The organism is Pedobacter frigiditerrae, assembly GCF_004331645.1.
In the GTDB taxonomy this organism is placed as follows: Bacteria; Bacteroidota; Bacteroidia; order Sphingobacteriales; family Sphingobacteriaceae; genus Pedobacter; species Pedobacter frigiditerrae.
Genome location: NZ_SJSK01000001.1, coordinates 1,268,775 through 1,326,445, shown reverse-complemented (window position 1 = coordinate 1,326,445; position 57,671 = coordinate 1,268,775). Strand labels below are relative to the sequence as shown.

The 57,671-nt window shown below is 36.0% G+C and carries 38 protein-coding genes and 1 pseudogene (2 of these 39 cut by a window edge); 15 read left to right on the top strand and 24 right to left on the bottom strand.

The features are described from left to right. The 3 genes in view from sov to EZ428_RS05640 are tightly spaced (at most 14 nt apart) and all read right to left on the bottom strand, a layout consistent with a single transcriptional unit that may run on beyond the window. A protein-coding gene (sov, locus tag EZ428_RS05650; RefSeq protein ID WP_225871001.1) for a T9SS outer membrane translocon Sov/SprA crosses the window boundary here: on the bottom strand, positions 1 to 6,932 show its 5' portion. 232 nt of this gene lie to the left of the window's left edge; 6,932 of the gene's 7,164 nt are visible here — the first part of the coding sequence; it begins with the start codon at positions 6,930 to 6,932; the stop codon falls past the left edge of the window. Between the two features lie 14 nt (positions 6,933 to 6,946). Beyond that, positions 6,947 to 7,531, bottom strand: a complete 585-nt coding sequence (gene ruvA, locus EZ428_RS05645; protein WP_131552123.1) for a Holliday junction branch migration protein RuvA — start codon at positions 7,529 to 7,531, stop codon at positions 6,947 to 6,949. Positions 7,532 to 7,538: 7 nt separating this feature from the next. Then, positions 7,539 to 9,857, bottom strand: coding sequence for an NADP-dependent malic enzyme (locus tag EZ428_RS05640; RefSeq protein WP_131552122.1), 2,319 nt, complete (start codon positions 9,855 to 9,857; stop codon positions 7,539 to 7,541). 545 nt (positions 9,858 to 10,402) lie between these two features. On the opposite strand from EZ428_RS05640, the gene EZ428_RS05635 reads away from it, so the two are divergent. From EZ428_RS05635 to EZ428_RS05625, 3 genes are read left to right on the top strand one after another with little or no spacing between them, the layout of a single operon-like run. Next, positions 10,403 to 13,696, top strand: coding sequence for a SusC/RagA family TonB-linked outer membrane protein (locus EZ428_RS05635; protein WP_131552121.1), 3,294 nt, complete (start codon positions 10,403 to 10,405; stop codon positions 13,694 to 13,696). A gap of 23 nt (positions 13,697 to 13,719) precedes the next feature. Continuing rightward, positions 13,720 to 15,495, top strand: coding sequence for a RagB/SusD family nutrient uptake outer membrane protein (locus EZ428_RS05630; RefSeq protein WP_131552120.1), 1,776 nt, complete (start codon positions 13,720 to 13,722; stop codon positions 15,493 to 15,495). Between the two features lie 25 nt (positions 15,496 to 15,520). Next, on the top strand, positions 15,521 to 16,357 hold the full coding sequence (locus EZ428_RS05625) for an endonuclease/exonuclease/phosphatase family protein (RefSeq protein ID WP_131552119.1): 837 nt from the start codon (positions 15,521 to 15,523) through the stop codon (positions 16,355 to 16,357). 299 nt (positions 16,358 to 16,656) lie between these two features. Here EZ428_RS05625 and EZ428_RS05620 read toward each other — a convergent pair whose 3' ends face one another. The 13 genes from EZ428_RS05620 to EZ428_RS05560 form a co-directional block, all read right to left on the bottom strand. Continuing rightward, on the bottom strand, positions 16,657 to 18,063 hold the full coding sequence (locus EZ428_RS05620) for a lytic transglycosylase domain-containing protein (RefSeq protein WP_131552118.1): 1,407 nt from the start codon (positions 18,061 to 18,063) through the stop codon (positions 16,657 to 16,659). A gap of 95 nt (positions 18,064 to 18,158) precedes the next feature. Continuing rightward, on the bottom strand, positions 18,159 to 19,580 hold the full coding sequence (gene gatA, locus EZ428_RS05615; protein WP_131552117.1) for an Asp-tRNA(Asn)/Glu-tRNA(Gln) amidotransferase subunit GatA: 1,422 nt from the start codon (positions 19,578 to 19,580) through the stop codon (positions 18,159 to 18,161). Between the two features lie 31 nt (positions 19,581 to 19,611). Next, a complete protein-coding gene (locus EZ428_RS05610) occupies positions 19,612 to 19,812 on the bottom strand; it encodes a twin-arginine translocase TatA/TatE family subunit (protein WP_131552116.1) in 201 nt (66 codons plus the stop codon). Between the two features lie 40 nt (positions 19,813 to 19,852). Beyond that, on the bottom strand, positions 19,853 to 20,215 hold the full coding sequence (locus EZ428_RS24200; RefSeq protein ID WP_225871000.1) for a Sec-independent protein translocase subunit TatA/TatB: 363 nt from the start codon (positions 20,213 to 20,215) through the stop codon (positions 19,853 to 19,855). 47 nt (positions 20,216 to 20,262) lie between these two features. Further along, positions 20,263 to 21,549, bottom strand: a complete 1,287-nt coding sequence (locus EZ428_RS05600) for a murein hydrolase activator EnvC family protein (RefSeq protein ID WP_131552115.1) — start codon at positions 21,547 to 21,549, stop codon at positions 20,263 to 20,265. Positions 21,550 to 21,570: 21 nt separating this feature from the next. Further along, on the bottom strand, positions 21,571 to 22,365 hold the full coding sequence (locus EZ428_RS05595; protein ID WP_131552114.1) for a DUF4292 domain-containing protein: 795 nt from the start codon (positions 22,363 to 22,365) through the stop codon (positions 21,571 to 21,573). After that, positions 22,343 to 24,040 (bottom strand): tetratricopeptide repeat protein, encoded by a 1,698-nt coding sequence (locus EZ428_RS05590; protein ID WP_131552113.1) that lies wholly within the window; start codon positions 24,038 to 24,040, stop codon positions 22,343 to 22,345. The genes EZ428_RS05595 and EZ428_RS05590 overlap by 23 nt, the downstream gene beginning before the upstream one ends. A gap of 157 nt (positions 24,041 to 24,197) precedes the next feature. After that, positions 24,198 to 24,629 carry a dUTP diphosphatase gene (gene dut, locus EZ428_RS05585; protein WP_131552112.1) on the bottom strand — a complete coding sequence of 144 codons (432 nt, stop codon included), beginning with the start codon at positions 24,627 to 24,629 and terminating at the stop codon, positions 24,198 to 24,200. Between the two features lie 8 nt (positions 24,630 to 24,637). Further along, complete coding sequence (locus tag EZ428_RS05580; RefSeq protein WP_131552111.1) at positions 24,638 to 26,122, bottom strand: lipopolysaccharide biosynthesis protein; 1,485 nt, start codon at positions 26,120 to 26,122, stop codon at positions 24,638 to 24,640. Positions 26,123 to 26,250: 128 nt separating this feature from the next. Beyond that, positions 26,251 to 26,535 carry an acylphosphatase gene (locus tag EZ428_RS05575; protein WP_131552110.1) on the bottom strand — a complete coding sequence of 95 codons (285 nt, stop codon included), beginning with the start codon at positions 26,533 to 26,535 and terminating at the stop codon, positions 26,251 to 26,253. A 138-nt stretch (positions 26,536 to 26,673) separates the two neighbouring features. Then, a complete protein-coding gene (locus EZ428_RS05570) occupies positions 26,674 to 27,051 on the bottom strand; it encodes a hypothetical protein (RefSeq protein ID WP_131552109.1) in 378 nt (125 codons plus the stop codon). Positions 27,052 to 27,060: 9 nt separating this feature from the next. After that, positions 27,061 to 28,014, bottom strand: coding sequence for an NAD(P)H-dependent flavin oxidoreductase (locus tag EZ428_RS05565; protein WP_131552108.1), 954 nt, complete (start codon positions 28,012 to 28,014; stop codon positions 27,061 to 27,063). Positions 28,015 to 28,018: 4 nt separating this feature from the next. Continuing rightward, entirely contained in the window at positions 28,019 to 29,182 is a 1,164-nt protein-coding gene (locus tag EZ428_RS05560) for an amidohydrolase family protein (RefSeq protein ID WP_131552107.1), read from the bottom strand. A gap of 236 nt (positions 29,183 to 29,418) precedes the next feature. Between EZ428_RS05560 and EZ428_RS05555 the strand changes: the two genes are divergently transcribed. Together EZ428_RS05555 and EZ428_RS05550 are read left to right on the top strand one after the other, a co-directional pair. Then, entirely contained in the window at positions 29,419 to 29,727 is a 309-nt protein-coding gene (locus EZ428_RS05555; protein ID WP_131552106.1) for a hypothetical protein, read from the top strand. Positions 29,728 to 29,794: 67 nt separating this feature from the next. Then, a complete protein-coding gene (locus EZ428_RS05550) occupies positions 29,795 to 31,111 on the top strand; it encodes a sigma-54-dependent transcriptional regulator (protein ID WP_131552105.1) in 1,317 nt (438 codons plus the stop codon). Here EZ428_RS05550 and EZ428_RS05545 read toward each other — a convergent pair. Continuing rightward, complete coding sequence (locus tag EZ428_RS05545) at positions 31,096 to 33,558, bottom strand: ATP-binding protein (RefSeq protein WP_131552104.1); 2,463 nt, start codon at positions 33,556 to 33,558, stop codon at positions 31,096 to 31,098. The genes EZ428_RS05550 and EZ428_RS05545 overlap by 16 nt on opposite strands. Before the next feature lie 123 nt (positions 33,559 to 33,681). Here EZ428_RS05545 and EZ428_RS05540 point away from each other — a divergent pair, with 123 nt between their 5' ends. From EZ428_RS05540 to EZ428_RS05515, 6 genes are all read left to right on the top strand, one after another. Next, positions 33,682 to 34,371 carry a helix-turn-helix transcriptional regulator gene (locus EZ428_RS05540; protein WP_131552103.1) on the top strand — a complete coding sequence of 230 codons (690 nt, stop codon included), beginning with the start codon at positions 33,682 to 33,684 and terminating at the stop codon, positions 34,369 to 34,371. Between the two features lie 314 nt (positions 34,372 to 34,685). Further along, positions 34,686 to 35,183: a DinB family protein gene (locus tag EZ428_RS05535; protein WP_131552102.1), complete on the top strand. Its 498-nt coding sequence runs from the start codon at positions 34,686 to 34,688 to the stop codon at positions 35,181 to 35,183. Between the two features lie 222 nt (positions 35,184 to 35,405). Then, positions 35,406 to 36,383, top strand: coding sequence for a 23S rRNA pseudouridine(2604) synthase RluF (rluF, locus tag EZ428_RS05530; RefSeq protein ID WP_131552101.1), 978 nt, complete (start codon positions 35,406 to 35,408; stop codon positions 36,381 to 36,383). 81 nt (positions 36,384 to 36,464) lie between these two features. After that, positions 36,465 to 37,520, top strand: a complete 1,056-nt coding sequence (rlmN, locus tag EZ428_RS05525; protein WP_131552100.1) for a 23S rRNA (adenine(2503)-C(2))-methyltransferase RlmN — start codon at positions 36,465 to 36,467, stop codon at positions 37,518 to 37,520. A 150-nt stretch (positions 37,521 to 37,670) separates the two neighbouring features. Then, positions 37,671 to 38,369 (top strand): ComF family protein, encoded by a 699-nt coding sequence (locus EZ428_RS05520; RefSeq protein ID WP_131552099.1) that lies wholly within the window; start codon positions 37,671 to 37,673, stop codon positions 38,367 to 38,369. Positions 38,370 to 38,372: 3 nt separating this feature from the next. Then, the gene (locus EZ428_RS05515) at positions 38,373 to 39,758 is read left to right on the top strand and encodes a hypothetical protein (RefSeq protein ID WP_131552098.1); all 1,386 of its coding nucleotides are present in this window, start codon (positions 38,373 to 38,375) and stop codon (positions 39,756 to 39,758) included. Between the two features lie 182 nt (positions 39,759 to 39,940). Here EZ428_RS05515 and EZ428_RS05510 read toward each other — a convergent pair whose 3' ends face one another. From EZ428_RS05510 to EZ428_RS05485, 6 genes are all read right to left on the bottom strand, one after another. Next, complete coding sequence (locus tag EZ428_RS05510) at positions 39,941 to 42,712, bottom strand: PAS domain S-box protein (protein ID WP_131552097.1); 2,772 nt, start codon at positions 42,710 to 42,712, stop codon at positions 39,941 to 39,943. A 9-nt stretch (positions 42,713 to 42,721) separates the two neighbouring features. Then, the gene (gene glyA, locus EZ428_RS05505; RefSeq protein WP_131552096.1) at positions 42,722 to 43,993 is read right to left on the bottom strand and encodes a serine hydroxymethyltransferase; all 1,272 of its coding nucleotides are present in this window, start codon (positions 43,991 to 43,993) and stop codon (positions 42,722 to 42,724) included. 200 nt (positions 43,994 to 44,193) lie between these two features. Then, positions 44,194 to 44,841 (bottom strand): response regulator transcription factor, encoded by a 648-nt coding sequence (locus EZ428_RS05500; protein ID WP_131552095.1) that lies wholly within the window; start codon positions 44,839 to 44,841, stop codon positions 44,194 to 44,196. 2 nt (positions 44,842 to 44,843) lie between these two features. After that, the gene (locus EZ428_RS05495) at positions 44,844 to 45,635 is read right to left on the bottom strand and encodes a sensor histidine kinase (RefSeq protein ID WP_131552094.1); all 792 of its coding nucleotides are present in this window, start codon (positions 45,633 to 45,635) and stop codon (positions 44,844 to 44,846) included. Then, positions 45,602 to 46,261 carry a hypothetical protein gene (locus EZ428_RS05490; protein ID WP_131552093.1) on the bottom strand — a complete coding sequence of 220 codons (660 nt, stop codon included), beginning with the start codon at positions 46,259 to 46,261 and terminating at the stop codon, positions 45,602 to 45,604. The genes EZ428_RS05495 and EZ428_RS05490 overlap by 34 nt, the downstream gene beginning before the upstream one ends. A gap of 2 nt (positions 46,262 to 46,263) precedes the next feature. Further along, a complete protein-coding gene (locus tag EZ428_RS05485; RefSeq protein WP_131552092.1) occupies positions 46,264 to 46,848 on the bottom strand; it encodes a hypothetical protein in 585 nt (194 codons plus the stop codon). Between the two features lie 245 nt (positions 46,849 to 47,093). On the opposite strand from EZ428_RS05485, the gene EZ428_RS05480 reads away from it, so the two are divergent. From EZ428_RS05480 to EZ428_RS05470, 3 genes are all read left to right on the top strand, one after another. Beyond that, positions 47,094 to 47,633, top strand: coding sequence for a phage tail protein (locus EZ428_RS05480; protein ID WP_205945605.1), 540 nt, complete (start codon positions 47,094 to 47,096; stop codon positions 47,631 to 47,633). 180 nt (positions 47,634 to 47,813) lie between these two features. After that, the gene (locus EZ428_RS05475; protein WP_131552090.1) at positions 47,814 to 55,220 is read left to right on the top strand and encodes a cadherin-like beta sandwich domain-containing protein; all 7,407 of its coding nucleotides are present in this window, start codon (positions 47,814 to 47,816) and stop codon (positions 55,218 to 55,220) included. Next, the gene (locus EZ428_RS05470) at positions 55,220 to 56,143 is read left to right on the top strand and encodes a PorP/SprF family type IX secretion system membrane protein (protein WP_131552089.1); all 924 of its coding nucleotides are present in this window, start codon (positions 55,220 to 55,222) and stop codon (positions 56,141 to 56,143) included. The genes EZ428_RS05475 and EZ428_RS05470 overlap by 1 nt, the downstream gene beginning before the upstream one ends. Before the next feature lie 29 nt (positions 56,144 to 56,172). On the opposite strand, the pseudogene glyA (EZ428_RS05465) reads toward EZ428_RS05470, so the two are convergent. Then, positions 56,173 to 56,507, bottom strand: a pseudogene (gene glyA / locus EZ428_RS05465) (serine hydroxymethyltransferase); the annotation flags it as partial. Between the two features lie 198 nt (positions 56,508 to 56,705). Between glyA (EZ428_RS05465) and dxs the strand changes: the two are divergent. After that, positions 56,706 to 57,671, top strand: partial view of a 1-deoxy-D-xylulose-5-phosphate synthase gene (gene dxs, locus EZ428_RS05460; RefSeq protein ID WP_131552088.1) — the 5' portion only. The gene runs 963 nt beyond the window's last position; only the first 966 of its 1,929 coding nucleotides appear in the window; the start codon lies at positions 56,706 to 56,708; the stop codon falls past the right edge of the window.

Below are 57,671 nucleotides of genomic sequence, written 5' to 3'. Positions count from 1 at the left end.
TCTAGTTTGAAATCCATATTATTGTCCATTTTTAGCTGACTGAACCAACCAAATGGAAACCTAAACTTAGTTGTACGATAACCTAAACCGAACACCAAGTTATTCTCAGACAATTGTGCCAATTGAGCATTTGATAGGCTCAAAGCCATGATTCTAGTTTTATTGATCTCGAAATTGGCAGTTAAATTATTTTTTAACCTCGTATCAATTCCTATTAGTGGTGCAAATTGTTCTGAGATACTTACTTGAGCAAATTGATACAATGGCAAGAAGTTCTGAGTAACATCTCTTGTACTTACATAACCATTGGTTTCTTGATATTTTAACAAACTATTGAAACCATTAACACTATAGGTAGAACGATAGCCATGCCTTAAACTTAGCTCTGTAAACCTATCTGCAACGAACGGGATTTTTGATAAACCACCATAAGCAATTCTCCAGTTTGGCAAAGGAATTTTAGGCAAGCTACTTAAACTAGCATTACCAGCATTTTTACCTGTATATGCTGCAATGAATGATGATATAATTACATCCTGCGAGTTTTTGTCATAACCATCTGCATAGCCACCAGAACTTCCATTCGAATTTGGATTTTGATCTCCTAGTCGATTAGAGATAACCTGTCTATTTGCCATAAACTGATTAAACAAGCTAGAAACTTTGCTTCCATTTTTATCTTTAAATGCTGTACCAAGGGTGATGATAGATACACTATAATCTCCCGTTGTAGTTGGGCTTAAATTTCTAAAGTTTTTAATGCTATTGTCATACCTAAAATTGGTAGAATAATTTAAGGTTCTATTTTTAGTGGCACTTAAAGTAACTTTAAAATCCTTTAACGGCTCTAATGCGCTTGTTAATTGAAAATCTTCCCTTAAGGTATTTATGTATAACTGTGTTTGTAATTCATCAGTAGTTAGCCAGCCATTTAGCAATGCTCTTTCTCTAATATCTTCTTGACTGCCAAATACGAAACCTAATCCTGGCGCTCCTGTTTTATCAATACCAAAATATTTTGTTTTAGGTAAATAACCTGGGATGAATGTACCTTTTGTTTGTGTAAAAGCTACGTTTACATTTCTAATACTGGTTAATAAACCTATTAGTACATCACTAAATTTTTTAACAGTATCTGCACTATTTGCACTTCGTTTAATAAAGCCAAATTTATTATAAAGGCTCGTTAAATTTAAGGTCGGGTTTACCTGAATTGTTCTTGAATTTTGAATGGTATTACCTAGATTAATACTCGGGTCTCTCAAAGTTGATAATGGCTCTGTTTGCCAGTTGAAATTTGTACCATAAGTTGTTGCAACTGTAATCCAATCAAACCCAGGAATTTTATTAATCGGTAAAGTATATCTAATGTTTAAGTTATGGCTATAATCTGTTGTGCGACCTAATGTTTTTAAGTTTTGCCAAAGCGTATCTCTTTTTAGGCCATTAATTCTTCCTTCAGGCTCATCGATAATTGAATAGTTGGTGGCATCAAAATCAAGGCTTAATGAATTGGTTAAATCCCACGCAATCCCGTAAATCCTCGACACCAAAAAGTTCTTATTGAAAGTGGTATTGATAGGAATATAATTATTTGGGTCATTATTCCTCAATGTGTTTTCAGCGTAAAAACGATCAACATCTACTCTAAAATTAATGGATTTTGGCATCAATGTAAAATTGAAATCCTTCAATAATTTAAGCGTATTAGACTTTATAATCTTATCAAATGGCTGATAACTTCTTGGAGAACCAGAATAATTATAACCTAAAGAAGCCTTATAAGTACGCTGTACACTCGTTTCATTAATAAAATCGCGATGAGCAAATTTGGTTTGCGCATAAGTAACATTAAAGTTTTCAATATCCCAAAGTTTCGTTTTTGTATCTTCTGGAGCTCTCTCCTTACGCACATTGGTAAAGTTAATGCTGCTTCTGGTAGTATAATCTTGAGCAAAATTTAAAATAGAATCTTTCTGAGCTCTATTTGCACCATTTAAAGCATTTTTTAGCTCGATATCTGGAGTGCGAGGATCAAATTGTGGTGTTAAGATTTGTTTAGAGTAACTAATGTACATTGGGATTTTAATTCCAGTTTTTTGAGGTAAAAACTTACCTAATTCGATACTTGATGAAACATCAAAAAATTCATTATCAGTTCGGTTTCGCTCACTTACCTTTTTTTCCAACGAACCAAAGCCTATGGTAGATTTACTTCCTGAAATATTTAAATCAGCAAAGTCTGCTAATTTTGCATTCATTCTAGCCGTTGCTGCCCAACCACCTCGCTCATCGAACTCCGTTAATCGAAGCTCGTTAAACCATACTTGTGCAGATTTAGGCAATCCATCATCGCCAGCTGGCGAAGCGAGGTTACGTAAAGGGTTTTTTAAACCTAACATATAAACCCTAACTTTACTCATGTCTGGCTGTCCTTTTACAATAATAGTGTTTCTACCATCGCTATATGTAAATGGAACATTGATCGGCCAAGGTAAACCTCCAGTTGTGCGGGCATTATTTCTGGCAGTTTTTGCTTTTTGAAATAACTCTAACTGTATATCCATTTTGTTTTGATCCGGCCAAATGACATAAGGATCACTTGTTCCTGGCTGAGTAACTTTTAATGGTTGGTTATATTCGTAGTAGTTATCCTGATTATCAGTTCCGATACGTAAAAACGCACTCAGATCATTATCGGAAATGGTTACTTCACCTACTGTTTCCAAGTGAATGTACATTTCTAAACGTTTGTAAGACCTAAAATCGTTAATTGCAGTTTTAAAAGCTGCCCTACCATAACCATCTTTTAAGTCTTTAATAATAACCGCTAGCGATTGTTCATTCTGGCGAGTATCTCCCCTGTAGTTACTGAAATCACGCTCGCGTTCAATTCCAGGAGGAATAACATAAGGTATGGGCGAACGCTTTCCATTTTCTTCTATATTTACGGTAGCCACTTCAATTGTAGATCCATCTGGTGGTGCTGGTAAAAGTGATGGATCTGCAATTACGTTTATGGCTTGGTTTTTAGCATTGTATTGGCGCCATTCGCCTCTAACCAATTGTACTTTTGCAAATCTTAATACAGCTGTATCAGCAAAGTTGGTCATAAACATTCTAATAAACCTTATAGATTTAAAATCTTGAATACCGCCTACTTTTTGTTGATATTGAGCTAATGGAATGCGAATTTGGTACCAAGTTGCATTTTGCGTTTGTCCACTGGCTAATTTTACCTGAGAAACAACCTTGTCTGTTACAAAATTCTGCCCCACCTCTAAATCTCCAGGGCGCATAGAAATTTTGTACTGAAAATACTCATCAGACTGCGTCATGTTATTATCTCTATTAATATCCTCACCATCTGGCAAAGAAGTAGAAGCAGAGTTTTCAATACCTAACTCATCTCTAGATTGTTGCGATGTTTTAGAATTGCCCTCTGGTCCGTTATAATTTTGATATCTTCTTAAGACACCAGCATTAATGTTATCTAAATTGCTTCCTCTGAAATAGCCATAATCATCAGACGATGGATCATTATCAAATGCCGAAGCAGCATCAGGGTTTAATTGCGCTTTAATTTGTGCTATTTGTGCTGCAAATTTTACTTTTTCATTTGCGTTTGATAATCCGTCTAAACCCACATCCTGTGCTTTCCTAGCTGCTGGTTCATTATCAAATGCTTGTACTACAGGTTGCAGTTTTGATACACGACCCCAATTCGTTTCGTCATATTTAGTTACATCCTCATTGGCTGGCAAGCCATTTTCTAAAGCTTTTCTTCCATCTTTTAAAAGATCTTCAGAAATATTTCCAATGTTAAAATACAAATCTCCACCTTGTGATGCAGGCTTATACATAAACGGGTCCATCACCCAAAGCTCTATATATTCGATATTATTTGCTTCGAAATCATTTACATCTATTCGTCTAGAAATACCAGCCCAACGAGCTTTGGGATTACTTAAAAAGCCATTGGCAGCAAAACCAGTTGGTGTATAATTATATGGCCCACGCAACATTGGATAATAAGCCAAATCTAATGTTGGGAGCCTAATCGATTGCCCTGTACTTGTTTCTTTAAACGGGAAAACTTCTTGTTCAATTATTTCTCTCACATAGTGATTAGACAACTCTGTTCTGTTGTTTTTTAAACTAGAAGGAAGATCTGATGAACCTGTAGTATAGAATGTTGGGTCAATATTATAGAAGGCTAATTTTGCCCTATTGTAACCATAAGCTAAATTATCTACAAGCTGAGATTCTGGAAAAAACTGTGGTGTAGATGAGATTTGCCAAGGCACAGAACTTTTTAAATCTATAATTGAACGAGAAGCCTCAAAATCATCTAGGTAACTTGCTCCACCTTTGTCACCACCAGAATTAATTGCGCTTGGATGTCCAGGAATTAGTTGAGCATACTCGCCAGAAAATGAAATACTTGATGGCGCTTTAGTAGAGATGAAAGGGATTTTATCAACCAATTTTGTTAAAAACCTAGAAGGAGAACTATAGTTCATATCTAAACCCCATATGGTGTTGGAGATAGGTTCTTCTCTGTAATTAACTTTCTGTGTAAGCGGTTTTTCACTAAGGTGCATTAATGTTCCGCCAAAAGTTAATTTATTATTTACATGATAGTCGAACCGTGTTCCAAAAAGGGATTTCTGCTGTAAACCAAATAGCTCATTGTTTTCTGTGGTAATTCTAATCGGCTGACCGGAGATCAAAACAGCAGTATTTATAATTCTAACCCTACCGCCTTGATAATCTACTGTATAATCTGAACCCTCAATTAAAGGAATTGTACCTGCAAAAACTTTAACAGAACCTTCTGTAACATTAATTGAATTTAATGAAAATTCTGATGAGATTTCTGATTGATAATTACCTTTTATGATATATAAATCCTTATTACTAAATAACTGTTGCGCCACAACTTTTGTAGAATCATACAATTGAGGGAACGTATACTTATCAGCTAAAACTTGTTCGCCAGGTAAACTAAATTTAGCTGCTAAATCGTTTCCAAATGGCTCTAATAATGGAAAAATAATTCGACCATTTAAGGGGTCGATAGTTACATAACCATTATTGGTATTGTTAATTAAAGGACCAACACCAGAACCTGAAGTCCCAGGAAAATTACTTTGAGAAGTATTCTGTTGTGCTAACTGACTAAGTGTAAACGGTTTATTTTCCGCTTCAAAATCAAAAATCCCATCTGGTTTTTTTTCCTTTTGCTGGTTTAATTGATCTAAATTGGTTAAAGAGATGTATTGCTTTAGTGATGTTCTTGAGCCTTCTCTAATTAAAGGCATTTCTATACCTGTTTTGTCATCAATTCTAAAAATGTCTAGTTTAAAGTTCTGAGGACTAATTTGGTATCCGCCGATGGCGTAAATATTTTTCATCATCAAATCCCAAGTTGGCAAATTGGTTTTGATGGTCTCATTCTTTAACAATTTGGTATATAAAACCTTTGGCGTTGCCTGATCAAAGGCAACATCGGTTGAAAATTCACCAACCTGATATTCAATTCCATTATAAGTATAGCGATAAGAAACTGCTAAAACCTCATCGGCATTTAGTGGGTTATTTAATGAGATATACCCTAATTGAGGCTGAAAATTGTATTCTCTTTCATTTAACTTTCTTGCGTAGGTTAATTTTGCGAAATTATCTGTTGCCCCATTTGCAGCAAAATAAGAAATTACACTATTGCTATTTGTATTTCTGGCATCCGCTGGAAGATTTGCCAATAAATTATTAGACTGTGTTGGAAAATTTGGATTTGTAAAAGCCGAAGGCAAAACTGAGGCTCCACCAGCCACTTGTGCTGTATTGTATGGAGCATTTTCACCCATATCTAAAAATGCCAAAACATCTCTAGAATCTTGCGTATTACCTGTTTTATTGGTTATCCAAACCTCAATTTTGGTTACTAAAATACCTGATAAAATAGTTGGAGGATTTGCTAATGCCCTATTATAATTATCTCTAAAATATTTAGCCAAAAAATAATGTTTGTTAGCCTCATAATCACTACCTGTTATTCTGTATTCATTTTGCTGTGCCCCATTATTAATCTGCAATTCTTTTGATTGTGATTTTTGCTGTGAGAATACAGCAGATACATCTAGCTTGCCAAATTGTAATTGTGTTTTAACACCAAATAATGATTGAGTACCATTGATCAATGAGCTATTTAAAGGTAAACTAACATTACCCGCTTCAATTTTTTTGATGATATCATCTTTACCACCTGTATAATCTAACTTAATCTGGTTTTCAAAATCAAACTGGGCTTCGGTATTATAGTTCATCTTGATTTTCATCTTCGTACCAATGTTACCAATAACATCCATTTGTATACGCTGATTAAAATCGAAATTGCTCTGTACTCGTTGCCTCTCGTTAAACAACGGATTTTCGTTTTTATTGATCCGACCTAAAAAAGTAAGTTCTGCATCTCCACGTGGCTGAATATCAATAGTTGTACCTCCAAAGATTTTTTCAAAAACTCGACTATTGATTTTTACAGGTGGTATTATGCCTGTCTTTCTTACCTCAGCAACTTCTGCATTAGATAAATCACGCCAATTCTGACGTTTCATTTCGCTATTGACCAATCTTAAATACTGGTCTATAGTTAAATATTGTGGAGCGGAATAAGTTCGATCTCCAATTTTCTCAACAATGATATAACGCTTGTTTAACGCATCATAGGTAACTTCCCTATTAATGTTTGATGGCAAGGTTAAAAAAGGATTGGCATAATTTCTTAAACCAAGACTTTGTTTCTCCTTTGGGTTGAATGAATTTTTGAGCGAATCTGTTCCTGCTCTTACCTGCATAACCTGAGAAAAGGCGTTAATTCCAGCAAGAGAGAAAAGTAAGAATACAAGGAGAGTAAGTTTGTTTCTCAATCGCAGTTAATTAATTATAAATTCCTCAAAGCTGTTTTGATCATTTGTTCTACTGTTAAATCGTGATCGCTTTTTTTAACAGCAATATCTATCGCCTTTTCTGCAACTTGTTTGCCAAAACCAAGCATAATTAATGCAGATAACGCTTCATCCTTTATTGTATTATGCAGCGGCATAGAAATTAACGAATCTGGACCCTCCTTCTTCAATTTATCTTGTAGCTCCAATACAATTCTTTGAGCAGATTTTGCCCCAATTCCCTTAATTCGCTGTATCAATGCCACATCAGCATTTATAATTGCTGCTTGTATTTCTGATGGCGTTATTGAAGATAACATCATCCTGCAAGTTGCTGCCCCTATACCAGAAACTGATATCAGGTGTAAAAACAACCTCCTCTCACCTTCCTCTGCAAAACCATATAAGGTATGCGAATCTTCTTTTACCTGTAGCCAGGTATAAATTTTACACCGCTCTGCATTACCAATTGCAGAATAAGTATTAAGCGATATATTGATGTGATAACCAACACCTCCAGCTTCAACCACAACATAAGTTGGGCACTTAAATGTTAATTTCCCATCAATATACGCGTACATAAATATCTTATTTCTTTACTATTTTATTTAATAAACCTCTTTTTTTAGTAGCATTTGCTACCTCTTCTTTTCCCTGCACATCTAATACTGCAATAGTAACCATATTTACTATTTCTCTAACAGAACTTCCTAACTGAACAATATGAACAGGTTTTTTCAATCCTAATAAAATTGGGCCAACAGCTTCTGCCCCACCTAATTCTTGTAAAAGTTTGTAGGCTATGTTACCTGATTCCAAGTTAGGAAAAACTAATGTATTTGCAGGTGCATCTGCTAAACGACTGAATGGAAAATTTTCTTTTAATAAAGAGTTATTGATAGCGAAGTTTCCTTGCATATCTCCATCAACCACAACATTTGGGTGTTTATCATGCAAAACTTTTACTGCCTTACGAACTTTATCAGGAATAATACCCTCATTAGAACCGAAATTAGAGTAAGATAACATCGCAATACGAGGCTGGATATTAAATTTCCTAACTGATTTATCTAATAGTAAGGTTAAGTCTACCAACTCTTCTGCAGTTGGATCAACGTTAACAGTAGTATCTCCAAAAAACACAGGGCCTTTTTGCGTCATCATCATGTACATTCCTGCAACACGATTCACACCTTCCTCAGTTCCAATAATCTGTAACGCAGGTTTAATGGTAGAAACATAGTTTTTGGTTAGACCAGAAATCATTGCGTCAGCCTCACCAAACTCAACCATAGCAGCACCAAAGTAATTCCTGTCACGCATAAACTTGGTAGCTTCGTATAAACTTACGCCTTTACGTTGGCGTTTGTTATACAAAAACTCAGCATATTTCTTGCTTCTTTCAGGTTCTAAAGCCGGTTCGATTATTTGTACACCTTCCAAATCCAAGGCATTTTCATCTATTAACTGCTGAATAACTTCTTTATTTCCTAAAAGGATAGGAATAGCAATGTTATCATCTTTAACAATTTGTGCAGCTTTTAGAATTTTATAATTATCAGCCTCTGCAAATACCACACGTTTTGGTGCCGATTTGGCTTTGTTTGTTAAGGCACGCATAATTGCATCATCCATACCCAAACGGCGCTTTAGTTCTTCAGCATAGGCATCCCAATCGGTAATGGTTTTACGTGCAACGCCAGATTCAATTGCAGCTTTAGCAACCGCCATTGAAACATTTGTCATTAAACGGAAATCCATCGGTTTTGGAATAATATATTCTTTACCAAATTTAATATTACGTTCGTTGTAAGCCATATTTACAGCCTCTGGAACTGTTTTTCTAGCCAATTCTGCAATGGCACGAACAGCAGCAATTTTCATTGCCTCATTAATACTGGTTGCCCTAACATCTAAAGCTCCCCTAAAAATATATGGGAAACCCAACACGTTGTTAACCTGGTTTGGGTAATCTGAACGGCCAGTTGCCATAATAATATCCTTACGAGCACTAATTGCTAAATCGTAAGCAATTTCTGGATTGGGGTTAGCCATTGCAAAAACGATTGGGTTTTTAGCCATTGATTTTAGCATCTCAACCGTAACACAATCTGCAGAAGAAAGACCAATAAACACATCAGAATCTTTCATGGCTTCGGCCAAAGTATTTAAGTTTCTACTGGTAGCAAACTCCTTTTTTATATCATCCAAAACTGCTCTATCAGCACGGATAACACCATTTCTATCGCACATTACAATGTTTTCTTTTTTAGCTCCTAAAGAAACATATAATCGAGAACAAGAAATTGCCGCTGCACCAGCACCATTAACTACAATTTTAACCTTATCAATTTTTTTCTTTTGTAAATCGCAAGCATTTAATAAAGCAGCTGCAGAAATAATTGCAGTTCCATGTTGATCGTCATGCATTACCGGAATGTTCATTTCCTCCTTTAAGCGACGCTCAATTTCAAAACATTCTGGTGCTTTAATATCTTCTAAGTTTACACCACCAAATGTTGGCTCTAAAGCTTTAACGATTTTTACAAAATCATCAACATTTTTTGTATCTAGTTCTAAATCGAAAACATCAATGTCAGCAAAGATTTTAAACAACAAACCTTTACCTTCCATTACTGGCTTACCTGCTTCTGGACCAATATCACCTAGCCCTAAAACAGCGGTACCGTTACTAATTACAGCTACCAAATTACCTTTGGCAGTATATTTATATACATCTTCTGTATTTTCTGCAATTTTTAAACAAGGCTCTGCCACACCTGGCGAATAAGCCAGCGTTAAATCTCTTTGTGAAGAATATGGTTTGGTAGGTACAACTTGGATTTTTCCTGGTCGCCCTTGCGAGTGGTAATCTAGTGCGTCTTGTTTTCTATTGGTCTTACTCATAATATACTATTTGTAACAGGCAAAGTTACAATTATTTTCGTAGGGTATCTATGAATTTTTAAGGATTAGAAAAGCAAAATCGAAGCATCAATTTGCGGATAGCCCTGACCCAAAGGGTTTCTTTTTTGGAGCTTTAGGTCACAAGGGCTCCCAATAAAGAATAGGAATTTCGACCTTTTCACTTCCATCAGGTTTAAATAACAAAGGATTGTGTTCCAAAGGAACTCCCTTGGTGTAAGATAAACAATTCTACACTTCAAATTAAGCACTAGAGAACTAAACCGTTTGTTAACAAAAGTTAAAAATTAAACCTTATACTTCTTACCCACTTAATATTTACTTCACATTGCGCCAATACTTTTGCGCTGTTCAATTGAGGGTGAACATTCACGAAGCTAAACATTACTAAAAAAAGTATGATTTGATATTAATTAAGGAAACTCGATTCTGAAGCAGAATCGGTTTCCTCCAGCAGTAAAATGGATTGAGGCCCCATACTGCTGAACCCAGCAACCATAATTATTAATCACTAAGTATTCAAAAATATGAAAATAAATTTACTAGAGCTACGCAGAGCTTTTTTTATAACGCTAATTCTTTGCACCCAAATCTCATTCATTTTTATTACCCAACAAGTTCATGCTACAAGTTACATAAAGTACAACATAGCAGATATCGGAAAAATAACAGGGAAAGTAATTGATGAAAATGGACTCCCTTTTCCTGGCGCTACCATTAAAATTGTACAAACCAATCAAATTCTACAAAGTAATGCAGATGGTAGTTTCTCTTTTAGTTTACAACCTGGAACATATACATTAAACATCACTTTTCTTTCTTATCAATTGCAAGTAATCGATAACGTAATTGTTAAATCTGGCGAAACCACTAATCAAACTATTAAAATGGTTCCAGATCAAAAATCATTAAGTGAGGTTGTGGTGGTTGGATATGGCACCCAGAAAAAAGAAAATTTAACTGGGGCGGTAGATCAGGTAACTTCAAAAGCTTTAGAAAACAGACCCATTACCAACTTAACTCAAGGTTTACAAGGCGCATTACCAAATCTTAACTTAAAGATGATGGATGGTCGACCAACACAATCTCCAAGTTATAACATTAGGGGTACAACTTCAATTGGTCAAGGCGGTAATGCTCTGGTTTTAATTGATGGTGTTGAAGGCGACCCAAGCTTACTAAATCCAAATGATGTAGAAACAGTAACTATGCTAAAGGATGCTGCTGCTGCTTCAATTTACGGCGCAAGAGCGGTTTTTGGTGTAATATTAATAACTACAAAAAAACCAGCGGGAGGCAAAACAACTATTAACTATTCTACAAATTACGCCACCAAAAGCCCATTGCAAGTGCCAGATTTTGTTACAGATGGTTATACTTGGGCAAAAATGTTTGCAGAAGCATTTGTAAACGGCGATGGAGCTTTTCCTCAAAATGCAAACAAGTCTCAAAAATTCTCTCAGGCCTACTTAAACGAATTTAAAAGAAGAGCAGAATCGGGCCAGCCATATAATCAAGTGGAAGTAGACCCAGCCACAGGAGAATATACTTATTATGGAAGTACTGATTTTTATGAACAGTTGTACAAGAAAAATACAGGTGCAAACGAACATAATCTTTCTTTAACGGGTAGCGGAGAAAAAATTTCTTACTTGGTTTCTGGCAGATATCAAAAGCAAGCTGGTTTGTTTAGGTACAATTCTGATGACTACAGTATGAAAAACTTTAGGGCTAGGGGCGCTATTCAATTGCTTCCTTGGTTAAAGTTAGATAACAACGCAGATTTCTCTGTAATGAACTACCATAACCCTTTAAGTGTTGGTGAAGGTGGCGGTGTTTGGAGAAATATTGCCGATGAGGCACACCCAACATCTGTAATGTTTAATCCAGATGGCTCTTTGTCAATGTCAGCAGCTTACGGCCCTGGCGATTACTTTTATGGAAAAAGTGGTTCTGATACCAAAAGACAGGTTTTTAGAAATACAACCTCATTATCTTCTAGTTTCTTAAAAAACAAGCTTAGTGTTAATGGTGATTTCACCTTCCGAATAACGAATAATGATGTTGAACAAAAAAGAGTACAACTTCCATACAGTAATTCAAAAGGGATTATATCTTATTTAGGTACAACTACAAACGATCTCTTATTTGACAAAAGAGAAACTCAATACATTGCCAACAATCTTTATGCAGCTTATGAAGATACATTCTCCAAAGCACATTATTTCAAATTAATGGCTGGTTATAACTATGAAGAATCTACTTATAAGCGTTTAGCAGCACAAAGAAACGGTATCATTTTCGAAGATGCGACAGATTTGAATCTAGCATTAGGCCAAGCAATTACAACTGGTGGAGGGTATGAAAAGTGGAACGTGTTTGGTGGATTTTCTAGATTAAACTATGTATTTAAGGACAGGTATTTATTAGAAGTAAATGCAAGGTATGATGGTTCATCTAAATTTCCATCAGATCAGAGGTTTGGCTTTTTCCCTTCAGTTTCTGCCGGATGGAGAATTGCTGGAGAACCATTTTGGAAAGTTTCACCAAAATTCATTTCTGATTTAAAAATAAGAGGTTCATACGGCTCACTTGGAAATGGTAATATTGGCTCGTATTTATTCCAAGAAAACTTTTCTATCTCTCAATCTGGTGTGATTTTGGGTGGCGTAAAACCTCAACGTACTAGTCAACCTGGTGTTTTACCTGATGGTTTAACTTGGGAAACATCTACCACAAGCAACATTGGCTTAGATATTTCTATGTTTGCTAACCGTTTAACATTTACGGGAGATGCTTACATTCGTAATACAACAGATATGTTTACAGTAGGTTTAACTGCACCTGCCGTATTTGGGGCAACTGTACCAAAAGGTAACTATGCAGATTTACGCACAAAAGGTTGGGAAGTTAGCTTAACTTGGAGAGACAAGATTAATACCCAAAAACCGCTTAATTACAGTGTGAGGTTAACAGTTGCCGATAACACATCTAAAATAACCAAGTACAACAATCCTGACAAGTTACTATCTGACTATTACGTTGGGCAAACTATTGGAGAAATTTGGGGATACACCACAGAAGGGTTTTTTATTGATCAAGCTGATATAGACTCTCATGCTAAACAAAGTCCACAAATGAGGGCATCGCCAACAAACATTTGGTATCCTGGAGATATCAAATTGCAAGACATAAATAATGATGGTTTTATCAACGTAGGTAAAAACACTGTTAATGATCCTGGGGATAGAAAAATTATTGGCAATGCAGCCCCTAGATACACTTATGGAGTTAGCATTGGTGCAGACTGGAATAACTTTTTCTTCTCTGCGTTTTTTCAAGGTGTAGCTCAACAAGATTGGTACCCAAGTACAGAAACAGAATTTTTCTGGGGCCAATATAACCGCCCATACAATAACATACCTACTTTCCATTTAGGTAACATGTGGACGCCAGAAAACACAAATGCCTATTTCCCAAGAACAATGTCTCGTGCGGCTTCATCTAATACAAATAGAACTTTAGGGGTTGCACAAACAAAGTACTTACAAAATGTAGCTTACATCAGAATGAAGAACATTCAAGTGGGATATAATTTACCTGCAAAATGGGTATCAAAAATTAAAGCTAGTAGCGCAAAAATTTACTTCTCGGGAGAAAATCTATTTACCTATTCTCCTCTTTATAAAATAACCAAAACACTTGATGTGGAGAACACAGTGCCATCAGATCAAGGTTTTAACGCCGGCTCTACAAATGGGGATGGATATAACTATCCTTTGTTAAAAAGTTATTCACTTGGTTTAAACTTAACCTTTTAATCTTAAGCATAAACAATATTATCATGAAAATAAATAAGTTATGGTTACTGTTAGCTATCATTAGCATAGCAACAGCTTGTAAAAAACTTGATCAAGAACCTCAGTCCACAGCTTCTAAAGCAGCTATCTTTGGTAGTGAAAATGGCTTACAATTGTATGCTAATTCCTTTTATAGCATATTGCCTGGCAACTCTACCAGTTTAGATGCAATGTCTGATTATTTAGCAGTTAAAGAAGTGCCAAGCTTTATACAAGAAGGTGTTTACGCACCAAACTTAAGTTCTGGCTGGAGCTGGGGCGACTTAAGAAACATCAATTATTTTATTGTAAATAATACCGATCCAAAAATATCTACAGAGGCAAGAAGAAACTATTTAGGTCTTGCCAGATTTTTTAGAGCCTATTTTTACTTTGAAAAAGTGAAAAGATTTGGTGATGTGCCTTGGATAAACAAACCCCTTGAAGTTACGGATCCTACGCTTTACAACGGTAGAGATAAAAGAACACTGGTAATGGATTCTGTACTTGCAGACATTAATTATGCTGCGGAAAATATTAAAAGTGCTAATGACCCGTCAAGAAGCACAATAACTAAAGATGTAGCATTAGGTCTAAAATCTAGAATTTGTCTTTTCGAGGGAACTTTTAGAAAATATCATACTGAATTAAACCTGCAAAGCACATCAACAGAGTGGCTAAACAATGCCGTAAGTGCAGCTAGGACAATAATGGATAAAAATACTTATACTATTAACACCGCTGGTGGTACGAGTAGTTCTTATCGTCAGGTTTTTATTAGCTCAGCACCCGTTAGTACCGAAGTAATGTTATCTTCAATATGCGATTTAACTTTAAACGTACTAAACGAGGCCAACTGGTGGTGGACAAGTGGAACTTATGGAGCAAAAGCCAGTTTTACAAGAACCTTTATCAATACCTATCTCAATATTGATGGCACACCTTATACAGACAATCCTAATTATACAACAATGTTATTTAAGGATGAGGTAAAAAATAGAGATTTAAGGCTTAAACAAACCATTCGCTCTGCAGATTACAAAAGAATAAGTGGAGGCGTACAAGTTGCAGCTCCACCTGTTTTTTCTTATACATTTACTGGCTATCAACCTATAAAATGGACATTAGACGATATGTATTATGATGCTGGAGCATTAAACATTAATTCTATATCGATGATGAGATTTGCTGAAATATTATTGAATTATGCTGAAGCTAAAGCAGAACTAGGTACTTTAACTGATCAAGACTGGGTTTTAACAGTAGGTAGATTACGATCTAGAGCTGGTATTACAGGCGGTTTAACTGCAAAACCTACCGTTATCGATCCTTATTTAGTGGCCAATTATTTCCCTAATATTACTGATGCAAGCATATTAGAAATTAGAAGAGAAAGAGGAATTGAATTAAGTTTAGAAGGACTTCGATTTAGCGATATTTTAAGATGGAAAAGAGGTGAACTAATGGAGAAAGAATGGAATGGTTTTAATGTGCCAACTTTAAACACACCAATGGACCTAAACGAGGATGGCATATTAGATGTTGCCTTCTATCAAGGTACAAAACCAACTCCAGCAGTAGCAGGTGTTACCTATGTTGATGTTTCTAACACTATTGGAGGTAAAGTCAATTCCCAAAAATTAAAAAATGGAACTTCTGGACAATTAATTTGGTTAAACGAAATCTCGAGAAAGTGGAGCGATAAACAATACTATTATCCAATTCCTCAGGCAGATGCACTTAGAAACCCAGCTCTTGGCCAAAACCCAGGTTGGTTTTAATTATTATTAAAAACTAAATATTAAGATGAAAACAAAATTCTTACTGATTGTTTCGATGTTCCTAACAACAACAATTAACTTAAACGCACAATCATTTAACATTGCCACATTTAATATTAGATATGATAATCCAAAAGATTCTGGAAATCTTTGGGTTGATCGTGCGCCAATAGTCTCTAATCTTATTCGCTTTCATAATTTTGATGTTTTCGGCGTTCAAGAAGGATTAAAAAACCAATTGGATGACATGAGCAAGGCTTTACCAGAATATGCCAGGTATGGTCGTGGGCGTGATGATGGTAAAGAAGCTGGAGAGCATTCTGCCATATATTACAAAAAAGATAGATTTAAATTAGTAAAAAGCGGCGACTTCTGGCTATCAGAAACCCCTAATGTACCAGGTAAAGGATGGGATGCTACTTGCTGTAACCGCATTTGTACATGGGTTTATTTAGAAGACATCAAAACCAAGAAAAAATTCTACACCTTTAATGTACATTTTGATCATCAAGGGATCATTGCCCGTAAAGAAAGCGGCAAATTAATGGTGCTAAAAATAAAGGAAATAGCAGGAAATGAACCCGTATTATTAACAGGCGATCTTAATGCAAGTAGGGAAAGTGAATGGTATTTATCCGTTGCAAATTCTGGTATCGTTAAAGATACTTATACTGATGTAAAATACCCTTATCAAAACAACTCATCTAGCAATGGCTTTAGGATACCTCGCGGAATGACTGTGATTGATCATATTTTTATGTCAAAACAATTTAAAGCTACCAGATGGGGCATCTTAACCGACACCTATTTCGGAAAATATCCTTCAGACCATTTCCCTGTTACGGCTACGGTTAACCTATAAAAACAAAAGATTAATCTAATATTAAAGGCTTGGAAATGTTTAATTTCCAAGCCTTTTTATTTTAAGTGCGACTAGGTTAATAGAACAACGTATAGCTTATTTTCTTATCAACAAAAGCAAATGCATGAGCAGCTATCCAAAAGCAGTCTTGCTATTGCGTATAGCCTTAATAAAAATTCGGGGCTGCCGGCGTTATCAGGTTTATTAAAGAAAAGATTGCGGTTCTTAGAAACAAAAGAACCACATAGCCACATACCATTTTCTAGCTATGTTTTCTATGTCAATAGGTGCTAAAAAATTTAGCTCTTAATTTTCAAAACCATTCCTGGTTGTAAAGCAGCCTTTTTTAAACCGTTAAGTTTTTTGAGACTTGCCACAGTTGCGCCATCAAATTTTTCGGCTATGCCAGATAAAGTATCCCCAGCTTTAACCTTATAAGTAATGAAATCTGATTTTGTTATTTTCTTGGCAGCAGGCGCCGCGTTTGAACCATGTATTTTTAAAGTTTGACCAGGAATAACTGTATTGCTTTTTAAATCGTTCCAAACTTTTAAATCCTGTACTTCTACATTAAACAAGTCAGCAATAATTGTTAAGTTCTGACCAGGTTTAACTTTATATACATTGCTTTTTGATTTAGTAGGAATTGGCTTGTTAGCTAAAGCCTTTTTACGCAAATCCCTTACATCATCTGTCGAAGCTAAGAAAACACTTCTATCCGTTTCAACATCATTATTTAAAACATCATAAAGTTTAGCAAAATCATTCTGTTCTATTCTTGGTAATATTAATCTTTTAGGCAAACCATCGGTTCCGTTTACAATCTTCCTTTTGTAAGATGGATTTAAGCCATACAGTGTAGATTCATCATAATTAATCGCCTTGGCAATATCGGCCAATGCCACAAAATGATTAACCTGAATGGTGTCTGTTTTTAAATTGATTGATGGAGCTTGAGAAACAATACCATGAGTTTGAGAGTAGTTCATTAAATACACCGCAGCAATATATGCTGGCACATAATCACGTGTTTCCTTTGGCAAAAATTTACGGATTTCCCAAAAATCTCTTGAACCAGCTTTATCAATGGCACGAGTAACATTTCCTTTTCCGCAATTGTAAGCTGCAATGGCTAAAAGCCAGTCGCCAAGTTCTTCATAAGCATCTCTAAAATAAGCAGCGGCAGCATAACTTGCCTGAATTGGGTCTTTGCGTTCGTCAACAAAGTTATCCATATTTAAGCCATAAGCTTTTGCAGTGCCAAACATAAATTGCCACATTCCAGTCGCACCAACCCTAGAAATGGCATGTGGATTCATTGATGATTCGATAATAGGCAAGTATTTGATTTCTGCTGGAATATTATAAGCCTTTAAAGCACCTTCAAATATTGGAAAATAATAAGTTGACAGGCCTAACATTTTTCCCATCCTATCTTTTTGCTTGCTTAAAACATCAATGAAATTCTGAACGTATTCATTATAGCTGAGGGGAACAGTTTTCTGAATGGAATCTAAGCGAAGCTTATAAGTTAAGTTTTGATTATAAAACAACAAATCTTTTACAACTGGAACAGGAACTGTATCTGGAGTTGAACTGGTAATCTTTTTAAAAAGAGAATCACTTTGTGCAGATTTTACAGGGTTTTGAGCTTGAGCAGAAAAAAAAGCTAAAAAACTCAACAGGGTTAGTACTATTCTTCTCATAGGCTGTTTTAAATTACGTCATTTCGACGGTAGGAGAAATCTATTTTTAATTTATCTAAAAGATTCCTCGTCGCATCCCTCTGTCGAAATGACGGTTAAGCTGTTAAAAAACTATGTGATAAATTGAGCAACTCTTGCTCGTTAAAGTGTTTGGTCATTAACTGAACACTTAACGGTAAACCACTTTTATTATTGCCCAACGGCAAGGCAACTGCTGGAATACCAGCCAATGAGGCCAAAACAGTATATATATCTGCCATATACATAACCAATGGGTCTTGCATATTTTCGCCAATTTTAAAGGCTGGTGTAGGTGTAACGGGACTTAGTAAAAAATCATGTTTACCTAACAATTCATCAACCTTGTTTCTGATTAATCGACGAACTTGTTGTGCTTTTTGGTAATAAGCATCGTAATATCCTGCACTTAGTACAAACGTACCTAGCATAATCCTACGCTTTACTTCTTCCCCAAAACCTTCGGCTCTGGATGATTTATACAGGTTATTTAAACTTTCTGCCTGTGTATTTCTATAACCGTAATGAACGCCATCATAACGAGAAAGATTAGATGAAGCTTCTGCCGTTGTTAACACATAATAAGCCGGAACCATATAATCTAATAAATCAAAAGAAACATACTCTATCGTATGACCTTGAGATTTTAAAGTTTCAATGGCATTTAAAATAGCAGCTTTAATTTCAGAATCCAATGCATCGTTCTCAATGGTTTCTTTTAAAACAGCAATTTTCTTTTTTCCGCCTTGCGATAAATTTTGAGAATAATTTGGAACAGGAAGAGATGAAACTGTACTGTCAGTATCATCAACACCTGCTAAAACTTCTAATAATAAAGCTGCATCACTAACTGATGAAGTGATGGTGCCAACTTGGTCAAAAGATGATGCATAAGCTATGATACCATAGCGAGAAATTCGTCCGTATGTAGGTTTAAAGCCAATATTACCACAAAATGCAGCAGGTTGACGAACAGAACCACCAGTATCTGTACCTAATGCAGCCAAACACATATCTGCCTGAACAGCAACTGCCGAGCCTCCAGAAGAACCACCAGCAACTCTTTCTTCATCAATGGCGTTTTTAACTGGGCCGAAATAAGAAGTTTCATTTGAGCCACCCATTGCAAATTCATCGCAGTTTAATCTGCCTATGATAATAGCATCTTCTGCTAACAAACGATTAACAACAGTTGAAGAATATGGAGACACAAAACCTTCCAACATTTTAGATGATGCAGAAACCTGATGGTCTAGGTAACAAATGTTATCTTTAATACCGATTACCATTCCTGCAAGTTTGCCAGCGGTTCCATTATCAATTTTTTGTTGAACCAAATCAGCTTGTTTTTTTGTGGAATCAAAAAACACCTCATTAAAAGCATTGAGGTGTTGATTTTTTTCTATTTGCTCAAAATAATGAGTTATTAACTGTAATAAGGTTAACTGCTTTTGCGCAAGTTGGCCTTGTATCTCTGTTAAAGAGGTATATTTCTTCAAAGTTTAAATTTAAATCAAGAAACGATAGAACTTAAGGTTTGGTTTGGTTTTGATTGTTGTTTGGATTATCGCTATCAATACCGTCTTTACCATCTTTAAATTCTTTCATTCCCTTACCTAAACCACGCATTAATTCTGGAATTTTTTTACCCCCGAATAATAACAATAATGCCAAAACGATTAGTGTAATTTCCATTGGCCCTAATGCGGCTAACATGGTTGGTTGTGTCATGATATTTTATATTTAGTTTTTTAAATCAATTATGTTAATTCTATGAGTAAGAATCTTTATTTTTTTTTACTTCTTCATCTTCTTCTACAACTACTTTTTCTTCAGTTGCTGTAGTTTGTACTGGTGCTTCTTCCTCTGTTGGATGATGACGTTCTGAATGATTTTCTTCAATCAATTTTTCTTCCTCTTTAGTTTCTTCCTCACTAGTTACGGAATTAATGTTGCGATGGATTTCTCTCTTCACGCCTTCAGAAGCATCTTTAAACTCTCTAATTCCTTTTCCTAAACCTCTTGCCAATTCTGGTAACTTTTTACCTCCAAATAACAAAAGTACAGCCACCATGATGAGCATCATCTCACCACCACCCATGTTTAAGAACTCTAATAACGTGCTTGAATACATTTTAAACTTATTTTATACAAATATAGACAATTAATTTGCCTAAAAGATTAACGAGCTAACCAGCTTTCTGGATTTAATGGGGTACTTCCCCTTCGAATCTGAAAACCCACTTCTGGAGAACCGTCAGTATTTGCGGCACTTCCAATTGTTTGCTTCGTACTTACATTATCTCCTTTTGAAACACTTACGCTTTTTAAATTCTCATAGATGGTGAAATATTCTCCATGTTTTATCACCACATAGAATTTTCCAAATTTATCAAATACTGTTGAGACCTTACCATTAAATACTGCTCTCACAGCCGCACCCTCATTGGTTTGGTAAATGATACCTTCATGGTTATCTGTCGCTTGATCAACCTTTACAACACCAAAACGGCTAGTAATGTATCCAGTTGCAACGGGTGCTGGTAAGCTTCCTTTATTGCTTTCAAAAGCACTCGATAGCTTAGCTGACTCTGGAGTTGCCCTTAATACTTCACTATTGGTTTTTGGTTTATTAGATGCTACTACAGGAACAGGCCTATTCTCTGCTTTAGCTCTTGCTGCTGCTATTCTTTCGGCTTCCCTTGCCTCATCTTCAGCTTTCTTCTTTTCTATTGCAATAATGCGATTGATTTCAGCTCGGATTTGTCTATCTAAAGCAGCACGCTGATCTCTATTTCTCTTAATATCTTGTGCAAACTGTTTCTCTTGTTTACTTAATTGGTTCAATACAACAGCTTGTTCGCTTTTTTTCTTATCCAACCTATTTTTTTCGCTTAGTTGCTGATTAAGCAAATTGGTTTTATTTTTTAAATCGTGGTCTAAAACACTAATCTGGTTGTTTAAATCTTTTTCTGTCCCTTGGATATAAGCTGCTTGTTTTTTACGATATTGACCAAACTGCTGCAAATACTTAATCCTTTTGTAAGCTTGGTTAAAATCATTTGCAGCAAAAATGAACATCATTTTATCATAAGAGTTTCGGTTGCGTTGGGCAAACCTAATCATCCCTGCGTATTCCTTCTTTAAATCTGATAAACGAGTTTGAAGGTTATGTACTTTGCCAGTATTCTCAGTAATTTTATTATCAAGACTTCTCATCTCAGAGTTGATGGTAGAAATCTTGTCTTGCATTAAACGCACTTGTGCTTTAATGGTATTGATCTGCCCTAAAGTCAGTTTCTTACCATTTGTTGTTTTATTTAAATTCTTTTGCGCTAATTCAATTTGCCTTTCAATAGCTTCTTTTTTCTGCTTAAGTTCTTTAAGCTCCCTACTTGTTTGTTGCGCAAAACCTGCAGTACAAAAACCTACAAATAGCAGGGATAGAAATAGTTTGTTTAACTTCATTGCGCCAAAAATATAAAAAATTTAGTTGATTACCTCGTAACTTTTAGGAACAGAAAAGGGGAAATCAACAGGTACATTACTTTCAATTTTAACAAATTCTATAGATATATCTATCTTTTTTGCGCCAGACATTGAGTTAATTTTTAAACTTGATGGAAACAAAGCATTGTTAACTGGTGTATATTCTCCATAAACAACCTTTAATGCTTGAGCATTTTTTACATCGTTTAAATTAGTCTCATTAGGTTTCAAAAGCGTATTAAATAAAATACGATAAACCAAATCTTCGGCATTACCATTTAAAACCCAAACACTATTCTCTTGCTTCAAATCAGATTTTTCTGTCATGAATTCTGTAATGGTATTTCCAGAAAGAACGGCCTGCAACATTTTAAAGCTAACTTGTTTACTTGTAAAGCTATAAACATAACTAAATGGCTTTTTAGTATAGGTCTTCTGTAAATTATTCCTTAACAGCAAACTATCTGGAGTAATTACCGCCCTTGCCCCTTCTATACCAGCAAGACCAGTAACGCTAACCCAAATCTTTTTATCCTTCTCCATTCTAATGTTCAACGTTACATTGTTTTCATCCCCATTAACTTTTAAACTGGTTTTGCCTTTTAAAGACAGAGTATTAAACGGTAAATCTTTACTTTTTAAAAGCGCTAAATTTTGAGGTTTTTCATCTGCCTTAACCACAACTTTTTCTTGAGGTGCATCTGGGGTAGCTACAATTATCTTTTTTGGCCTACAGCCTACGGCTAGCAATACAATTGCAATTAGCGAAAAGCTATTTAATATATTTCTTCTCATTGATTTTCTTATTTAGTTTTTCGGAATCATTTCCTCCTTGTTTGGCCTTCCGCCATTGAACTACAGCTTTTTCCTTTTCACCTTTTAAGAAAAGAATGTCACCGTAATGCTCCAAGTAAACAGGATTTGAAGCCTCATTGTTTTGCAAAGCCTTTTCTATCCAGCTTAAAGCTAAATCATACTTACCTAATTTGAACAGCACTATTGCGTAACTATCTAGTACCGAAGCATTTTTGGGTAAAGCCATTGCAGCTTTTGCAGCTAGGGTTTCAGCTTTAGCTAGATTCTGGTTTCGCAATGCCAAATAATAGGCATAATTGCTTATGGTTAAATAATTATCTGGTGCTAGTGAAATAGCTTTGTCAAATGCTACATCAGCTTCTTTCAGTTTTTCTTGATCAATAAGTACTTCTGCTTGTAAAGCAAAAATCATTGCTTTTAAATTATTATCATCACCATCTAATTGCAAGGCCGATTTAATTTCTAATCCCGCTTCGGCATTTTGACTATTTCTGTGCAAAGCAAAAGCCCTATAATAATATAAAATCGCTTGATTTGGGTAAATTGATAATGCGTCCTCACCTGTTTTTATCGCTTCTGTGTACAACCCCATTAAAGTTTGAACACCCAAAAGTTTTTCCCAAGCTAGATACAATTGGTCTGAGATTTTTAGAGCAGCCTGATATTGTTCTTTTGCTTTGGTCAAATTCCCTTGCTGGTAAAGTACATCTCCATATAAAAGCAACAACTTAGCATCTGCTGGATGAGTTTTCACAGCTATTTCGGCTAAATCTGTTGCATCCTTAACAACCAACTGATTACTAAATCGTGGCAACATTCCGCTAACAATTTTAATTTTATTGGCAATAGGCATTACCGGATTTGCAAAGGCAGATTTTAAAGGTAAAATTGCTAATTCGTTCTTCTTCTGCGATTGATAAATATCAGCCATTGCTAAATCAACTTCAAAATTCTCTGGTTCTAAGGTTTTTGCTTTTTGAAGCATGGCAACGGCATCATCCTTCTTATTCTTCTCTAACAAGATGCCGCTTAAATAAAGCATATTCTTTACATCAGTGGGATTTTCTGCCAGCAACTTATTAATATCGTCGGTATTTGGCGTAGTGCTACTTTGAATCGTTACTCGCTGTTTTGCTAAGATTAAATCTTTCGATGAGCCGAACTTTTTTTCAATCTCATCATAAACAGCTTTTGATTCATCTATTTTCCCAGAAATGAAAAGTGCATTTGCCTTATCGAAATAATAATTGTCTTCTTCTGGTTCCAATTGGATAAGTTGATTGAAAACTTGTACCAGCGCATCCATATTTCCGTTACGTTTATATATTTCTGCTTGAAGCTTTAAGTACCAAACGTTTTTAGGATTAATCTCAATTGCTTTTTTTATGGAAGTTTCTGCATCTAGCAGTTTATTCTGACGATAATTTACCGTTGCCAATTCAAAATAAGCTGCATCATTTTTGGCATCAAGTGCAATAATTTTAGTGAAATTAGTACCGGCATTGGCATAGTTCTCAGCCATTTTCTCTTTAATACCAGCAAAAAAAAGTTCTTTCACAACATTTCCCTCTTTACTTTCAGGAAGCGGGGGTTCTTGCGCAAATAATGTGATTTGCACAAAAAGCAAGAAAAGAAATGGTAAGCTAAACTTCATTATATAGCCGTAAATATTAAATCGTGAATATACAAAATCAAAAAGATGTCATCCTCATCATACCTGTCCCGACTTCTTCGGGAGTCGAAGGAATTCTTTTTGATCTTATGAGTCAAATAAGTCTTCGACTACACTCAGACTGACAAACTTAAGGAATCTACTTACCTGTATGTCCGTAACCGCCAACACCACGAGTCGTATCACTTAATTCTTCTACATTTTCCCAACTAATGGTTTCATGTTTTGCAATTACCATTTGTGCAATCCTATCACCATCATTAATTGTAAAGTCAGCATCTGATAAGTTAACCAACAATACTTTTATCTCCCCACGATAATCAGCATCTATAGTTCCTGGAGAATTAACAATTCCAATTCCGTGTTTAAATGCTAATCCGCTACGCGGTCTAATTTGAGCTTCGTAACCAATTGGCAACTCAATATGTAAACCAGTTGGGACTAAAAGTCGTTGCAAGGGTTTAATTGTAATTTGTTCTGGCATAAAAGCTCTTAAATCCATTCCCGCAGCGTGTGCAGTTTCATAAGCGGGCAATGGGTGAGTAGAGTGATTGATGATTTTAATCTTCATAAAAACTGTTAACTTCTTTTTAAAATTTTCATTAAGTCATTCTTTTCAAAGTAAACTATACCAACAATAAATGTTAGAAGTAAGGCATTACCGATGTAGATATTTTTATTAAATATAAAGAATGATGAAAAAACAATAATAATGGATATAATCAAATACGCTAAAATCTTTTTGAGATTGTATGGTATTGGGTAATATTTCTGTCCAAGTACATATGATAATACCATCATTACAAAATAGGCGAGCATACTTACCCATGCAGAGCCCATATAACTGTACTTAGGAATTAATATTAGATTTAAAACAATGGTAATTACTGCACCCACAACAGAAATATAAAGGCCAAAACGAGTTTGATCTGATAACCGATACCAAATGGAGAGGTTCATATAAATCCCCAGACAAACATAACCCAACAACAAATAAGGAACCGCTGGCAAGCCCACCCAATATGCTTCTTTGCGAATAAAGAATTTCAGTATCTCTATGTTAGCTACAATTGCAACAAATAGTACAACCAAGGCAATTACAAAGTACTTTAAAATAGTGGCATAGGTCTCCTTTGCATTTTCATGTTTCGAATGACTGAAAAAAAATGGTTCTGCACCTAGCCTAAAAGCAGTAATAAAAATGCTCAAGAAAATTGCAATTTTACATACTGCTCCATAAATACCAACATCGCCATTAGCTATCAATGGTGGCAGCAATTCCTTTAGTACGATTTTATCTAAATTTTCATTAATAATAAACGAAAGGTTTGCCACCAAAATTGGCCAGCTATAAGAAAACATATCACTAAATAATTTCTTATCAAACCTAAATTGCAATTTTAAAAACTCAGGAGTTAAAAAAATTAATGTAGCGACACTAGCTATTAAATTGGATAAAAACACGTATCCAATCCATTGATAATGATACCAAGAGGAAAGCCAGTTAGCGCCTAGCCAATCATTTTTAATAATTGCAGGCACCACAAAAAGAAAAATAAGGTTAAAGCCTACAAAGCAGCCAATGTTTAAAAATTTAGCAATACTATATTTAAATGGCCTGCCATCTGCCCTTAATTTAGCAAATGGAATTACACAAATGGCATCCACGTATAAAATCCATAAAAAGAAGCTAAAGTATTTCTTGTAATCTGTAATTTCTGATACACTTGTAGCTAGATACGTAGCAATTGGAGTAGAAAAAATTAAACCTGTAATTAAAAATAAGGTAGAAATAAAAGCAATACATAAGAATGAATTATTGTATACTTCTTGTTTTTTATCTTCGAATTTGTTAAGGTACCTGAAATAGGTACTCTCCATTCCAAAAGCTAGAATTGCGTTGATTATGGAAGCATTAGCATACATATTCGTAAAAATTCCATATACGCTTGTTGTATAAACTCCAGTATAAATAGGTGTCAGGATAAAATTGAATAGCCTTGAGAAAACAGTACTTAAACCATAAACCGCAGTTTGACCAAGAAATTTTTTATATACAGACAAGTTAATTTTAGATTTTAGATTTTAGATTTTGGATTTCTGAGGACCACTCAAAACCTAGTCTAAAATTATTTAATATTCTTTAATTGATTTTCAATCGTAAATCGTAATTCTCAAATCATAAATCTACATTACCAAAGCAAATTCTTTTTTACAACTTCAAAGTTGCGATAATTTTTAAGTTCTCCATCTACAACTTCTACATTTTCTACCTTGGCTTTTTCCGGACCTTCATTACACCATTCTACAAACATTTCTAAAGTGCTTTTGTCAGCCTCTGCCTCTATGTAAACCGTGCCATCTTTTTGATTTTTGACCAAGCCTTTTACACCCATTTGGTCGGCAACAGCTTTTGTACTTGCCCTAAAAAAAACACCCTGAACCTTACCTGTTACTTTTATATTGATGTGTTTCATTTATCTAATTCTGTTTTTACTTTTTCTTTTGGAACGTGATTCTTAGCTTTCTTCTTTAACAAAAAGATGGCAACAACAATTAGAATAACCGTTATTAAAGCTAATATTCTTTTATAAATCATTTAAATTATTCTTATGTTAAATCGGACTTCCAAAAACAACTTTCCCAAATAAAATTGAGAAAACACAATATATAGCTATCGGTATTAGCAATAATTTCATATCTGTATGAGCCATAAAAAATTTAATCATAGCTAAACTGCTTACCACATAATGAATTAAATTCCCAATAGCTACAGGCTTGCTATAAATTCCGCCTATTATATTGGCTTTTGCTGTCCAATTTAGAAAACCAAAACCAAAATAAATAGCCCCTAATATTTGAATTACTAAAGGAAGAATTCCTGTACCATCAACTCCTATAAATTTTAAAATTTCATTAGGAAGAAATGAACATAGTATGCCAATAACTAGCATTATAATAGAACTAACTGTCATTAATATTTTTGTATTCATCACTTTCAATTAATCCTCAAATTTCAGATTACTTAACAATTGTCGTTCCTGCAAAAATTCACTCCAAATTTCATTTAAAATTTCCGCAGCAGGTTTAATTTCATTCAGCATTGCTGATACTTGTCCAATTTCCAATTCGCCCTGTTCCATATCGCCTTCAAACATACCTAATTTTGCTCTGGCCCTACCTAAAAGCACTATTAAATCTGCCGTATTTGCACCTTGAGCCTCAGCTTGAGCAACCGCATCTGCAAACTCATTCTTCAATAAACGTACAGGAACCAGTTTCTTCATCCTCAATTTGGTATCGCCTTCGGCCGAAGAAATAATTTTTTCCTTAAACTTTGGATGAGCAGATGACTCTTCTGCAACTGCAAAAGCAGAACCAATTTGAACGGCATCTGCACCCAATGCAAAAGCGGCTAACATTGCTTTTCCGCTTCCAATTCCACCTGCCGCAATTACCGGGATTTTTACCGCAGCTCTAATCATTGGAATTAAGCAAAGCGTGGTTGTTTCTTCTCTTCCATTATGGCCACCAGCTTCAAAACCTTCTGCTACGATGGCATCAACTCCACATTGCTCTGCTTTTAATGCAAATTTTGTATTAGCAATTACATGGACCACCGTTATTTTTTTTTCTTTTAAAAATGATGTCCAAGTAGCTGGATTACCTGCAGAGGTAAAAACAATCTTCACATCTTCTTCCACCAAGATATTGATGATCTCCTCTACATTTGCGTAAAGCAAAGGAACGTTTACTGCAAAAGAATTTGAGGTTGCAACTTTACATTTTTGAATGTGCATTCTCAAAACATCTGGATACATTGAGCCTGCTCCGATGATGCCCAATCCACCCGCATTAGAAACCGCAGCTGCTAATTTCCAACCACTGCACCAAACCATGCCTGCCTGAATAATTGGATATTTAATACCAAAAAGCTCTGTAATGCTATTAGCCATAGTGCTAAAATAAACGTTTTATAGTAGTATCTTTTTTTATCATTCTGTCTTCGGCAATGCTGATTAAAATAATCCCTGGCTTTTTTCCTTTTTCTAAACTTCCATACTGTGCACCTAGTCCTAAAAAATCGGCTCCATTTATAGTTCCCCATTTTAAAGATTCTTCAAAAGAAATACCTTTTTCATCTTGCAAAGTTCGCATCTCTGCCAAGATATTTAATTGATGATTACTTGCTAAACTATCTGTGCCTAATGTGATTTTCAAATCTTCACTTTTTAACAAATCTACAGCTGGTAAATTATTTTCGATGTAAATATTTGCGTTAGGACATAAACACCAATAAAGTTTTTGATGTGCTTGTTTAGAAAAATCAACATCAGCTTTGCTACTAAATGTATTATGTACCAATAGTGTATTTACCTTTTTTGATAGTTTAGGCAAGTGATATTTCAATGAATTTTCTCCCGAGTTATGGGCATCACTTTTTGCAATACCTAGCTCGGCAAAAAAATCGGCAAATTTCCCCGTCCCCTTTTCAAAAAGTTCATTTTCCCCTATCGTTTCTTGGTTATGGATGCTTGAAATATCATCAAACTTTGTTACTTTTTCAATTTCATTAAATAAAGATGGGGAAACTGAATAAGGCGCATGTGGCACAATTGAAGCTTTTAATGGCTCAAAACCTTTTTTTATTTCAGTCCCAGCAGCAATAATTGGTTCAGATGGCCTATTAAATCCAAATACTTCCACAAAGGTGTGATAATAGATTTTACTCTTAAGCTTTACAGATTTTGATATAAGGAGATTTGAAATATCGCCAACTGCAGCTATTCCATTATTGTACATTTCTGCATCTGCATTTTGCATGGCTGAAATGATTTCATCTTCCGGCTGTTGCCGCTGACTTAATATTTGCTTAATGAAAGTTGTTAATCCGGTTTTTTCTTCAATTTTTCCTCGCAGATGAGAAAGCTCTAAATGACAATGTGTATTGATAAATCCAGGAACTATTACTCCATCATAATGCTTAACACCTCTAATTCCTTGAGCTTCTTCGGCAGACAGAACGGCATTGATACTTCCATCTTCATTTACACCAATAACCCCATTTTTAATTGGTGGATGAGTTACAGGAAAAATCCAATCGGCAGTTATATAAGCTTCCATTAGTACAAATTAAGCTTAATAACTGCAAAACTTGAAAACTTTATTGAATTGAAATTTCTGTTGTCAGTGTTTAATGCAGAGAAAGTCATCACATTGTGGAGAAATGCAACACTTTCAAATTAGGATGATTTTTTTAAACAGCTGATTATTAGCAAATTAATTTATCGTGCCAAAACTGGTATTGTTTTGTAGCCCTAGCAATTAATATTTCACAAATAAATTTTAAAAATATAATTATGAAAAAATTAATTTTATCAGCAGCATTTTTAGCATTCGCTGGATTTGCTACAGTTCAAGCAAGTGACTTAAAGACAAAAATCGAAACTGTTTCAGTTCAAGACAGTGTTATTAAAACTCCTATTAAATTAGAAGAATTACCAACTGCAATTAAAACTGTTTTAGCAACAGAACCTTATAATAAATGGACACCAACTGCAGCGTTTACAGTTAAAGATGGTGCTAAAGAATACTTTCAAGTTGATGTAAAAAAAGAAGAACAAGTTGGTTCCCTTAAGTTTGATAAAGAAGGTAAACCAGTAGAATAACCCCAAAAATTAATATTGTTAATAGTAAAAGCCGGATAATTTATCTGGCTTTTGCTATTTTTGTTATATGGTCAACGTACTAATAATTGAAGACGACGCTACTTTTGCTCAGATAATTGAAGGCTTTTTATTAAAAAATGGTTTTACAGTTACGTTGGCAACCAGCTTACACCAGGCTTATAAAATTGTGGAACAGCAAGAATTTGATCTATTGCTGTTTGATTATAGGCTGCCAGATGGAACCGGCATTGATGCCTTAAACCACGTAAGGCAGAAAGGTCAGAAATCGCCTGTTATTATAATGACCAGTTTTAATGACGTAAGAACCGCTGTTAAATCTATACAGCTGGGCGCTATCGATTATATTACCAAGCCAATTAATCCTGATGAATTATTAATGGTGATTAATAATTCGCTACATAAAAAAGAAGATACAGATTTATCTAATGCTGATTTTATTAAAGGGAAAAGTGCAGTTGCAGATAAACTTTACGAACACATCAACCTTGTTGCCAGCACAGATATGTCAGTTTTAATACAAGGTGAGAGCGGGACTGGAAAGGAGTTTGCTGCTAAAACATTACACCTACAAAGTAAAAGAGCAAAAAAACCATTTATAGCAATTGATTGTGGCGCATTGTCTAAAGAATTGGCTGCAAGTGAGCTTTTTGGACATATCAAGGGTTCTTTTACTGGGGCTGTAAACGACAAAAAAGGTCAGTTCGAAGTTGCCAACGGCGGAACGTTATTCTTAGATGAAATTGGGAATTTAAGCTATGAAGTTCAGGTTAAATTATTGAGGGCTTTGCAGGAACGCATTATACAGCCTATTGGTAGCAACAAACAAACTAAGGTTGACGTAAGAATTGTCACAGCTACAAATGATGATTTAACTAACAGCATTAAAAATGGCGATTTTAGAGAAGATTTATACCACAGATTAAACGAGTTTAAAATTCAATTGCCTCCTTTACGCGAACGAGGAAAGGATTTAGAACTTTTTATTAATCATTTTGTGCAATTATCTAATACCGAGTTGGGCAGAAATGTTCAAGAAATTGATGCAGCCGCAAAAGACTTATTGATAAAATACGACTGGCCAGGAAATTTACGAGAACTAAAAAACGTAATTAAGAGAATGGTGCTGTTAAGCCCTAATTCAATTGCCACCATAGATGCTTTACCTGAAGAAATGATGATCGCAATCAACGCCTTGCCAAAATCGAATCAATCTGATTTAAAAGCGATAAATGAGGTGAATGAAAAGGCATTAATTGCCGATACCCTATTAAAAGTTAGAGGTAACAAATCTAAAGCGGCAAAGCTTTTAAATATAGACCGAAAAACCCTATATAGCAAAATGGAACGTTACGGTATCGAATAAGTTCCACTTAAGAAACTGATAAATTCTTCAAGTTTTGAAAATAACACCCCAGTTTCTTCTTTAATTTTTTGGTCAATTTTTCGTTTACCAGCAATCTCTTGTTCTAAAACCCTAAATGAATTACCCAATTCCTTAAAACCAATTTGTGAGATTCTTCCCGCTAAGCGATGAATAATTAAACGAGTTTTTGCAATATCTTGTTCTTCAATATTTAATTCGACTTCTGAGATATCTGCTGAGCAATCTGCTATAAATCTATTCAAAATACGCTCCATCAACTGCTCATCGCCCATTGTCATTTTTTCCAATGAAGTGAAATCAAAATTTAGTTTGGGTTCAAATTGTTCTATCCCAAAAACAGCCATTAAATCATATTCCTTAAATGGCTTGATGATGATTTTTTCAAAGCCTTCTTTTAAAATTTCTGCTTGTTCATCTGGCAAAACTTGCGCAGTCATTGCATAAAACTTAATGTTAGTATTAAGCTTTTCCTTTAAAATTTTAGTAAGTGCTACTCCAGACATTTCTGGCAATCTCATGTCTACTAAAATATGGCTAAGGTTATTTTCTGCTGTTGCATTTAAAACATTATGCACATTATTAAATAAACGATGAGGTATCTGATAGCGTTCTAAAATATATCCGCATAAGTCTAAAATAAGTTGGTCGTCATCAATTATCCAAACCATTTCTGCAGTATGGCTTGAAGGTTTTTTTGTTGCTACATTTTCTTCTGTAATATTTGCTTTTTGATAACTTAAATGGACGCTAAAGGTTGTTCCTTTTGCTAACTCACTTTTCACGTTTATTTGCCCATGCTGACTATCGACGAGGGTTTTCACAATTGCTAATCCTAAACCAGTACCGTTCTGATTAATTTCATCTTTTTGAGGTATTTCAATTTGTTCAAATTCAGCAAAGATTCTTTCCAAATCTTCTTCCTTAAAACCGATACCTGTATCTTCAACAATAAAATTATAGTATATAAAGTCATCTTTTGACTTACAGGTAACCTGCAGAGTAACCCTACCTTCTAAGGTGAATTTAATGGCATTTCCCAATAAGTTAAATAAAATTTGTTTTAACCTAAAAGCATCCCCTAAAATCATAAAACGACTGCCAATATCAAAATTGTGCACCAATTCGATTGCTTTTTTTTCTGCCAATGGTTGCATAATTGCAATCACTTCATTTAATACCACCCCAATGTCAAATGGCTTCTTTTCAAATTTAAATTCTCCCGAAATAATCCTGTTGTAGTCTAAAATCTCGTTTACAATTTGTAACAGGTGTTCTGATGATTTATAAATTGCATCAATATCGCCTTTGCGTGGCATATCTTGCTGATTAATTAATTCAGCGTAACCCAAAATAGATTGTAATGGCGTTCTAATTTCATGGCTCATGTTACTTAAAAATCGCTGTTTAGCTTTACCATGATACTCCGCCTCATCCTTTGCCAACTCTAGTTCTTTTCTGTACTTGTTGCTCTTTGTAATGTCTGATAAAATAAGATAAACTAAAACCAACATGATTAAGAAAAAGATGATGATGATGGTCATAATCTGATTCACTCCATCATTAACAACACTTTTAGCTTCACTACCATTCAGTTCAATTTGTGCCAAAGTTTCACCTTCAACCTCTTTAACAATAGACAACATTTGTTTAGTTAGTGTATTGCTAGAACTGGCTAAATCTGCCTCTCGCTTTAAAAATTTACTGCTTTTTGCCTTTTGCTCTACTTCTATGTTTTTTAATGATGTCTTGATGCTATTCATTACACTATCTTCTGCAACAGCATTAAGCGTATCTCGTTTTATCTGATATTCTTCATTAATAATCTTATAAACTTCCGCTTCCTTTTTCCCAAACAACCTGCTCAAAAAACCTTTAGATTTTGCATCTTGGGCTTCTAATAAAGTAGTTGAGGTTGAAGTGGTGAAAACGGCACTATCAACTTTTCTAGATTTTTGTGATAACAAATCATTAAGCACTTTAACCTTATCTGAAAATGATTTTGTACTAACGAGAGTTTCTTTTACTTCCAGATAATTTAAGAATTCCTTATTTCTTCCTATCAACAACTGTTTGATAGAGTTTATTCTCGCTAACTGAACTGTATCTTTTGCGTAAAGTAATGATAGTGAATCTAGTCTTTTACGTATCTCTCTGGTTTCCTTTAAAAAATAACTTCCCTTAAAATCTTTACTTGTGCCTTTATCTCTTTGCAATTGGTCTAAACCAGCTATTTGGTTAGAGATTTCATTTACTATTCTAAGTTTGGTATTCGGGGTAGAAAGTTTTTCAACTTTGTCTAACATTTCTGCAAAAACGAATTTGCTAATTCCCCAAGCCAACAACAAAGCAAAACAAGCAAATAAAAAGCCTATTACAACTTTCCCTTTGATGGCGTTTATAAAAAAATTTTGTTTCTTATTGGGCATTAGCGGCTGATGATTCTATTATAGAAGTTGTTCTACAGATGTTTAACAACAATCTTAATGCCTAAATAGAGAATGTTATTAATTATTAATTGAACGAATTGTTGTTTTCATTATTTTTAGGCAATGAATCGCATCGATAGACTTTTTGGAATTTTAATACTCTTGCAGTCGAGAAAATATGTAACTGCCGAAAAAATAGCTGCTCAATTTGGCATCAGTGTTCGTACTGTTTACAGAGATACAAAAGCACTTAGCGAGCAAGGTATTCCTTTAAGTTTCGAGCCTCATAAAGGTTATTTCATTGTTCAAGGCTATTTTCTTCCACCAGTCTCCTTTAATTCCGATGAAGCAAATGCCTTAATATTAATGGAACGTTTTTTAGCAGGTTTTTCAGATAAATCTATCACCCAACATTATACAACTGCGCTAAATAAAGTAAAAGCTGTACTTCGCACCTCGCAAAAAGAAAAGTTAGAAAAGTTAAATGAAAACATTATGCTTCAATTGCCAGAACGCTTAAAAAATGATTTCGAATATCTTTCAGATTTGCAAAATGCGATTTCTGCAAAATGTATCATCGAGATAGCTTACAAAAACAATAAAGATGAAATCAGTAAACGAGAAGTAGAACCAATCGGACTTATTTTTTATGCTTTCAGTTGGCACTTAATTGCATGGTGCCATTTAAGAAACGAGTATCGAGATTTTAAAGTTAACAATATCATCAACGTTAAATGCACCGAGATCCCATTCGTCAAAAGCGAACATATGGCATTGAATGATTATATGAAATTACTGCCAGTTAATTATTAGAAAAACAATGTCAGTGCATTTGGCTAATTAGCCCTTCTTTCCACTTTACTTCGTCCCGATGAAAAATCGGAACTCGTGCCGTTACAATAACCCTGCCTGTGGTAGGCAGGGTTTATATTTTAAAGCCACTGGTTCTTTTGAAACTTCCGTTTCCCTCTTAATTAACCATCCATAGATATTCTTTATAACACCTTTATAATCTGCAAATCTGTGGCTAAAAATTAGATGAAAAAATAATTTATTTTATTTTTTTTTGCCCTGCCATAGGGTTGTCAGTCACCCATCTTTTCTTTGTATTATAAAACTTAGAAATCATGAACATCATTAAACTATTATTAACAGAATTAGAAAGCGAAGCGCAAACAACTCATAAATTTTTAGCACTTGTTCCATTAGAAAAAGGTGATTGGGCTCCTCATGAAAAAAGCATGAAGATGAAAGCACTGGCTTCGCATATTGCCGAACTACCAGCTTGGATTAAGTTGGCCTTAACTACAGAAGAATTAGATTTTGCTACCGCTCCTTATGAGCCCGTTCAAGTAGAAAGCAACAACGACCTGTTATCCATTCTAGAAAAAAGTTTAGAAGAGGCCAAAACAAGTTTAAATGATGCAAAAGAAGAAGATTTTAGTAAAAGATGGCTTTTAAGGACTGGCGAAACCATTCATGCAGATATGTCTGTTTATGAAATGGTAAGGGTTTCATTTAGCCAAACTACGCATCACAGGGCGCAACTTGGTGTTTACTTCCGTTTGTTAGACATCCCTGTTCCTGCAAGTTACGGCCCAACTGCAGACAACCAGAATTTTTAAAATTAAGACCACATAGGCACATAGTCGAGATAAAATCCTTCTTAGCTATGTTGCCTATGTTCCTATGTGTTTAATATTTATAATTTGCCGATGACCACCGTATTTCAACCTTTTTCCCATCAGCACATCAAGTTTATCATGATGGGCCTATGTTTCTACTTGCTTTTAATGTATAGATGTGTTAAAATGTTAACTTTGTGAATTATTTACTAATTCTACCCAATGGCCGACGTTACAACACGATTAAACAAATACATTAGCGAAAGTGGCTTATGCTCAAGAAGAGCCGCTGATAGATATATTGAGCAAGGTCAGGTGTTCATCAATGGTCGTAAGGCTAAAATTGGCGATAAAGTCTTTTTTGGCGATTTAGTAAGTGTTAACGGTAACAACATCGAACCTCAAAAAGCTGAAAATTCTATTCTTTTAGCTTACAACAAACCAGTTGGCATTACCAGTACAACAGAAGCCAATGTAAAAGGTAACATTGTAGACCATGTAAATCACAGTGAACGTGTTTTCCCAATCGGTAGATTAGATAAAGATTCATCAGGCTTAATATTTCTAACTAATAATGGTGATTTAGTTAACAAGATTTTAAGGGCTGGTAATAACCATGAAAAAGAATATATCGTTACGGTAAACAAACCTTTAACACCTCAATTTATTGAAGGAATGAGTAAAGGTGTTCCTGTCTTGGGTGTAATGACTAAAAAATGCAAAGTGACCCAAGAAAGTCCTTTTATTTTTAAGATTACATTAATTCAGGGCTTAAACCGTCAAATTAGAAGGATGTGCGAGCATTTTGGCTTTGAAGTTACCAAGCTGGAGAGAACCAGAATAATGAATATTACCCTTAAAGGTTTGCCAACTGGCGATTGGAGAGAATTAACCGAGGAAGAGCAAGCTGATATTTTTAAATTGGTTGCTAAATCAAGTTCTGAAAAGCCAGTTACGCCAAAAAGAGTAACCAAAAAATCAGCTCCAGAAAAAGAAGAAAAACCTGCACAACGTTTTGCAAAAGATAAAACTCGTAGCAGCAAAACAAAAGGCGACCATAAAACGGCAGGTGCTGCTTCAAAAGGAGGTTCACCAAGTTCAGATTGGTTTAAATCTGGCCCGAGTAAAAGATCTACTCGACCATCTAACGGCAAATCAGGTGTTCCAGGTGCAAAAACTCGTAGTCCAAAAAGGAAGTAAATAAGTATCGAGTATCAAGATAGTTTCATCTTATACCTTCAACCTTTATACCCTCAACCTTTTTAATTAGCTTTGCATCTTATGGTTAGCACTAAAAAAATAGATATTCGTTCCTTGGATTTGCCAAGCTTGCAACAACATTTCACAGAGATGAAAGAGCCAGCTTATCGTGCAAAACAGGTATATCAATGGCTTTGGGAAAAATCTGCTCGTAGTTTTGAGGAGATGAGCAACCTATCTAAAGACTTGCGCAAAAAACTAGACGACAACTATAGCATCAATGTTGTTGAAATAAATAGTGCTCAATTTAGCAACGACCATACCATTAAAAATGCTTTCCGTTTATATGACGGAAATATTGTTGAAGGTGTTTTAATTCCTACAGAGGAAAGAATGACGGCTTGTGTAAGTTCGCAAGTCGGCTGCAGTTTAACCTGCAAGTTTTGTGCAACTGGTTATATGGATCGCAAACGTAACCTCAATGCTGATGAAATTTACGACCAAGTAGTTTTAATTGACCAACAAGCCAAGAAAAACTATAACATTCCTTTAACAAACATAGTTTACATGGGAATGGGCGAGCCATTGTTGAACTATGCTAACGTGCTTAAATCTATCGAAAGAATTACTGCACCAGACGGTTTAAACATGTCGTATAAACGCATTACTGTTTCTACAGCTGGTATTGCAAAAATGATTAAAAAACTAGGCGATGATGGTGCTAAATTTAATTTGGCACTTTCTTTACATGCGGCTAATGACATTAAGCGCCACGAAATCATGCCAATTACTGAGCATAATTCCTTAAAAGCATTAGCTGAAGCCTTAAAATACTATTTCCAGAAAACCAAAAATCCAGTTACTTACGAATACATTGTTTTTAATAATTTCAATGATGAAATTCAAGATGCAATGGAATTGGTTAAGTTCTGTAAACACGTTCCCTGTAAGGTAAATTTAATCGAATATAACCCTATTCAATTTGCAGACTTTATTAATGCAGAAGGCGATAAAATTGATGCTTTTGCAGACTATCTACGTAAAAACGGAGTAAACACTAACATTAGGCGCAGCCGAGGCAAAGACATTGATGCCGCATGCGGACAATTGGCCGTAAAAGAAACCGCTGAAAATTAGTTTTCTAAGATACTCGTTAGTCTGAGCTTCGCATGCACTGAGCTTGTTGAAGTGTCGAAGACCTTCCCTTTCCCATTTTCCCTGCCTGTCCGACAGGCAGGCATCTTACATTAATTTCTCATCTTCTTGAGAAATTTACTAAATTGAATTATGATAGCCATAAAACGTTTAGCCACAGATATGATTGAATTGCTTTTTCCTGAGCTTTGCAACGCTTGTGGCGGACATTTATATTATGGCGAAAAGGAAATATGCACCAAATGTCTTTATGATTTACCATATACAGATTATCATTTACACACAGATAATCGAGTTGCTAAACAATTATGGGGTAGGTTACCTATTAATGCAGCAATGGCAATGTTGTATTTTAGAAAAGGAACGAAGGTTCAAAATCTAATGCACAGTTTAAAATATAAAAGCCAAACTGATGTTGGAGTTAAGCTAGGGAATTTATTAGGTGATAAGTTAAAATTAGCGCTTCATTACCAAGGTGTAGATTTAATTATTCCTGTACCATTACACCAAAAAAAAGAAAGACTAAGAGGCTACAACCAAAGTGAGTTTATAGCCATTGGCATTGCCGAAGTTTTAGGCATTCCCGTAAGCACAACACATTTACTCCGAGATAAATCCACCGAAAGTCAAACCAAAAAAGCGAGATATACTCGATATGAAAATATGCAGTCTATTTTTAAAATCAGCCAAGAAGAACAATTAGAAAATTTGCACGTTTTATTAGTAGATGATGTAATTACAACTGGTGCAACATTAGAAGCTTGTGGTAATGCTTTATTAAGTGCTGGAATAAAAAAACTAAGTATAGCAGCTATTGCTTTTGCCGAATAATTTATGCGTTTAAAACTACTTTTCTTATGTATAATTTGCACTTTACTTTTTGCAGCTTGCAATAAGGATGAAAATATTACATTTGATGTAGATGCAAAAATAGCCTTTTCAACCGATAGCATTTTGTTTGATACAGTTTTTACGGCTATAGGCTCTAGTAGTAGAAGGTTAAAAATCTATAATCCTAATGCCAAAGCAATAATCATCAATAGTATTAAGTTAAGCGGAGGAAATGCGTCCGCATATAGCTTAAATATTAATGGAATTGCAACCGCTGAGACAAGCGAACTAAAAATTAATGGAAATGATTCTATCAATGTTTTTGTTAAGGTAAATATTAATCCAACTTTACAAAACTTACCTTTTATAGTAGAAGATTCGATTCTATTTTCCTTTAATGGCAAAAAACAGAACATTCCTTTGGTGGCTTATGGACAAAATGCAAATTTTGTAAACAGTAGCACAATTCAAACAAATACAGTATGGAATAGTAAATTGCCTTATATAATCTATAAATCAGTTACCATTGGAAAAGATGCCAATTTAACCATGGCGCCTGGCATAAGAATTCTATTTCATGGAAACGCTACCATGAGCATTAAAGGTACTTTAACCGCCATAGGAACAAAAACAGATACAATTTTATTTGCCAGTGATAGATTAGAAAAGTTGTATCAGGACGAAACTGGCCAGTGGAATGGTCTACATTTTTATCCAGACAGTAAAGATTCACATATCAATTATGCCATTATTAAAAATGGAATTGCTGGTATTACTGTTGATTCATTATCCTTAAATAACAAACCAAAATTGTTATTAACAAACAGTATTATTAAAAATATGGAAGTCGTTGGCTTTTTAGGCTATCAAACAGAATTAACAGCTTTTAATAATTTATTTTTTAATTGCGGGCAGTATTTACTCTACGGAGTTGGTGGCGGCAAGTACAACTTGAAACAAAATACATTTGCTGGATATAACATCAGTTTTGCTCGTAAAACACCAGCTGTTTATTTGTCAGATTACATAAGCAGCACCCAAGCAGCTAATCTTACTGTAGATATTTTTAACAATATAATTTGGGGAAATTTAAAAGATGAATTGGTGATTGACAAAAAACTACCAAATACGGTATTAATCTCAAACATCAAGAATAACCTGCTAAAAAATTCGGTTACAACTTATAATTTAAATGGTAATATCTTAAACGCAGATCCATCATTTTTTAATGCAGAAAAGGGAAATTTTAAACTAATCGCAACAAGCCCCGCAAACAATAAAGGCTATAATTTAAGCGCAGACCTATATTTTGGCAATTATTTAAATAAAGACTTAAATAATAAATCAAGATTATTCCCATCTGAATTAGGTTGTTATGAGAATAATTAAAAAAAATAAACTTTTTTAAAACATTTTTACGCTGCTATTCGTTTATATACTCGAGAGCGTTAATTTAGATGGTAAGGGTCGATATTTCTTCTGAAGTATCGGCCCTTTACTTTTTTAAAACAATATCCCTAAACTCTAACCTTTCAACCTCTAAACGACTCCACACCAAACAACTCAACAAATTACCCCTTAAAATAATTCGCCAATACTTCCTTAATTTCATCTGGATTAAATGGCTTTAAAATATGTCCATTCATACCAGATTCCTTAAACTTTATGTTCTCATTATGTAGTGTAGATGCAGTAAGCGCTATAATTGGTACTGTCTTAAAATAATCACCTTCTATTTCTCTGATGATTCGAGTAGTATCAAAACCATCAATTCCTGGCATTCGAATATCCATAAAAATCAAATCATAAATGTTATTCACTACCTTATTTATAGCCTCCTCCCCATTGGTGGCAAAGTCAATAACTAATCCCCATTTAGTTAAAAATCTCTTGGCAATAAGTATGTTTACTTCATTATCATCAACAACCAAAATTTTCTTACCCGTAAACACTGTAGTTGAACTGATTTCCTTAACCGCCACATAAGTGTCTGAAAGTAGATTAAACTTAATCGTAAATGAAAATATAGTACCCTTCCCTTCGGTACTTTCAACATCAATTTCCGAACTATATAGTTTTAATAACTTCTTGGTAATAGCAAGCCCTAATCCAGTTCCACCATATTTTCTTGATATATCAGCTCTAGCTTGAGTAAAAGTTTCAAATATGTAAGACTGTTTATCCTTCGGAATACCAATTCCAGTATCTCTTATTTCAAAATAGATTGTTACTTCGTCATCAGTTTTTTCCTTTAATGTAATAGCAAGATCAATTTTTCCATTTTCAGTAAACTTAATAGCATTACCTATTAAATTAATAATAACTTGGTACAACCTCGTTTTATCACCCAGTAATTGTTCTGGTATTGCATCATCATAAAACAGGCTTAAAAGATTACCTCTTTTACTCGCACTCATTTGCAATGAATTAATAATATCAACACATAGCGAATGTAAATCAAATGCAGAAGCTTCTAATTGAAGGTTGCCAGTCTCAATTTTGGTGAAATCTAAAATATCATTGATGATATTTAATAAGTTTTCACCAGAAAATTTTAAGATATTTAAATCATTAATTTGAGATGCTTTTGGGTTATTATCTAATAACAAATGTGTCATCCCAATAACGGCATTCAGTGGTGTACGTATCTCATGACTCATCACAGAGAGGAACATCTCTTTTGCCTCACTTAACTGTAATGCTTGCTCACGAGATTCAAGCATCTCTTTTTCAATTTGTTTACGCTTAGTTATATCGTAAATAAGCTCAACCTGTCTTTCTAGCTGTCCTAATGCATTTATAATTGGTGTATTTGCTACCGACAACCAAATTGGGGTTTTGTCTTTCTTATGAGCAAGTACTTCTATTGTATAAGCTTGCTTATTTAGTGCTTTTTTTCTAGCATTAACAATTACTTCTTTATCGGTTTCTTGAGAAGAAAGTAAATCTCCTAACATTTTACCAGAGAGTTCATCTAATGAATAGCCAATCAGATTCTCTAAAGCTTCGTTTACCCAAGTAATTTCCCCCTTTTCGTTAGTAATTGCAACTCCTGTATCTGTTTTACTCGCCACAAGCGATAAGATTTGAAGTTCTTCTTCGGCCTTTTTCTTTTCAGTAATATCAATAATAATCTCAACTTCTGTTTCTACCTTACCATCTATATCTAAAACAACAGTATTGTAAATAGATAGCCAGATTTTTTGTTTATCCTTTCTATAAGCTAAAATATCAACTGTAAATGATTGTTTTTGTTTAGTTAAAGTTCTGGCATTTTCAATCAAAGACCAGTCTGTTTCTGGTCCACTAATCAAGTCACCTAATGGTTTACCTTTTAAGTCTTCTAAATTAAAGCCTGTAATTTTTTCGAAGGCATCATTAACCCACATTACATTATTTTGCGAGTCATTAATTACTACACCATTATTTACCTTGCTTGCAACAAATGACAGTTTAGTTAATTCTTGTTCTACTTTCTTTCCCTCACTTATATCTCTACCATAACAGTACCACCTTTGCTCTTTAGCTACCATACCCCAACTGATCCATTTCGCCTCACCAGTTTTGCTTACCAATCTAAAGTCTAATCTAAATTGCTTCTCTTTATTTTTGAGCCCCTTTTCTATGGCGTAAACTATCCTATTAATATCTTCACGATAACAATAAGTCCAAATATTATTGCCAATTACTTCTTGTACCGAATATTGAAGCATTGGCGTCACAGCCTCATTTATAAAGAGTATAACTCCATTCCTATCTAAAATGCAATGAATTTCAGGAGAGACCGTAAAAATGTCTATAAACTCATCATAACGTTGAGTTTGAGCTTTTAGCTGAGCGTTTTTTCTTTTTAAGGCCAGTTGAGCTACAACCTGTACGGCTAGCGTTTCTAAAGCTTCTATTTGATTTTCGCTTAAGTTTCTAACAACACGGTCCAATAAGACCAAACAACCTAATTCAAAACCATCTGCATCTTTTAAAGGGGCACTTGCATAGAACTGAATTCCATTGCCTAAAGACAGCATGGGGTTGCTTGATAGTTCGGGCTCCAGAGAAACATTAGGCACCAAGAAAATTTTGCCTAACATCATTGTATGTTGGCAAACCGTTACGTTTCTCGGTATTACTTTGTGTTCAGGGCCAATTCCAAAAACAGATTTTAGTATTATATTTTCCCTATCTACAAAGGAAATATAGGCCATTGGCACATTGGCAATTTGTGCCGCTAGTTTTACTAAATTGTCTAGTTCATGTTCAAGTGCTTCTCCTAAAATATCATAAGAATACAATGCCGACAGGCGCTGTTCTTCATATTCTGGAGAAACACTAGGACTCTTAAACATTTATAAGATTTATTTATAAAGAGGAAAACGGCTTACTAGGGCCTCAACTTTAGCTTTTACGCTCTGCAAGTTATGCGCATCTTCTGGATTTGTTAAAACTTCATCAATCAAATCAACTATCTGTTGCATTTCCGTTTCTTTAAAACCTCTAGAAGTAATTGCAGCGGTTCCTACACGCATTCCTGATGTAACAAATGGTGATTTATCATCAAAAGGAACCATATTTTTATTTACGGTAATTTCAGCTTTTTCTAATGCTGCTTCTGCTACTTTACCAGTTATGTTCTTATTTCTTAAATCAATTAACATCAAGTGGTTATCTGTTCCACCAGAAATAATACCGTAACCTTTAGCTACAAATGCTTTAGCCATTGCCTCAGCATTAGCACCAACTTGTTTTATATAGGTTAAATAATCATCAGTTAAGGCTTCACCAAATGCAATTGCTTTAGCCGCAATAATATGTTCTAATGGGCCGCCTTGTGTACCAGGAAACACAGCCATATCTAGCAATGCAGACATCATTCTAATTTCTCCTTTTGGTGTTTTTAAGCCCCAGGGATTTTCAAAATCTTGCCCCATCATGATCATTCCGCCACGAGGACCACGTAAAGTTTTATGAGTTGTTGTAGTTACAATATGACAATGAGGAAGTGGGTTTGCCAATAAACCCCTTGCAATGAAACCAGCTGGGTGAGAAATATCAGCTAAAACTAAAGCGCCAATTTGATCTGCCACTTTTCGGATAAAAGCATAATCCCATTCTCTAGAATAGGCCGATGCGCCACAAATAATCAATTTTGGTTTTTCTGCCAATGCAACTTCTTCTAACTTCGCATAATCAATTAAACCATCTTCTTTTTTAACCCCATAAAAATGCGGTTGATATAATTTTCCAGAAAAATTTACTGGAGAACCATGCGTTAAGTGTCCACCGTGTGAAAGATCAAAACCTAATATTTTATCTCCAGGTTGAATAACCGCTAACATCACAGCAGCATTTGCTTGTGCGCCAGAATGGGGTTGAACATTTACCCATGCCGCACCGAAAAGTTTCTTTGCTCTTTCAATAGCCAAATTCTCAATTTCATCAACAACCTGACAACCACCATAATAACGTTTCCCAGGCAATCCTTCAGCGTATTTATTAGTTAATACTGAACCAGCTGCTTCCATTACTTGCTTGCTTACAAAATTTTCCGATGCAATAAGCTCTAGGCCATGTTCTTGTCTGTTTAGTTCTTTGTCAATTAAATCAAAAATTAAAGTATCTCTTTTCATTATGGGAAAGTATTTTTTTTGGTAAAAATAGCTATTTTATTGCTTTATCCAACTATCACTTTCTGATTATGTAAAGCCGCTATTTCCCTATTAAAACACCTGTTTATCAACAACATCAAATATAAGATAGGCCTCAACGATATAATCAAGATAAGTAGTCTATTTAAACCTTTAGCCTTGGTTATGGCTCCAAAAGATAGTTAAATCTTAATCAATCCATGTTTAAGGCCAGAAATAACCAAGCCAGTACGAGACTTAATCCCAAACTTTTGAAATAATGCTTCTCGATAATTATCTATGGTATGTGAGCTTAAATTCATTAAGCTAGCAATTTCTTTATAGGTAAGGTCAGAACAACAAAGCTCTAAAAATCTATGTTCATTTGTGCTCAAAACAATAGAAGCTGGTTTAACCTGCTGGTCATTATGAATATTACGCATTAACCTTTCCGACACAAGCTCATTTATAAAAAAACCTTGATTCGCCAATGTCCTAACCGCATTTAATAGGTCAGCAGCTTTCGATTTTTTAAGCATGTATCCGCCAGCACCATTCTTGAGCATTTCAATAATTGGCTTATCTTCATCATGCATACTTAATGCTAAAACTTTAATTTGCGGATGGTTTAATTTCACCCACTTGGTACTCTCATAACCATCCATTATAGGCATGTTAATATCCATCAAAATTACTTCTGGTAATGGATAAGCACCAATCTTTTTAATGAGATCTTCTCCATTACTTGCCTCAAAAACAACTTCAATCTCTCCAGATTCTTTTAATAAATAACCTATACCCTGTCTAAACAAAGTATGATCGTCTACAATTGCAATAGCTATTTTTTCCATAATTAATTTGTAGGCACAATCACTTTAATAGATGTTCCCTTACCCATAATTGAATTTATGGTGGCAATACCATTAAGCATTTCAGCACGTTTTTTAATGTTACTGAGACCCATTCCTTTTTTTAGATTATACAATTCATCCATGTCAAAACCAACACCATTATCACTAATTTCCAAGTGTATATGATGATCAGCCTGTGCTAAATTAATGACAATTTCAGTAGCCTTAGCGTGTTGAATAATATTGTTTATGATTTCTTGAAATAACCTGAATACAATGGTTCTTTGGTCATTTTTTAGTGTAGTTCCCAAATCATTTGGCCTATTAAACGTAATCGCAAATTGATCTGAGCGTTGCAACCAACTCAATTCAAATGCTATTGCTTCAATCAAACCCATTTTAATCAACTCTTCACTATGTAGTAATTTAGATAATGCCTTCACTTCACTAATAGACCTTAAAGTAAGGTCTGTAATAAAATCTATCTTCTCTGTAACAGATCTTGGATCGTTCACATCAATTGTGCTTAATGTAACAGAAGTTAGGCTCAATAACTGGCCAATATTATCATGAAGATCATAAGCTACCGTTTTTAAAGTTTGCTCTTGTACCTCCATCCTTGTTTTTAACAATTCCGTTTCATAAACTTCCTGCATCAATAGCTTTTCCTCTTTATGCCTTCTCTTCTTTTTATTGTACAGTAAAACATACCTAATCAGAAATAGTGGAGCAATTAGAAAAATAATGGAGGTTAGGGTAATTAGCGAGATGATTTCCTTTGACGATACCTGCATATAAAAGAGAAAGTCCAAAACGAATATAATATAACATTCAATATGTTAAAGATGACATACCTTACAGATCTATCATAAGTTCCGAATTCATGCTGTTGCAGGTAATCGAAAAACAAGTTGCAGGCAGTGCTCCCAAAGTAAAAGAATAGCACGCCACTTATCCACCAAAATGATGCAGACGTCAATAGGGGTTCGTAACTCTCATCTTCTAATTTACGGTAATAATAATATAGGCTAGCCAGTACAAAAACTACCGACATAACAGTTGCCGTAATTGAGGCAAAATTATTGAATTCGAAATCATAATAGGCCAATTCTGTGATGTACATCAACAAAAAAGCAGCCCACCAACCTATCAGCCATTTCAATTTATACTGGTAACTTTTGTATAGGTTGAAAAAGAAATAACTAATAAACGAACATTCAAAAATCAAAAAACCATTGTAAAGCTCCATATTAGAAATACCGTGCTTCCGCAAATATAGACCTGCTGTTTCTACCAAAAAGGTAAATAAAAGATAAAGTATAAACAACTTCCAAGCTGCGCTTTTGTCTTTTCGTAAAAAGACAAGCGCAGCTAAGAAACAGATCAATTCTATTGCGGTATTGAAAGTAACGAATTTCATTCTTATTTTTTAGTTTCAGGTTCTATTAACGCAGCGCCAACGCTATCGCAATGTACCGGCGGCGGACACATTTCTCCTCGATTTTCTGGAGGGTTACCCAGAATGAAGCCTTTAGGCTTAAATCCACCGGTTGGAGTAAAGTAATCTTGATGAATAACCTTATCGCCTAGCGTAACTTTTTTTGTAGATACCAGAACCAAGGTATTATGGCCCCAGTACTCTTGCTTTGGCACACCGGCTACAGCAGGATAAGACTTATCGTAAGTTGCGAAATAAAAACGGACTCCGTCTCCTTTTTCTGTTTCTAAGTTCTTAACAAACGCCCTTAACTGCTCAAGACTAAACCATACCGCTCTTGTATCAGAGGTTTCGACTACTACCCTTTTGCCTGAAGAATCTACTGTAATGGTTTCAACTGTACCAGCATGAGCACCATAATTTGCGACATATTTTGCCGCAATGGGAACAGCAATGGTGTCTCGCAATAAATGGGCTTCGCCTGCTGGCTTTTCCTCTTTAGGGTTACATGCAATAAAACAAGTAGCTGCAATGCCCAAGATTAGAAGGGAGTTTTTTAATTTCTTCATTGTGTTTGATTTAAGTTTTATCGAAGGTGGACATTAGTATCCGCATAAACAAATATGCTCACTGGCTATTTTTAGCTTAAAAAAAAATCGAAAAAAGCTGTTTTCACCCTGTTATCCTCTTTTTTTTTGATAGAGATTTGAAGAAAAATTAAGCTAAAAGAAAAATCCTACCCGATAGGATTTGCTAGAATATCACTAAAACAACATTTAAATCAACATAAACTAAAATTTTAAATTAATACATTATGGAACCTTACATTGGGGAAATTAGAATGTTCGCGGGCACTTACGCCCCACAAGGATGGCTTACTTGCGATGGGCAATTATTATCCATCAATAGATACTCTGCCTTGTTTTCATTAATTGGCACAAGCTATGGTGGCGACGGAATGCAAAACTTTGCGTTACCAAACTTTGTTAGCCGTGCGCCAGTTCATGCCGCTTACAGCGACCCACGCGGGCTAACGCCTTACATCATAGGTCAACCAGCGGGCCAAGAGAAAGTTACTTTAAGCCAAGGACAAATGCCAGCACATAACCACTTAGTAAATACAGTAAGTATCGGTGGGAAACAATGGTCTCCGACAGGTGGCCTATTGGCTGGCTCAGGTTTCGTGTCTGACGGAACCGAAGTAAATAGCTATTCTGGAAATGATAGTGATGGCACTTTAAGTCCTAAAGCTATTGCACCTGCCGGCGGTAATCAGCCTGTAAATATCACTCCTCCAATACTTGCCGTAACTTTCATCATAGCACTTGAAGGTGTTTGGCCTCCACGCCCCTAAGAGATAAACAATCCCATTGAGCAATATAGTTAATTCACCAAATCAGTTTAGAACAAAATAGGTGAATCAACATACTTGTATTCCTTCTTGGCATACAAGTTTTTTACGATTTAAGAACAGGACAAAACGACTTTAAAACAGCGGCCTTACCGACCGAAAATTAAGATTAACGCGTACATCATGAAAAAACTTTTACTTAATTCTTATTCTTTAACAGCACCAAGGTTTGCAGCTGCAATGAATAATTTATTCACTTGCAAAAACCAGCGTTTAGTCCTGTTCACATTGTTGCTTACCATAGGGCTTGTTCAGCAAAGCATCGCGCAAACGATGTACTATTTAGGCAGTGACGGTTCAATTTCTAATAATACTAATGATGGCATTTTCAAGGTAAATCAAGATGGAACCGGGTTAACCAGGCTTTGTAATGGGGTTTCTGCCCCACAGGATATGGCCTTAGATATCCCTAACAATAGGGCATTTGTTTCCAGTTTTACACCATCACCAAATGTTACGGCCACAGCTAATGGTATATACAAAATTGACCTTACTTCTGGTGCAGCAACACTCTTAGTTTCCACTAATAATAATTTTAGGGCGGCAAACTTAGTTTACGACCCTGTAAACGATTATTTATATTATACCACTAACGATGGTAATGGCGCCACAACTGTTGCTGCTGATGGAATAAGTCGTATAAAAAGCAACGGTACTGGCAATACGGTATTAGCCAGTAGCATTAGCCCTACACCAACTTTTTTTGGAATAGATATTCCTAACAATAAGATATATATCTTTGAGTCGGTAGTAACCGCTCCAAAGTTAATGACTTATAATTTGAGTGGCAATTCTGCCACATTGGCAAGTTCATTCGTTATGCCCCGTTTAAATGGGATGGACTACGATCCTATAAATAATTGGATTTATTACACCACAGACAATGGCACAACAGATTTAACAACAGATGATGCACTTTGGAAAATGCGCCCTAATGGCACAAGCCAAACAAAAATAATTAGCAGCCTTACAGCTAACCCCAATATTGTAACCGTAGAACGTACACGTAACATTGCCTTTGTTTGGAATTCTACCGCAGGCGACCGGAGAATAGTTAAAGTCGACATAGCCACAGGTACACAAAGTGCTTTCCCTATTAGCCCAGGTTTCAACATCAGCAATCAGGTAGCTGCAATTGTTATACCTGCAGCTTCCAAGATAGCTACATTAGCTAACTTTACCATTAGTTCGGGTACTTTATCACCTTCATTTGGCTCGGGTACTACAACTTATACAGCCTCAGTGGCTAATAGTGTAACTTCTATCACAGTTACACCAACTAAAACTGATAATTTTGCCAGCATAAAAGTTAATGGCACAACCGTAACATCCGGTAGTGCATCGGGCAACATAGCCTTAAACATTGGCGATAATGTGATCAACACTGTTGTTACTGCCGAAGATGGGCTTACCACTAAAACATATACTTTAACTGTAAACCGACCTAAAGCGGCACAAACCATTACTTTCGGCACAATAGCAGCCAAAACATTTGGCAACGCAGATTTTGCAGCGGGCGCCAGCGCAAGTAGTGGTTTAACCGTAAGTTACACTAGCAGTAATACAAGTGTAGCTACAATTTCGGGCACCAACATCCACATTGTTGGCGCAGGCACTTCAACCATCACGGCTTCGCAATCAGGCGATGCCAGTTATTTAGCTGCTACTAGCGCTACACAAATTGTTACAGTAAATAAGGCTGCACAAACAATTACCTTTAACACTCTTACGGCTAAGGCGTACGGCAGTGCCGATTTTGTGCCGGGCGCATCTACAAGTAGTCTGCTAGCCGTAAGTTATACGAGCAGTAACACTGCTGTAGCAACTATAGTAAATAACCAAATTCACATTATAGCGCCTGGAAGCACAAATATTACCGCGTCTCAACCTGGCAACACTAATTACAATGCTGCAGCTGATGCTGTACAGGTTCTTACCGTAAATAAAGCAACCGTTACGGTTACGGCAGCCGCAAAAACGAAAGTTTACGGAAATACCGACCCAGCCTTTACCTATACCGCAACAGGTGTAATAGGCACTGATGCGCCTACTGGCGAGCTAAGTCGAGTAGATCCAACAACCAATAAGTTTGTTGGCAACTATGCGATTACCCAAGGAACCCTGTCTTATGGTAACAATTATAACATTACTTATGTAGGTGCAGACTTAACCATCACTAAAAGGCCGTATAGCATTAAGCCTGTAGGGGCAACTAAGGTGTACAGTGATGCCGATCCAAGTTTCATTAGCTTTAGCTCAGAAGGAACTACGCTTGCACCAGGCGATGCGACGACTGGTAATTTTGCCCGCGGCCCAGGCGAAAATGTGGGGGCTTACGCTACACTGATTGGCGCAAAAAGAGTTGTAAGTACCAGCACCTTTGCTGATGTGACCAGTAATTACAGCATCAACTTTGTATCTACCAACACATTTGTGATTACACCAAAATCAATTAATGTAACTGCTAACGCTGCAACTAAGGCCTTTGGCGATGCAGACCCGACATTTACTTACTCGATTCCAGCAGAAATTACCGATGCAACTTTTACAGGAAGTTTAAGCAGAGCTACTGGTGAAGAGATTGGCAGTTATGCCATCACCACAGGTAGTCTTCAAATTAACAGTAACTATACCTATAATTTAATTTCGGCAAACCTAAGCATTGGCCCTAAGACTTTAATAGTAACGCCAATTGCGGCTACGAAAGTATATGGCAATAATGACCCAACACCTACTTTTACTACTAACGTAGCTATTGTTGGAAATGCAACTTTTACAGGTGCTTTGACACGTGAAGAAGGCAAAAATATTGGCACCTATGCCTTCAATGGTTTAGGCACGGTAGCATTAGATAACCCGAGGTATACGCTAAGTTTCGCTACCGGCGGGGTGCTCACCATTACAAAAAGACCGCTTACCATAAGGCCTCAGCCCGCAACCAAATCTTATGGTAGCAACGACCCTGGCTATCCTTATCAATTTCTAAATGGAACTTCTGTTGCCCCAGGGGAAGGAATGACAGGACTTTTTGGCCGAGCCCCAGGAGAAGCGGTGGGCACCTATGCTTTAACTTTGGGAGCGAAATCGCCAGTTGACCTTAACATTAGCGTCCTTACGGCAAACAATTACGACATTACCTTTATCAGCGACAATTTAACCATTACGCCAAGACGGTTAGATATTACAGCAAACGACTTATCTAAATCATTTGGTGAAGCCGACCCTGCTTTGACTTATTCCGTTAACCAGACCTTAGTTGGAAGCGATGCAGCTACGGGTACCTTGGCAAGAACAGTTGGTGAAAACAGAGGCGGTTATCCTATCAATCAAGGTACCCTTTCCTTTGGCAACAACTATCAGGTCTTCTTTAACGGAGGTACATTTACCATCGGCAAGAAAACAATTGACGTGACGGCAAATGCTTTCAGTAAAACTTATGGCGCTGCTGACCCAACATTCACCTATACAGTTTCTTCATCACCAGTTGGTGAAAATTTCACTGGAACATTAAACAGAACAACAGGAGAAAACTTTGGCACCTACCCCATCTCAAAAGGTTCACTATCGTTAAGTGATAATTACATCATTAACTTTACAAGCGCAGATTTCTCTATCAACAAGGCATTACTAACTTACGTAGCCAATCCGGCATCAAGGCCTTTCAAAACTGCAGATCCAACCTTTTCAGGTACGGTTACAGGATTTGTGAATGGCGAAACATTAGCAACAGCCACCACTGGAACTTTAGCCTTCTCCACCCTCGCCACAAACGCTTCAGCAATTGGCAATTACGCCCTTATTGGATCTGGACTTTCTGCAACAAATTATAATTTTATCCAAGACCCAGCGAATCTTACAGCATTAAGCATTACTGCCTCAAATGACAATACACTTTCGGCAATTACTGCTTCAGTGGGTTCATTAACGCCTATATTTAGTTCTTCACAATTATACTACAATGTTTCCGTAACAAATGATGTGAAGGCCATTGACCTTTCGGCAACGCTGAATAGCGAGTTTGCACAGGCCACCTTAAATGGTACGTCCTACAGTTCAGGTAGCAGTAGGACCCTTCCATTAATTGGCGGATCGAATAATTTCCCTATCGCAGTAACCGCACAAGATGGAACGATTAAAACTTATTATGTTAACGTTTACCGCAGCCCTTCTACCAATAATGCCTTAAAAAGCATGAGCTTGAGCGGCGTTACCTTGGTACCTGCATTTGATAGCGGTATCACTGAGTATACTGCATCAGTGCCTTACAGCAAAACGGAAACCCAGGTTTATGGAGTTCCTGTAGACAGTACTGCGGTTGTAATGCCTAGTCAGGCTGAACCTATAACTGTACAGCTACCAGTTGGAGAAGGCTATGTCGGTGTGAGTTCAAAAGCAGAAAATGGCGACATTAGAAATTACCGTGTAACCATTATCCGTGCTGGTTCACCTGATGCAACTTTAGCTACTATCGGAAACGCTGAACTTACACTCAACACAACGTTTACCTCAAGCACCCATACTTACCACACCAGTGTGGCAGCAAACATAGAAAACATTAAATTTTGGCCAGAAGCTACCAATAGTGGCGCAGTTGTTAAAGTAAATGGTATGGATAGAAATCCTTATGACGGAAATCAGGTACAACTTAGCTTTGGAAACAACAATGTAACCATTTCAGTTACTTCCCAAGACGGTGCAACCACCATAAACTATATTATTAATGTAATTAGAAAAAGATATGCAGATGCAAATCTTGTTAACCTTAGAATCCCTAATCATGGAGAAATAAACGAGGAATTTAATGCCATGCGTTTCGATTACACCGGAAATGTTTCAGATTCTACCTATACCGGATTGTTATTGCAAATGTGGAGAAGTAATAATCTGGCTTCAGTAAAGGTGAATGCTGTGTCAGTTGCAGATCCAATGAACTATCTCATGCCTTTGCATGGTGGCGAAAATAAGTTCAAGATCGAGGTCACCTCACAAGACTCTACTGCAACCAATACTTATAACTTGGTGGTAACTAGAGCTGGCCAGGCACCGCCTTTACTCTCCCCTAATGCTTCGCTTTATTCAATGAGCATTTCATCTGGAAGTTTTTCTAAAAATTTCAACTTCGCATACGAGCAGCTTACGCCAGTAACAGTTGCCAATGCCACTTCCTCAATAAACTTGTTCCTTTACGCTCAACATGCCGGCGCAACGGCGAAGGTAAATGGCACAACCATTCCGGGTAGCAATCAAGAATACCTTTTATCAGGAATAAACTTGGCAGTAGGATCAAATCTGCTCAACATCGTTGTTTTGGCAGAAGACGGTGTTGCAACCAGAACTTATCCCTTAGAAGTGATCAGGTTGCCTTACGTAAATGTAGATTTAGCGTCCCTCACCATTAACAATGGCACTTATACCCCTTCATTTTCTCCAGAAATTACTAGCTATAACCTTACCGTTCGTAACAGTGTAACGCAGCTAACCATCACCCCAGTTGCCGCGGTAAATACCGCAACCATATCGATTGCCGGAGCGCTTGATGTGACGCCTCAAAACCCAACTGCAACTATCAACCTTAATGCTGCCGGGCCTCCTCAAGTAATCAGAATGACGGTTAGGGCAGCCGATGGCGTAACCACAAAAAGATATAACTTAAATGTAACCAGATTGGCACCTAGTGCAAAACTGGCAAACCTTGTCCTAAGCGCAGGTACCCTCAATCCAGTGTTTAGTCCAGATGGCGAGAACTTTACCACCACAGTGGCCTATGGTGTTGCAAGCATCACGCTTACACCTACGGCAGAAGATACAAATGCAATAATTAAAGTTAACGAAACAGTGATTACAAGTGGCAATGCCTCAAGTGCTATTACCCTTAATTCAAGTAGCACCGTAATTAATGTTCAAGTTACATCAGCAAATGGTAATACCAAAACTTATAGCATTACCATAAACAAACTGCCACCATCTAACAATGCGGCACTAAATAACTTTACACTTAGTCCTTCTGCAACTTTGTTGTTCGTAGCAAGCGGACCCGCATCGGTAAATTATGAAACATCGGTTAGCGCGTTAACTACAGCTGTTACCCTTAGCTCTAGAGCAATAGATGCTAATGCAACAATTCGAGTAAATGGAGTAATTGTAGCCTCAGGAGTAGCTTCCTCGCCAATAAATTTAAACCCTGGCACTACGCTCATAAATGTGCTGGTAACTGCTGAGGATGGGATAACAACTAAAACATACAGCATTAGCGTCCTAAAACAGGGGTCTAGCATTACTACTTTGAGCAATGTATCATTAAGCCCTAATGCGCAGTTGAAACTTGCTACAAGTGGGCCAGCATCATTAAATTATACCACTTCAGTAGCTCAATCAATAAATACTATTCAACTTACCCCTACTGCAACAGATCCAAACTCTACAATCCGAGTTAATGGCACAATTGTTACTTCTGGAATCGCCTCTGCCCCAATCACATTAAGCTCGGGAATAACAATAATCAATATTCTAGTGACCGCTGAGGATGGCATTTCAACAAGGACATATAGTATCTCAATAACAAAAGATGGGGCTACAAATGCCAACCTAAATAACCTTATCCTTAATCCTTACTCGCTACTTATCTTAGCAACAAATGGTCCAGCATCCATAAACTATAGTACATCTGTTAGTGCATCGGTATCTTCCATCACCCTTGCTGCTACAGCGGTAGATCCAAATGCTAAAATAAGGATTAATGGAACATTGGTTACAAATGGCCTAGCATCAGCACCCATTAACTTAACCACTGCGTCTACAGTAATCAATGTCTTAGTAACGGCAGAAGATGGCGTGAGTACAAAAACCTATAGCATCACCGTTAACAAAACGGGGTCAAGTAATGCATTACTAAACTTACTTAGGTTAAGCCCAGCCACACCACTTGCTCTTGCTACAAATGGACCCGCTTTAATAAATTATACCGCATCGGTAGCTAGCAATGTTTCAACAGTTACCCTTACACCAAGGGCAATTGATCCAACAGCCGTTATCAAGATAAATGGAACCATCGTAGCATCAGATGCGGCTTCGTCTCCCATATCAATTGGTGCAGGAAACACAGTGATCAATGTTTTGGTAACTGCAGAAGATGGTACTACCACAAAAACATATAGCATTACGGTTACCAAGCAAGGAAACACTACCAATCAATCTGCAACTAATGGGCTAACGCTAACCGAAATTAAACCTGTTACCCTCATCCCACAAGAGGTTTTAGTTCATCCAGCGCTCTCTCCAAATGGCGATGGTGTAAATGATGTACTAAAAATTGAGGGCATTGAGGCCTATCCAGAGAATAAACTGACTATTTTAAATAGGGCTGGTGTAATCATTTTCAATACCAATGGTTACAACAACAGTACAAAAGTTTTCGATGGCCATGCAAACAATGGCACCATGCAACTGCCAGGCACCTATTTTTACACTTTTGAGTATAAAGATGGTCAACAAACAAAACGTAAAACCGGCTATATCATCATTAAATATTAATGAAAAATCATCACTATTATCAAATAGCGCTCTCCGCATCTTTAAGCCTGTTGTTGTTTTTAACAACAGTTAAAATCCATGCCCAACAGCAGGCTTTTAGTTACAATCAATATGCAGACAACCTCATTACGCTTAACCCGGCCTATTCCTTGCTAGACAAGGCAGCCAGCATAAACGTACTGGGCCGTAGGCAGTTTATAGGAATAGAGGGTGCACCCGCAACCTTGTTGTTCAATGGCAGTTTGCCTATTCCCTCTATTAATGCCACAGTGGGTATAGCTGTGGTTAACGATCAGTTTGCTATAGAACGCTTAACTGAGGTAAATGTATTTTTTGCCAAAGCCATTACCCTAAACGAACAAACTAAGCTTGGTGTATCTCTTAATGCAGGCCTAAAAAACTATCGGGCAAACTACCAAAACTTAGATCCCAACGACCCAACCTTTGGCACCGACCTGCGAGAAACCCAACCTAACATTGGTTTTGGTATCATGCTGTACACAGACAAGTATTATGTTGGCATCTCTGTTCCACAGCTCAGTATCCAGAGCTTAGGAACCGCTTCCGTACAACAGGCCACCTATCTTCAAAATCATTATTACATGGCCGCTGCCTATATTTTTGGCCAGCAGGAAGACTTTGCCATTAAACCTGCGGCCTTGGCATCCTATACCAAAGACCTCCCTGTTAACCTTAACTTTTCTACCACCATCTATCTCAAGCAATTATTGGGCATAGGCGCAAACTACAATACCAACAAACAATTGGCCGCTATGTTATCCGTACATGGCAAAAAATTTAAAATCGGATATAGTTATGAGTTTGGTACCGGCACGACAAGCATACAGGGCTACAATAATGCAACAAGTGAACTATCTTTAACCTATAGGTTTGGAAATAAGATAAGTACAAAAATGCTCTAAACTTGTGTTAGCTCTTATTATTTTTTGGGTTTATATTCAATCTTCCTTTTTAACCCCATAAAATGAGGTTGATATAATTTACCTGAGAAATTCACAGAAGAACCATGTGTTATTGCCCACCGTGTGAAAGGTCAAAACCTAATATTTTATCTCCATACTGAATAACCGCTAACATCACCGCAGCATTTGCTTGTGCGCCAGAATGAGGTTGAACATTTACCCATGCTGCAGCGAAAAGTTTCTTTGCTCTTTCAATAGCCAAATTCTCAATTTCATCAACCTGACAACCCCCGTAATAGCGCTTTCCTGGCAAGCCTTCAGCGTATTTATTAGTTAATACTGAACCAGCCGCTTCCATTAGTTGCTATTTTATTAATACGATATGAATGCAAAGACATTAATTAAAAGATTTATAGATAAAAATGAGTTTAAACACAAATAGGCTCAGAAATAGAAATAAGACACTTTGAATTTCAAAGTGTAGATTTTTTGTTATAAATTTGAAATAATTCTTAATGAATTGTTAAAACAAAATACCGTAATTTGTAATTTATATTATTGCATGGAAGTTAAAACCGGACCTCTACTATCCACCATCAATTATCCTGCTGATTTAAAGCAGTATAACGAACAAGATTTAGAGCAAATATGCCAAGAGTTACGTCAATATATTATTGATGTTGTTAGCGTGAATGGAGGGCATTTTGGTGCTAGTTTAGGCGTTGTAGAGCTAACGGTAGCTTTGCATTATGCCTTAAACACACCTTATGACAAACTGGTTTGGGACGTTGGTCACCAAGCTTATGGGCATAAAATCTTAACCGGAAGAAGAAGTCAATTCCATACCAATAGAATTCTAAACGGCATAAGTGGCTTCCCTAAAATCAGCGAAAGTGAATATGATACTTTTGGGGTAGGCCACTCTTCAACCTCTATCTCTGCAGCTTTAGGGATGGCCGTAGCCTCACATTATAAAGGAGAAAAAGATAGACAACACGTAGCTGTAATTGGCGATGGCGCAATGACAGCGGGTTTGGCATTTGAGGGCTTAAATCACGCAGGCATAGAAAACTCTAACCTCCTAGTGGTTTTAAATGACAACTGTATGTCAATCGACCCTAATGTAGGCGCACTTAAAGAATATTTAACCAGTATCACAACTTCAAAATCATATAATCGCTTTCGCGATGATGTCTCTAATGTATTAACCAAATTATCGGAACTTGGTCCAAATGCACATAAATACGTTAAAAAGATAGAGAAAAGCATTAAGGGCACATTGCTAAAACAGAGCAATATGTTCGAGGCATTAAACTTTAGGTACTTTGGCCCTGTAGATGGCCATGATGTTAAACGTTTAGCAAGTATCATTAAAGACCTAAAAGATATCCCTGGCCCTAAGTTGTTGCATTGCGTAACGGTAAAAGGTAAAGGTTTCGCATTGGCAGAAAAAGACCAAACCAAATGGCATGCTCCTGGTTTGTTTGATAAAATTACTGGTGAAATTAAAAAATCAGTTCCAGATAAA

Bases quoted from the DNA above. Each gene is read 5' to 3' on its own strand.
- ruvA (WP_131552123.1), bottom strand. From the start codon at position 7,531: ATGTACGCGTATATTGATGGGAAATTAACATTTAAGTGCCCAACTTAT.
- EZ428_RS05640 (WP_131552122.1), bottom strand. From the start codon at position 9,857: ATGAGTAAGACCAATAGAAAACAAGACGCACTAGATTACCACTCGCAA.
- EZ428_RS05635 (WP_131552121.1), top strand. From the start codon at position 10,403: ATGAAAATAAATTTACTAGAGCTACGCAGAGCTTTTTTTATAACGCTA.
- EZ428_RS05630 (WP_131552120.1), top strand. From the start codon at position 13,720: ATGAAAATAAATAAGTTATGGTTACTGTTAGCTATCATTAGCATAGCA.
- EZ428_RS05625 (WP_131552119.1), top strand. From the start codon at position 15,521: ATGAAAACAAAATTCTTACTGATTGTTTCGATGTTCCTAACAACAACA.
- EZ428_RS05620 (WP_131552118.1), bottom strand. From the start codon at position 18,063: ATGAGAAGAATAGTACTAACCCTGTTGAGTTTTTTAGCTTTTTTTTCT.
- EZ428_RS05610 (WP_131552116.1), bottom strand. From the start codon at position 19,812: ATGACACAACCAACCATGTTAGCCGCATTAGGGCCAATGGAAATTACA.
- EZ428_RS24200 (WP_225871000.1), bottom strand. From the start codon at position 20,215: ATGTATTCAAGCACGTTATTAGAGTTCTTAAACATGGGTGGTGGTGAG.
- EZ428_RS05600 (WP_131552115.1), bottom strand. From the start codon at position 21,549: ATGAAGTTAAACAAACTATTTCTATCCCTGCTATTTGTAGGTTTTTGT.
- EZ428_RS05595 (WP_131552114.1), bottom strand. From the start codon at position 22,365: ATGAGAAGAAATATATTAAATAGCTTTTCGCTAATTGCAATTGTATTG.
- EZ428_RS05590 (WP_131552113.1), bottom strand. From the start codon at position 24,040: ATGAAGTTTAGCTTACCATTTCTTTTCTTGCTTTTTGTGCAAATCACA.
- dut (WP_131552112.1), bottom strand. From the start codon at position 24,629: ATGAAGATTAAAATCATCAATCACTCTACTCACCCATTGCCCGCTTAT.
- EZ428_RS05575 (WP_131552110.1), bottom strand. From the start codon at position 26,535: ATGAAACACATCAATATAAAAGTAACAGGTAAGGTTCAGGGTGTTTTT.
- EZ428_RS05570 (WP_131552109.1), bottom strand. From the start codon at position 27,051: ATGAATACAAAAATATTAATGACAGTTAGTTCTATTATAATGCTAGTT.
- EZ428_RS05565 (WP_131552108.1), bottom strand. From the start codon at position 28,014: ATGGCTAATAGCATTACAGAGCTTTTTGGTATTAAATATCCAATTATT.
- EZ428_RS05560 (WP_131552107.1), bottom strand. From the start codon at position 29,182: ATGGAAGCTTATATAACTGCCGATTGGATTTTTCCTGTAACTCATCCA.
- EZ428_RS05555 (WP_131552106.1), top strand. From the start codon at position 29,419: ATGAAAAAATTAATTTTATCAGCAGCATTTTTAGCATTCGCTGGATTT.
- EZ428_RS05550 (WP_131552105.1), top strand. From the start codon at position 29,795: ATGGTCAACGTACTAATAATTGAAGACGACGCTACTTTTGCTCAGATA.
- EZ428_RS05545 (WP_131552104.1), bottom strand. From the start codon at position 33,558: ATGCCCAATAAGAAACAAAATTTTTTTATAAACGCCATCAAAGGGAAA.
- EZ428_RS05540 (WP_131552103.1), top strand. From the start codon at position 33,682: ATGAATCGCATCGATAGACTTTTTGGAATTTTAATACTCTTGCAGTCG.
- EZ428_RS05535 (WP_131552102.1), top strand. From the start codon at position 34,686: ATGAACATCATTAAACTATTATTAACAGAATTAGAAAGCGAAGCGCAA.
- rluF (WP_131552101.1), top strand. From the start codon at position 35,406: ATGGCCGACGTTACAACACGATTAAACAAATACATTAGCGAAAGTGGC.
- rlmN (WP_131552100.1), top strand. From the start codon at position 36,465: ATGGTTAGCACTAAAAAAATAGATATTCGTTCCTTGGATTTGCCAAGC.
- EZ428_RS05520 (WP_131552099.1), top strand. From the start codon at position 37,671: ATGATAGCCATAAAACGTTTAGCCACAGATATGATTGAATTGCTTTTT.
- EZ428_RS05515 (WP_131552098.1), top strand. From the start codon at position 38,373: ATGCGTTTAAAACTACTTTTCTTATGTATAATTTGCACTTTACTTTTT.
- EZ428_RS05510 (WP_131552097.1), bottom strand. From the start codon at position 42,712: ATGTTTAAGAGTCCTAGTGTTTCTCCAGAATATGAAGAACAGCGCCTG.
- glyA (WP_131552096.1), bottom strand. From the start codon at position 43,993: ATGAAAAGAGATACTTTAATTTTTGATTTAATTGACAAAGAACTAAAC.
- EZ428_RS05500 (WP_131552095.1), bottom strand. From the start codon at position 44,841: ATGGAAAAAATAGCTATTGCAATTGTAGACGATCATACTTTGTTTAGA.
- EZ428_RS05495 (WP_131552094.1), bottom strand. From the start codon at position 45,635: ATGCAGGTATCGTCAAAGGAAATCATCTCGCTAATTACCCTAACCTCC.
- EZ428_RS05490 (WP_131552093.1), bottom strand. From the start codon at position 46,261: ATGAAATTCGTTACTTTCAATACCGCAATAGAATTGATCTGTTTCTTA.
- EZ428_RS05485 (WP_131552092.1), bottom strand. From the start codon at position 46,848: ATGAAGAAATTAAAAAACTCCCTTCTAATCTTGGGCATTGCAGCTACT.
- EZ428_RS05480 (WP_205945605.1), top strand. From the start codon at position 47,094: ATGGAACCTTACATTGGGGAAATTAGAATGTTCGCGGGCACTTACGCC.
- EZ428_RS05475 (WP_131552090.1), top strand. From the start codon at position 47,814: ATGAAAAAACTTTTACTTAATTCTTATTCTTTAACAGCACCAAGGTTT.
- EZ428_RS05470 (WP_131552089.1), top strand. From the start codon at position 55,220: ATGAAAAATCATCACTATTATCAAATAGCGCTCTCCGCATCTTTAAGC.